The 55,309-nt window shown below is 70.7% G+C and carries 56 protein-coding genes (2 of these 56 cut by a window edge); 23 read left to right on the top strand and 33 right to left on the bottom strand.

Annotation, left to right across the window (positions count from 1 at the left end):
- On the bottom strand, window positions 1-1,078 hold the 5' portion of the coding sequence (locus KFLA_RS08970; protein ID WP_012919467.1) for a beta-galactosidase. It extends 953 nt beyond the left edge of the window; the window shows 1,078 of its 2,031 coding nt (coding positions 1-1,078); the start codon lies at window positions 1,076-1,078; its stop codon lies off the left edge, out of view.
- A gap of 179 nt (window positions 1,079-1,257) precedes the next feature.
- On the opposite strand from KFLA_RS08970, the gene KFLA_RS08965 reads away from it, so the two are divergent.
- The 6 genes from KFLA_RS08965 to KFLA_RS08940 all read left to right on the top strand — a co-directional run bounded on the left by KFLA_RS08965 (window position 1,258) and on the right by KFLA_RS08940 (window position 7,393).
- Entirely contained in the window at window positions 1,258-2,580 is a 1,323-nt protein-coding gene (locus KFLA_RS08965) for an ABC transporter substrate-binding protein (RefSeq protein ID WP_012919466.1), read from the top strand.
- The gene (locus KFLA_RS08960) at window positions 2,577-3,503 is read left to right on the top strand and encodes a carbohydrate ABC transporter permease (protein ID WP_012919465.1); all 927 of its coding nucleotides are present in this window, start codon (window positions 2,577-2,579) and stop codon (window positions 3,501-3,503) included. Before KFLA_RS08965 ends, KFLA_RS08960 begins: the two co-directional genes overlap by 4 nt.
- Window positions 3,503-4,405 carry a carbohydrate ABC transporter permease gene (locus tag KFLA_RS08955; RefSeq protein WP_012919464.1) on the top strand — a complete coding sequence of 301 codons (903 nt, stop codon included), beginning with the start codon at window positions 3,503-3,505 and terminating at the stop codon, window positions 4,403-4,405. Before KFLA_RS08960 ends, KFLA_RS08955 begins: the two co-directional genes overlap by 1 nt.
- Before the next feature lie 22 nt (window positions 4,406-4,427).
- A complete protein-coding gene (locus tag KFLA_RS08950; protein WP_041289217.1) occupies window positions 4,428-5,441 on the top strand; it encodes a LacI family DNA-binding transcriptional regulator in 1,014 nt (337 codons plus the stop codon).
- Between the two features lie 125 nt (window positions 5,442-5,566).
- Window positions 5,567-6,460 carry a phosphatase PAP2 family protein gene (locus tag KFLA_RS08945; protein WP_012919462.1) on the top strand — a complete coding sequence of 298 codons (894 nt, stop codon included), beginning with the start codon at window positions 5,567-5,569 and terminating at the stop codon, window positions 6,458-6,460.
- Between the two features lie 78 nt (window positions 6,461-6,538).
- Window positions 6,539-7,393 carry a hypothetical protein gene (locus tag KFLA_RS08940; protein WP_012919461.1) on the top strand — a complete coding sequence of 285 codons (855 nt, stop codon included), beginning with the start codon at window positions 6,539-6,541 and terminating at the stop codon, window positions 7,391-7,393.
- Window positions 7,394-7,402: 9 nt separating this feature from the next.
- Here the strand turns inward: KFLA_RS08940 and KFLA_RS08935 are convergent, their stop codons facing one another.
- The gene (locus KFLA_RS08935; RefSeq protein ID WP_012919460.1) at window positions 7,403-8,164 is read right to left on the bottom strand and encodes a sulfite exporter TauE/SafE family protein; all 762 of its coding nucleotides are present in this window, start codon (window positions 8,162-8,164) and stop codon (window positions 7,403-7,405) included.
- Between the two features lie 190 nt (window positions 8,165-8,354).
- Between KFLA_RS08935 and KFLA_RS08930 the strand changes: the two genes are divergently transcribed.
- Window positions 8,355-8,990: a TetR/AcrR family transcriptional regulator gene (locus KFLA_RS08930; RefSeq protein ID WP_202797094.1), complete on the top strand. Its 636-nt coding sequence runs from the start codon at window positions 8,355-8,357 to the stop codon at window positions 8,988-8,990.
- Window positions 8,991-9,004: 14 nt separating this feature from the next.
- Window positions 9,005-9,835 (top strand): SDR family oxidoreductase, encoded by an 831-nt coding sequence (locus KFLA_RS08925; RefSeq protein WP_012919458.1) that lies wholly within the window; start codon window positions 9,005-9,007, stop codon window positions 9,833-9,835.
- 140 nt (window positions 9,836-9,975) lie between these two features.
- Here KFLA_RS08925 and KFLA_RS08920 read toward each other — a convergent pair whose 3' ends face one another.
- From KFLA_RS08920 to KFLA_RS08910, 3 genes are all read right to left on the bottom strand, one after another.
- Window positions 9,976-10,731, bottom strand: a complete 756-nt coding sequence (locus KFLA_RS08920) for a helix-turn-helix transcriptional regulator (RefSeq protein WP_049797290.1) — start codon at window positions 10,729-10,731, stop codon at window positions 9,976-9,978.
- Between the two features lie 106 nt (window positions 10,732-10,837).
- Complete coding sequence (locus KFLA_RS08915; RefSeq protein ID WP_041289215.1) at window positions 10,838-11,782, bottom strand: ring-cleaving dioxygenase; 945 nt, start codon at window positions 11,780-11,782, stop codon at window positions 10,838-10,840.
- Between the two features lie 15 nt (window positions 11,783-11,797).
- On the bottom strand, window positions 11,798-12,538 hold the full coding sequence (locus KFLA_RS08910) for an SDR family oxidoreductase (RefSeq protein ID WP_012919455.1): 741 nt from the start codon (window positions 12,536-12,538) through the stop codon (window positions 11,798-11,800).
- 139 nt (window positions 12,539-12,677) lie between these two features.
- Here KFLA_RS08910 and KFLA_RS08905 point away from each other — a divergent pair, with 139 nt between their 5' ends.
- Together KFLA_RS08905 and KFLA_RS08900 are read left to right on the top strand one after the other, a co-directional pair.
- Window positions 12,678-13,457: an SDR family NAD(P)-dependent oxidoreductase gene (locus KFLA_RS08905; RefSeq protein WP_012919454.1), complete on the top strand. Its 780-nt coding sequence runs from the start codon at window positions 12,678-12,680 to the stop codon at window positions 13,455-13,457.
- A gap of 78 nt (window positions 13,458-13,535) precedes the next feature.
- On the top strand, window positions 13,536-14,111 hold the full coding sequence (locus KFLA_RS08900) for a nicotinamidase (RefSeq protein WP_012919453.1): 576 nt from the start codon (window positions 13,536-13,538) through the stop codon (window positions 14,109-14,111).
- A gap of 15 nt (window positions 14,112-14,126) precedes the next feature.
- Here the strand turns inward: KFLA_RS08900 and KFLA_RS08895 are convergent, their stop codons facing one another.
- The 3 genes from KFLA_RS08895 to KFLA_RS08885 all read right to left on the bottom strand — a co-directional run bounded on the left by KFLA_RS08895 (window position 14,127) and on the right by KFLA_RS08885 (window position 17,869).
- Window positions 14,127-15,872 carry a bifunctional metallophosphatase/5'-nucleotidase gene (locus KFLA_RS08895; protein ID WP_012919452.1) on the bottom strand — a complete coding sequence of 582 codons (1,746 nt, stop codon included), beginning with the start codon at window positions 15,870-15,872 and terminating at the stop codon, window positions 14,127-14,129.
- A gap of 27 nt (window positions 15,873-15,899) precedes the next feature.
- Window positions 15,900-16,526, bottom strand: a complete 627-nt coding sequence (locus KFLA_RS08890; protein WP_012919451.1) for a hypothetical protein — start codon at window positions 16,524-16,526, stop codon at window positions 15,900-15,902.
- A 149-nt stretch (window positions 16,527-16,675) separates the two neighbouring features.
- Window positions 16,676-17,869 (bottom strand): homogentisate 1,2-dioxygenase, encoded by a 1,194-nt coding sequence (locus KFLA_RS08885; protein WP_012919450.1) that lies wholly within the window; start codon window positions 17,867-17,869, stop codon window positions 16,676-16,678.
- Window positions 17,870-17,954: 85 nt separating this feature from the next.
- Between KFLA_RS08885 and KFLA_RS08880 the strand changes: the two genes are divergently transcribed.
- Window positions 17,955-18,800 (top strand): hypothetical protein, encoded by an 846-nt coding sequence (locus KFLA_RS08880; RefSeq protein ID WP_012919449.1) that lies wholly within the window; start codon window positions 17,955-17,957, stop codon window positions 18,798-18,800.
- 87 nt (window positions 18,801-18,887) lie between these two features.
- Entirely contained in the window at window positions 18,888-20,093 is a 1,206-nt protein-coding gene (fahA, locus tag KFLA_RS08875) for a fumarylacetoacetase (RefSeq protein WP_012919448.1), read from the top strand.
- An 80-nt stretch (window positions 20,094-20,173) separates the two neighbouring features.
- On the opposite strand, the gene KFLA_RS08870 is transcribed toward fahA, so the two are convergent.
- The 7 genes from KFLA_RS08870 to hppD form a co-directional block, all read right to left on the bottom strand.
- Window positions 20,174-20,599 carry a hypothetical protein gene (locus KFLA_RS08870; protein ID WP_012919447.1) on the bottom strand — a complete coding sequence of 142 codons (426 nt, stop codon included), beginning with the start codon at window positions 20,597-20,599 and terminating at the stop codon, window positions 20,174-20,176.
- A 96-nt stretch (window positions 20,600-20,695) separates the two neighbouring features.
- On the bottom strand, window positions 20,696-21,928 hold the full coding sequence (locus KFLA_RS08865) for a HAMP domain-containing sensor histidine kinase (protein WP_012919446.1): 1,233 nt from the start codon (window positions 21,926-21,928) through the stop codon (window positions 20,696-20,698).
- A 28-nt stretch (window positions 21,929-21,956) separates the two neighbouring features.
- On the bottom strand, window positions 21,957-22,655 hold the full coding sequence (gene cseB / locus KFLA_RS08860) for a two-component system response regulator CseB (RefSeq protein WP_012919445.1): 699 nt from the start codon (window positions 22,653-22,655) through the stop codon (window positions 21,957-21,959).
- Between the two features lie 6 nt (window positions 22,656-22,661).
- Entirely contained in the window at window positions 22,662-23,300 is a 639-nt protein-coding gene (locus tag KFLA_RS08855) for a hypothetical protein (RefSeq protein ID WP_237706758.1), read from the bottom strand.
- Between the two features lie 152 nt (window positions 23,301-23,452).
- Window positions 23,453-24,850 carry an FAD-binding oxidoreductase gene (locus KFLA_RS08850; protein ID WP_012919443.1) on the bottom strand — a complete coding sequence of 466 codons (1,398 nt, stop codon included), beginning with the start codon at window positions 24,848-24,850 and terminating at the stop codon, window positions 23,453-23,455.
- Window positions 24,851-24,923: 73 nt separating this feature from the next.
- Window positions 24,924-25,394 carry a DUF2690 domain-containing protein gene (locus KFLA_RS08845; protein ID WP_012919442.1) on the bottom strand — a complete coding sequence of 157 codons (471 nt, stop codon included), beginning with the start codon at window positions 25,392-25,394 and terminating at the stop codon, window positions 24,924-24,926.
- Window positions 25,395-25,550: 156 nt separating this feature from the next.
- Window positions 25,551-26,753, bottom strand: coding sequence for a 4-hydroxyphenylpyruvate dioxygenase (gene hppD / locus KFLA_RS08840; RefSeq protein WP_012919441.1), 1,203 nt, complete (start codon window positions 26,751-26,753; stop codon window positions 25,551-25,553).
- Between the two features lie 150 nt (window positions 26,754-26,903).
- On the opposite strand from hppD, the gene KFLA_RS08835 reads away from it, so the two are divergent.
- Window positions 26,904-27,389, top strand: a complete 486-nt coding sequence (locus KFLA_RS08835) for an Lrp/AsnC family transcriptional regulator (RefSeq protein ID WP_012919440.1) — start codon at window positions 26,904-26,906, stop codon at window positions 27,387-27,389.
- 120 nt (window positions 27,390-27,509) lie between these two features.
- Here the strand turns inward: KFLA_RS08835 and KFLA_RS08830 are convergent, their stop codons facing one another.
- Window positions 27,510-28,154: an IclR family transcriptional regulator gene (locus tag KFLA_RS08830; protein WP_012919439.1), complete on the bottom strand. Its 645-nt coding sequence runs from the start codon at window positions 28,152-28,154 to the stop codon at window positions 27,510-27,512.
- A gap of 55 nt (window positions 28,155-28,209) precedes the next feature.
- Here KFLA_RS08830 and KFLA_RS08825 point away from each other — a divergent pair, with 55 nt between their 5' ends.
- Window positions 28,210-28,941 (top strand): hypothetical protein, encoded by a 732-nt coding sequence (locus KFLA_RS08825; protein WP_237706757.1) that lies wholly within the window; start codon window positions 28,210-28,212, stop codon window positions 28,939-28,941.
- A gap of 171 nt (window positions 28,942-29,112) precedes the next feature.
- Here the strand turns inward: KFLA_RS08825 and KFLA_RS08820 are convergent, their stop codons facing one another.
- On the bottom strand, window positions 29,113-29,421 hold the full coding sequence (locus KFLA_RS08820; RefSeq protein ID WP_041289214.1) for a hypothetical protein: 309 nt from the start codon (window positions 29,419-29,421) through the stop codon (window positions 29,113-29,115).
- A gap of 141 nt (window positions 29,422-29,562) precedes the next feature.
- Between KFLA_RS08820 and KFLA_RS08815 the strand changes: the two genes are divergently transcribed.
- A complete protein-coding gene (locus KFLA_RS08815; protein ID WP_012919437.1) occupies window positions 29,563-29,751 on the top strand; it encodes a hypothetical protein in 189 nt (62 codons plus the stop codon).
- Between the two features lie 64 nt (window positions 29,752-29,815).
- Here the strand turns inward: KFLA_RS08815 and KFLA_RS08810 are convergent, their stop codons facing one another.
- Window positions 29,816-30,541 carry an SDR family oxidoreductase gene (locus tag KFLA_RS08810; protein ID WP_012919436.1) on the bottom strand — a complete coding sequence of 242 codons (726 nt, stop codon included), beginning with the start codon at window positions 30,539-30,541 and terminating at the stop codon, window positions 29,816-29,818.
- Between the two features lie 246 nt (window positions 30,542-30,787).
- On the opposite strand from KFLA_RS08810, the gene KFLA_RS08805 reads away from it, so the two are divergent.
- On the top strand, window positions 30,788-31,630 hold the full coding sequence (locus KFLA_RS08805) for a helix-turn-helix transcriptional regulator (RefSeq protein ID WP_012919435.1): 843 nt from the start codon (window positions 30,788-30,790) through the stop codon (window positions 31,628-31,630).
- A gap of 317 nt (window positions 31,631-31,947) precedes the next feature.
- Here the strand turns inward: KFLA_RS08805 and KFLA_RS08800 are convergent, their stop codons facing one another.
- Both KFLA_RS08800 and KFLA_RS08795 read right to left on the bottom strand, forming a co-directional pair.
- Window positions 31,948-33,753, bottom strand: coding sequence for a DEAD/DEAH box helicase (locus tag KFLA_RS08800; RefSeq protein ID WP_049797289.1), 1,806 nt, complete (start codon window positions 33,751-33,753; stop codon window positions 31,948-31,950).
- Between the two features lie 51 nt (window positions 33,754-33,804).
- Window positions 33,805-34,377 (bottom strand): Uma2 family endonuclease, encoded by a 573-nt coding sequence (locus KFLA_RS08795; RefSeq protein WP_012919433.1) that lies wholly within the window; start codon window positions 34,375-34,377, stop codon window positions 33,805-33,807.
- Between the two features lie 129 nt (window positions 34,378-34,506).
- Here KFLA_RS08795 and KFLA_RS08790 point away from each other — a divergent pair, with 129 nt between their 5' ends.
- The gene (locus KFLA_RS08790) at window positions 34,507-34,773 is read left to right on the top strand and encodes a DUF3039 domain-containing protein (RefSeq protein WP_012919432.1); all 267 of its coding nucleotides are present in this window, start codon (window positions 34,507-34,509) and stop codon (window positions 34,771-34,773) included.
- A 35-nt stretch (window positions 34,774-34,808) separates the two neighbouring features.
- Here the strand turns inward: KFLA_RS08790 and KFLA_RS08785 are convergent, their stop codons facing one another.
- The 3 genes from KFLA_RS08785 to KFLA_RS08775 are packed head-to-tail and all read right to left on the bottom strand — an operon-like array spanning window position 34,809 to window position 37,184.
- Window positions 34,809-35,366: a YqgE/AlgH family protein gene (locus KFLA_RS08785; protein ID WP_012919431.1), complete on the bottom strand. Its 558-nt coding sequence runs from the start codon at window positions 35,364-35,366 to the stop codon at window positions 34,809-34,811.
- Window positions 35,363-35,749, bottom strand: a complete 387-nt coding sequence (locus tag KFLA_RS08780; protein WP_012919430.1) for a VanZ family protein — start codon at window positions 35,747-35,749, stop codon at window positions 35,363-35,365. The genes KFLA_RS08785 and KFLA_RS08780 overlap by 4 nt, the downstream gene beginning before the upstream one ends.
- Window positions 35,750-35,753: 4 nt before the next feature.
- Complete coding sequence (locus KFLA_RS08775) at window positions 35,754-37,184, bottom strand: NAD-dependent malic enzyme (protein ID WP_012919429.1); 1,431 nt, start codon at window positions 37,182-37,184, stop codon at window positions 35,754-35,756.
- A gap of 128 nt (window positions 37,185-37,312) precedes the next feature.
- Here KFLA_RS08775 and KFLA_RS08770 point away from each other — a divergent pair, with 128 nt between their 5' ends.
- Window positions 37,313-38,308, top strand: coding sequence for a LacI family DNA-binding transcriptional regulator (locus KFLA_RS08770; RefSeq protein ID WP_012919428.1), 996 nt, complete (start codon window positions 37,313-37,315; stop codon window positions 38,306-38,308).
- Between the two features lie 213 nt (window positions 38,309-38,521).
- Here KFLA_RS08770 and KFLA_RS08765 read toward each other — a convergent pair whose 3' ends face one another.
- The 7 genes from KFLA_RS08765 to KFLA_RS08735 form a co-directional block, all read right to left on the bottom strand.
- A complete protein-coding gene (locus KFLA_RS08765; protein WP_012919427.1) occupies window positions 38,522-39,529 on the bottom strand; it encodes a substrate-binding domain-containing protein in 1,008 nt (335 codons plus the stop codon).
- Window positions 39,530-39,545: 16 nt separating this feature from the next.
- Window positions 39,546-40,583 carry an ABC transporter permease gene (locus KFLA_RS08760; protein WP_012919426.1) on the bottom strand — a complete coding sequence of 346 codons (1,038 nt, stop codon included), beginning with the start codon at window positions 40,581-40,583 and terminating at the stop codon, window positions 39,546-39,548.
- Entirely contained in the window at window positions 40,580-42,151 is a 1,572-nt protein-coding gene (locus KFLA_RS08755; protein ID WP_012919425.1) for a sugar ABC transporter ATP-binding protein, read from the bottom strand. The genes KFLA_RS08760 and KFLA_RS08755 overlap by 4 nt, the downstream gene beginning before the upstream one ends.
- Before the next feature lie 271 nt (window positions 42,152-42,422).
- A complete protein-coding gene (locus tag KFLA_RS08750) occupies window positions 42,423-43,583 on the bottom strand; it encodes a CaiB/BaiF CoA transferase family protein (protein ID WP_012919424.1) in 1,161 nt (386 codons plus the stop codon).
- 29 nt (window positions 43,584-43,612) lie between these two features.
- Window positions 43,613-44,638, bottom strand: a complete 1,026-nt coding sequence (locus tag KFLA_RS35415; RefSeq protein ID WP_012919423.1) for an alpha/beta fold hydrolase — start codon at window positions 44,636-44,638, stop codon at window positions 43,613-43,615.
- Between the two features lie 2 nt (window positions 44,639-44,640).
- Window positions 44,641-45,465 (bottom strand): SDR family NAD(P)-dependent oxidoreductase, encoded by an 825-nt coding sequence (locus KFLA_RS08740; protein WP_012919422.1) that lies wholly within the window; start codon window positions 45,463-45,465, stop codon window positions 44,641-44,643.
- A gap of 31 nt (window positions 45,466-45,496) precedes the next feature.
- The gene (locus tag KFLA_RS08735) at window positions 45,497-47,308 is read right to left on the bottom strand and encodes a hypothetical protein (RefSeq protein ID WP_012919421.1); all 1,812 of its coding nucleotides are present in this window, start codon (window positions 47,306-47,308) and stop codon (window positions 45,497-45,499) included.
- 112 nt (window positions 47,309-47,420) lie between these two features.
- Here KFLA_RS08735 and KFLA_RS08730 point away from each other — a divergent pair, with 112 nt between their 5' ends.
- The 3 genes from KFLA_RS08730 (at window position 47,421) to KFLA_RS08720 (ending at window position 50,758) form a co-directional block, all read left to right on the top strand.
- Complete coding sequence (locus tag KFLA_RS08730; protein ID WP_012919420.1) at window positions 47,421-48,188, top strand: MerR family transcriptional regulator; 768 nt, start codon at window positions 47,421-47,423, stop codon at window positions 48,186-48,188.
- A gap of 81 nt (window positions 48,189-48,269) precedes the next feature.
- Window positions 48,270-49,163: an endonuclease/exonuclease/phosphatase family protein gene (locus KFLA_RS38080; protein ID WP_012919419.1), complete on the top strand. Its 894-nt coding sequence runs from the start codon at window positions 48,270-48,272 to the stop codon at window positions 49,161-49,163.
- 80 nt (window positions 49,164-49,243) lie between these two features.
- Window positions 49,244-50,758 carry a WD40 repeat domain-containing protein gene (locus KFLA_RS08720; protein ID WP_012919418.1) on the top strand — a complete coding sequence of 505 codons (1,515 nt, stop codon included), beginning with the start codon at window positions 49,244-49,246 and terminating at the stop codon, window positions 50,756-50,758.
- 18 nt (window positions 50,759-50,776) lie between these two features.
- Here KFLA_RS08720 and KFLA_RS08715 read toward each other — a convergent pair whose 3' ends face one another.
- The 3 genes from KFLA_RS08715 to KFLA_RS08705 all read right to left on the bottom strand — a co-directional run bounded on the left by KFLA_RS08715 (window position 50,777) and on the right by KFLA_RS08705 (window position 53,827).
- Complete coding sequence (locus KFLA_RS08715; protein ID WP_012919417.1) at window positions 50,777-51,004, bottom strand: hypothetical protein; 228 nt, start codon at window positions 51,002-51,004, stop codon at window positions 50,777-50,779.
- Window positions 51,001-52,305 carry a hypothetical protein gene (locus KFLA_RS08710; protein ID WP_012919416.1) on the bottom strand — a complete coding sequence of 435 codons (1,305 nt, stop codon included), beginning with the start codon at window positions 52,303-52,305 and terminating at the stop codon, window positions 51,001-51,003. Before KFLA_RS08710 ends, KFLA_RS08715 begins: the two co-directional genes overlap by 4 nt.
- A gap of 70 nt (window positions 52,306-52,375) precedes the next feature.
- Entirely contained in the window at window positions 52,376-53,827 is a 1,452-nt protein-coding gene (locus KFLA_RS08705) for a flavin-containing monooxygenase (protein WP_012919415.1), read from the bottom strand.
- Between the two features lie 68 nt (window positions 53,828-53,895).
- Between KFLA_RS08705 and KFLA_RS08700 the strand changes: the two genes are divergently transcribed.
- Window positions 53,896-54,525, top strand: coding sequence for a TetR/AcrR family transcriptional regulator (locus KFLA_RS08700; RefSeq protein WP_237706756.1), 630 nt, complete (start codon window positions 53,896-53,898; stop codon window positions 54,523-54,525).
- 159 nt (window positions 54,526-54,684) lie between these two features.
- Window positions 54,685-55,309: the 5' portion of an EamA family transporter gene (locus KFLA_RS08695; RefSeq protein ID WP_012919413.1), read on the top strand. It continues 233 nt past the right edge of the window; the window shows 625 of its 858 coding nt (coding positions 1-625); it begins with the start codon at window positions 54,685-54,687; its stop codon lies off the right edge, out of view.

The raw sequence follows: 55,309 nt of genomic DNA, 5'->3' as shown, positions 1-55,309 counted from the left end.
CCTTCCACTGGAAGAACATCACCGCGTCGGCACCCCGACCGAAGTGGGTGAGCGCGTTGCGGGCCAGCTCACCGGACCGCTTCGCCAGGTTGCGCGGCTGCCAGTTCACACCGGACGTCGAGTGCTCCATCAGGATCCACGGCTTGCCGCGCGCGAGGGAGCGGGTCAGGTCGGCCGAGAGCGCCAGCCCGACGTGGCTGCGCGGGTCCTCCGCGACCAGGTAGTGGTCGTTGGCAACGATGTCCACCGCGTCGGCCCACTTCCACAGGTCGACGGACTCGCAGGTGCCGGCCATGAAGTTGGTGGTGATCGGGACCTGCGGGCACTCGGCCCGGATCGCGTCCCGCTCGGCGACGAAACACTGCAGCAGCGCGTCGGAGGTGAAGCGTGCGAAGTCGAGCCGTTGGGCCGGGTTCACCACGCTGGCCGAGACCGCCGGGGCCGAGATGTGTTGCCACTCGAGGTACCGCTGGCCCCAGAACGCGGTCCCCCAAGCCGCGTTGAGCGCGTCCAGCGACTCGTACCGGCCCTGCAGCCAGCGCCGAAAGGCCCGGACGCTCTGCTCGGAGTAACACTCCGAGACCGGCGCGCCGTACTCGTTGTGCACGTGCCAGACGGCGAGCGCGGGATGGTTGCCGTAGCGCCGTGCCAGCGCGGTCGCGATCGAGACGCTCGCCTCCCGGTACGCCGGCGAGCTCGGGCTGGCCATGCCGCGCGAGCCGAAGCCGAGCGTCGTTCCGTCGCGGGTGACCACCCGGGCCTCGGGGTGCTCGTGGAAGAACCATGCGGGCGGCGAGGCGGTCGGCGTACCGAGGCTGATCCGGATGCCGGCCGCGTGCAGCAGCTCGAACAGCCGGTCCATCCAGCCGAAGTCGTGCTCACCGCGCCGCGGCTCGATCAGGGCCCAGGAGAAGATCCCGATGCTGACCAGGTTGACCCCGGCCTGCCGCATCAGCTCGATGTCGCCGGGCCAGCTCTCCTCGGGCCACTGCTCAGGGTTGTAGTCGCCGCCGTAGCTGATCGCGGACACGCCTGGAAGCCAGCCCGCCGGCCCGGCCCCGTTACCCGTGAAACTCACCCAGACTCCTCAAATTCTGTGCACGCACACAGCCCGATCGCTGGCGGCAATCGCCAGGAAACAGGATGAAACCTGCTGTTGACAAGAGGCAGAACCGACATTCACTGTGAACGTGCACAGTCCAGCCCAGCGCACACGGCGCACAGCGGGGCGGCTGGGCTCCCCTGAGGAGGAAACAGATGCGAGGACACAGAGGGTTCCGGCGGGCGGCGCTCGCGGCCGGCGCCGTGCTGCTGCTGGCGGCCGGCTGCTCGGGCAACGACGCGAGTCCGGCGGCCGACGCCGGCCGGCCCGCGGAGAACGTCGAACTGACGTTCTGGACCTGGGCGCCGAACATGGACAAGGTGGTGGCAGGCTGGAACGCCAAGCACCCCGAGATCCAGGTCACCGTGAACAAGCAGGACGGCGGCGACCCCGCGGTGACGAAGCTGCTGACCGCGATCAAGGCGGGCAGCGGGGCCCCCGACCTGATGCAGGCCGAGTACCAGAAGATCCCGACCCTGGTCTCCGCCGACGCGCTGGCCGACATCTCCCAGCACCTGGACAAGGGCGTCGCCGGCCACTTCCCCGAGACCGTGTGGAACTCGGTGACGCTGGGCAGCGACGCCGTGTACGGCGTACCGCAGGACTCCGGGCCGATGCAGTTCTACTACCGCGCGGACATCTTCAAGCAGCTCGGCCTGACGGTTCCGACCACCTGGGAGGAGTACGCGCAGACCGCCAAGAAGCTGCACGCCGCCGACCCGAAGAAGTACCTCGGCACGTTCTCCGCGAACGACCCGGGCTGGTTCGTCGGCCTGGCGCAGCAGGCCGGTGCGTCCTGGTGGGGCATCGACGGCGAGTCCTGGTCGGTCTCGGTCGACGACGAGGCGACGCTGAAGGTGGCCGACTACTGGGGCGGTCTGGTCGAGTCCGGGGTGATCGACAACAAGCCGATGTACACGCCGGAGTGGAACGCGGCGCTGAACAACGGCACCCAGGTCGGCTGGCTCTCGGCCGTCTGGGCGCCCGGCGTCCTGGAAGGCAACGCCGCCGCCACCAAGGGCAAGTGGCAGATGGCACCGATGCCGCAGTGGGACAAGTCCCAGCCGGCCACCGGAAACTGGGGTGGTTCGGCGACCTCGGTCACCTCGCAGTCCAAGCACCCGGCCGAGGCGGCGAAGTTCATCGAGTGGCTGAACACCTCCCCCGAGGCCGTCGACGCGCTCGCCAAGGTGAGCGGCATCTACCCGGCCGACCAGCCGGGCCAGAGCGCGGCCCTCTCGGCGCCGCCCGCGTTCTTCGCCAACCAGACCGACTTCTACCAGGTCGCCGCCGACACGGCCAAGACGGCCCGCAGCTTCACCTTCGGCCCGAACGTCAACGTCGCGTACTCCGCCTACACCGACCAGTTCGGCAAGGCCGCCGAGTCCAGGTCCAGGGCTGCCTTCACCGCCGCGGTGCGCGCGATGCAGAAGACCACGCTGGACAACCTTAAGAGCAGCGGGTTCTCGGTCAAGTGAGCACCTCCCCCACCGCACCGAGTACCCGGCGCCGCACGGTGGCGCCGTACGCCTTCCTCGCGCCGGCGGTGCTGCTGTTCGGCGCCTTTCTCGCCCTGCCGATCGGGTACGCCGTGTACCTCAGCCTCCGGACCGTGCAGGTCCGGGGGCTGGGCCTCGGCAAAGGCTCCCGGGAAGAGGTCTGGGCCGGACTGTCCAACTACTCCAAGGCGATCACCGACCCGGACTTCGCCGCGAGCGTGCTGCGCGTCGCGGCGTACGGCGTCCTGGTGGTGCCGGCGATGCTCGGCCTCGCGCTGCTGTTCGCCCTGCTGCTGGACAGTCCGCGCGCCCGGGCCACGAAGTTCTCCCGGCTCGCGATCTTCCTGCCGTACGCCGTGCCCGCGGTGATCTCGTCGCTGCTCTGGGGCTTTCTCTACCTGCCGTCGGTCAGCCCGCTGTACTTCGTGTTCGGCAAGCTGGGCTGGGACGTGCCGAGCGTGCTCGGCTCCGGCTCGGTGATCTACGCGGTCGCGAACATCGCGGTCTGGGGCGGTGTCGGCTTCAACATGGTCGTCATCTACACCGCGCTGAAGGCGATCCCCACCGAGATCTACGAGGCGGCCAAGCTGGACGGCTGCAGCGAGGTGTCGATCGCCTGGCGGATCAAGGTGCCGGTGGTGCTGCCGTCGCTGATCATGACGTTCGTGTTCTCGCTGATCGCGACGCTGCAGGTGTTCGCCGAACCGGTGACGCTGCGGCCGCTGACCAACACGATCTCCAGCACCTGGACCCCGCTGATGAAGGTTTACCGCGACGCGTTCACCCGCGACGACCTGTACTCCGCGGCGGCCACCTCGGTGGTTCTCGCGGTGGCGACCTTCGTGCTGTCGTTCGGCTTCCTGCGGTTGGTCCAGAACCGCGCCTTCAGCCAGGAGAACTGATGACTGCCACCACCGCACCACCCCGGCCGGTCACCGCCCGGCCCGCGCCGCCGGGCACCCGCCGCGACCACTCCCGCCGGTCGAGCCCGGTCAGCACCGCGATCCTGCTGGTCGGCGCCGCGTACTGCCTGCTGCCCGTGCTCTGGGTGCTGGTCGCCTCGTCGAAGAGTGCGAGCGAGCTGTTCTCCACCTTCACCTTCGCGCCGTCGACCCACCTGTTCGGCAACATCGCCGAGCTCTCGGCGTACCGCGACGGGCTGTTCTGGCGCTGGATGGCGAACACCGCCCTGTACGCCGGCGTCGGGGGCGTGCTGTCGACGCTGGTGTCGGCCGCCGCCGGGTACGGGCTGGCGAAGTACTCGTTCGCCGGGAAGCAGGCGATCTTCAACGTGCTGCTGGCCGGGGTGCTCGTGCCGAGCGTGGTGCTGGCCGTTCCGCAGTACCTGCTGCTGGCCAAGCTCGGCCTGACCAACACGTACTGGGCCGTCCTGCTGCCGAGCATCATCAGCCCGTACGGCATCTACCTGGCCCGAATCTACGCGGCCGCTGCCGTCCCGGACGACGTGGTCGAGGCCGCGCGCACCGACGGCGCGGGCGACTTCCGGATCTTCCGGTCGATCGCGTCCCCGCTGATGGCTCCGGGCCTGGTCACCGTGTTCCTCTTCCAGTTCGTCGCGATCTGGAACAACTTCCTGCTGCCGTACATCATGCTCGGCGACGACAAGCTGTTCCCGTTGACCGTCGGCCTGTCCGGCCTGCTCAACCAGGGCGCGTCGCAGCCGAGTCTCTACACCTCGGTGATCACCGGCTCGCTGCTGTCGATCGTGCCGTTGCTGGCGCTGTTCCTCACCCTGCAGCGGTACTGGAAGGTCGATCTCGCCGCGGGCGCGGTCAAGAGTTGAGGTGACACTAGACTCATCGGCTGTGGAGCAGAACGGCGGCCGGAAGCGACCCACCATCAAGGACGTGGCCGCCGTCGCCGGGGTCTCGCGGGGCACCGTCTCCCGGGTCCTCAACGGCGGCCACTGGGTCTCGCCGGAGGCGCTCACCGCGGTCCAGGCCGCGATCCGGTCCACCGGGTACGCCGCCAACCGGCACGCCCGCAGCCTGGTCACCGGCCGGGCGAACTCGGTCGCGTTCCTGCTCACCGAGCCGCACCAGCTGCTGTTCGAGGACCCGAACTTCTCGGTCTTGCTGCGCGGCGCCGCGGATGCCCTGGCGAAACGGGACATGCCGCTGCTGCTGATGGTCGCCGGTACTCCGGAGGAGCGCCGCCGGGTCACCGACTACGTCACCGCCGGGCACGTCGACGGCGTGCTGCTGATCTCGTCGCACGCGGAGGACCCGGTCGTCGCGTCCCTGCTGCGTGAGCGGGTCCCGACCGTGGCGTGTGGCGCCCCGCTCGGCTACGAGGGCAAGGTCGGCTACGTCGCGGCCGACGACGTCGCGGGGGCGCGGGAGATGGTCCGGCACCTGCGGGAGACCGGCCGCCGGCACATCGCCACCATCACCGGCCCGCTCGACACCCCGGGCGGCGTACTGCGGCTGCAGGGGTACCGCGACGAGCTCGGCGACGACTTCGACGAGGGACTCGTTGCCCACGGCGACTACTCGCGGCTCGGCGGGCAGCGGGCGATGGCGGAGCTGCTGGCGGCCCGGCCCGAGATCGACGCGGTGTTCGTCGCGTCCGACCTGATGGCCGCCGGCGCGCTGTCGACGCTGGCCGCGCAGGGCCGCCGGGTGCCCGAGGACGTGGCCGTCGGCGGCTTCGACGACTCCTGGCTGGCCGCCACCCTGGTCCCGGCGCTGACCACCATGCGGCAGCCGTTCGAGCGGATCAGCAGCGAGATGGTCCGGCTGCTCGGCGAGGTCATCAACGGCGAGCAGCCCGCCACGGTCATCCTGCCCACCACCCTGGTCCGCCGCGACTCCACCTGACCGCGAACGCCGCCTGACGGCGGCGGAGTTCTCGCTTCCGGGTGCGGTGAGCCGGTGCCGGGCCGGCCGGCATCGATTAGCTTGATACCCACGACCGTCTCCCAGGTGACCGAGGAGGTCCGATCGTGGCACCCGCTCGGCGCTGGCTGCTGATCGCCGGCAGCTGCGCGCTCGCGCTCGTGGCGACGTACCTGCTCGCCGTCTGGACGCGGCCCGGCCAAGAGCTGGAGAACGCGGCCCTCCGTGGCGCCGACGATGTCGTCAACCGCAGCGAGAACGTTGCCGCCAACGACGCCCTGGACGAGATCACCCTGTACTCGCTGATCGGCGCCTGCCTGCTGATCGGCCTGATCGGCCTGCTGCGGCGGCGCGTCGACCTCGCGATCGCCGGAGTCGGCGTGATCGTTGCCGGCCAGGTGGTCACGCAGGGGCTGAAGCGGTTCCTGCTGGTGCGGCCCGAGCTGGTCGACGTGACCGGCGACTTCAAGGGCAACAGCCTGCCTAGCGGGCACACCACGATCGCGATGACCGTGCTGTTCGCGGCACTGATCGTGGTGCCCTACCGCCTGCGGGGCGTCGCGATGTTCCTCACCCTGAACTGGGCTGTCGGGATCGGCGCCTACACGCTGACCGCCAAGTGGCACCGATTGTCCGACACGATCGCCGCCGACGCCGTCGCGCTCGGCCTGGCGTGTCTGGCGTCGTGGTGGTTGAGCCGGCGCGGCGCCGTGCACGAGTACACCGGCAGGCGGTACGTGCCACGCGTGGTACTCGTCGTGCTGGTCGGCCTGTACGCCGCGGCCGGGCTCGTGCTCGCCGGCATCCTGTGGGGTGTGCCGATTGTCCGGGAGGGCTTCCGGGCAGCGGTCACCGACAGCGAGTGGCCGCTGTACCTGGGCGCGACGTCGCTGGCGACCGTCGGCTCAGCTCTCAGCGCGCTGGTCTTCTGGGGCAGTTGGCGCCGGCTGGAAGCCGGGCGCGCGACGGCGGCGGCGGAACCGGCGGAACCGCGAGGTTGATCTTCCAGTTCGGCCTTTTGCCGGCCTCGCACCGCTCAGCGCGCTCCCTGCCTGTGCTGAGGTCGTTAGGGTGGGTGGGTGAGTTTCACCGCTGGTGGTCCGCGTCGTGACGACTTCTTCAAGCTGCCTGGGCAGAACGGGGCCGGCGCACCGCCGGAGCCGGGCGCGAAGGCCCCGGTGGACCGTACGGCGGCGCTGCCGGTCGGCGCGTTCCGGCCGGTGACGCCGATGCCGCAACGGCTGTTCGAGCACGAGCGCGAGCGCGCCGCGGCCCGCGCGGACGGCGACACCATCCGCGCCGAGCGCGCACTGCGCAGCACGGTCGCGGACTTGGACGTCGCGCTGGCAACCGCGGTGGTGCTGCTGCGGGCCGCCGAGCATCCGAAGGTCCGCGAGCGCGTCGCCGGCGCCATCGCCGACCTCGTCGCGGCGAGCGAAGCGGAGCCGGCCGCAGGCGAGGCGGGCGTTGCCGGGGACGAGGCGGCGGCCGGGGTCGGCCGGGCGGCGTACAGACCGTTGCAAGCGGTGGCTTTGTTCCTGGGGCTTGCGGAGCAGGACGTGTCCGAGGTGGTCGACGCGCTGACCGAGCACGGTGTCGCCGGGCCGATCGGGCAAGCGACCGCGCGGGTGGACGAGCTGCGGGAGCGGCTGCGCAAGGTCGAGGCCACGCGGGACCAGGTGGAGCTTGACCGGTTGCTCACCTCGCTGGCCGGAATCGCCACGGTGGTGTCGATCGCCGGCGCCGCGACACCGCTCGGTGCGCTGTCCGGCGGTGATCCGCGGATCGCCGACGCCGCCAAGTCCGGCGTCGTCGCACTGACGGCCGTCGTTCTGCAGGAAGCCGACGGTGAAGAACTCGTCGAGAACGCCTGCGCCACCGCCGAAACGGCGTACCCGGTGTTGCTGGCGGCACTCACCCCGCCGACTCCCTGACCGGCGCGGTCAGCTCAGCATCGTCACGGCCGCGACGACACCCGCGAGCACGATGAGGATGCGCAACAAGGTCGGCGGCAGCAACCTCCCGAGATGGGCTCCGGCGTAGCCGCCGACGATCGAGCCCGCCGCGAGCAGGCCGATGGCGGTCCAGTCCAGCTCGGCGACGAGCACGAAGATCAGCCCGGCGACGATGTTCGCCGCCAGCACCGCCAGGGTCTTCAGCGCGGTCACCACCCGCAGTTCCAGGTCGAGCCCGAGCCCCAGCACGGCCATCATCATCACCCCCGAGCCGGCACCGAAGTACCCGCCGTACACACCGGTCAGGGCGGCGAAGACCGTGCTGATCGGCGACATCTTCGTCCGCGGCGCGACCTCGTGCGGCTGGCGGGACCGCAGCCAGCGCGAGATCCACGGCTGCGCGCCGACGATCAGGCAGGTGAACAGGATCAACCACGGCACGATCGCCTCGAACACCCCGGACGGTAGCGCCAGCAGCAGAACAGCCCCGCCGACCGATCCGACCGCGCAGGTCACCACCACCAGCCAGGTCACGCCCGGCTGCTCGCGCAGCTCCCGCCGGTAGCCGACCGAGCCGCCGAGGCCGGCCGGGATCATGCCGACGGTGTTGGACGCGTTCGCCACCACCGGCGGGAGGCCGAGCGCGACCAGGATCGGGAAGCTGACCAGCGAGGCGACGCCGACCGTCGAGGTCAGCATCCCGGCGACAAGTCCCGTCGCGACGACGATCAGGTGCTCGGCGCCGGTCACGGCTGCTCGGTGCGCGGGTCGGCCATGCGACCAGCGTATTGACAGCTGGTCAGTGAGCTGTCGGCTACGCCACTGAGCCCACGTGGGCTGTCTCACCACCTCGGTCCGAAGACCCCGACCGATGCGAGCCAGCTCGCTGCCGTTGATGTATAACTACCAACGTGGTAATTTTACCGGCATGGTAGAAACGATGCCACGTCGCCAGCGGAAGAAGGAACGGACCCGGGAGCTGATCCGGGACACCGCCCTGGAGTTGTTCGCCACCCAGGGCTACCGGGAGACCACGATCAGCGCGATCGCCGACCGCTGCGACGTCGCCGTCCGGACCGTCACCCTGCACTTCCCCGCCAAGGAGGACCTGCTTTTCGCCGACGACCCGTTCAGCGTCGAGTCGCTGACCGAGTGGCTGACGGCGAAACCGGCCGGCACGTCGACGCTCGACGCGGTCCGGGACTGGATGGCGGCGACGATGCGGGAGCTCGACGCGACCGGCGCCTCGGCCGAGGTCTGGCGCCGCCGGTCCCTGCGGTCCCAGCTGATCGTGGCCGACGAGGACCTGCGCGGCCGGGCCCGCGCGGCGTACTACCGGTACGAGCAGGCGGTCGCCGCCGGTGTCGCCGCCGACCTCGGCCTGCCCGCCGACGCGCTCGCTCCCCGACTGACCGGGATCACCGTGATCACCGGCCTGCGCGAGCTCTACGAATCGGCTGAAGCCCGACCGTCCGGACGCCGAGGCGCTCAGGCGGTCGACCCCGAGCAACTGCTGGTCCTGGTCGACCGGGTGCTCGACTACGCGCGCGCCGGCCTGGCGCGCCTCACCAACTGAAGGAGTCACCCCTCATGAGCAAGACCTGGTTCATCACCGGCACGTCCTCCGGCTTCGGCCGGCTGATGACCGAGAAGTTGCTCGCTCGCGGCGACACGGTCGTCGCCACCGTGCGGCGGACCGGCGCCCTCGACGACTTGCAGGCGCAGTACGCGGACCGGCTGGACGTGGTCGAGCTGGACGTCACCGACAGCGCCGCCGTACGCCGGGTCGTCGATGCCGCGTTCACCGCGCACGAGCGGATCGACGTCGTGGTCAGCAACGCGGGCTACGGCCTGTTCGGCGCGGCCGAGGAACTGACCGACGAGCAGATTCGGCAGCAGATCGACACCAACCTGATCGGCTCGATGCAGCTGATCCGCGCAGCGCTGCCGCACCTGCGGACCCAGGGCGGCGGGCGGATCGTGCAGGTCTCGTCCGAGGGCGGCCAGTACGCGTACCCGGGCTTCAGCGCCTACCACGCCACCAAGTGGGGCATCGAGGGCTTCGTCGAGGCCGTCGCCCAGGAGGTCGCCGGGTTCGGCATCGAGTTCACCCTCGCCGAGCCGGGACCGGCCCAGACGGAGTTCGGGCCGGGGCTGACCACCGGGAGCCCGCTCGAGGTGTACGAGCCGACGCCGGCCGGACAGGTCCGCCGGGCGATGAGCGACGGCTCGTTCGAGCTGAGCGGCGATCCGGTGAAGTTCGTGCAGGCGATGATCGACACCGCCGACCAGCAGCCGGCGCCGCGCCGTCTCACCCTCGGCAGCAGCGCGTACCAGAACGTCCGCAGCGCCCTGCAGTCCCGCCTGGACGAACTGGACCGCCAGAAAGACCTCGCCTACGCCACCGACCTCGACGCCTGACCCTCGACCAGCGCGCCGTCCCCAGCCCCGCGCCTCCTCCCACGCCCGGCGCTCTCGGCACGCCCGGCGCCCTCCCCACGTTCTCGGCCGGGGGACGACCCGCCGGAGGACGCCCGGGGCAGGGACGCGCGGGGCGGGGGTCAGTCTTCGGGGTGGGAGCGGGCGTAGCGGACGCCGGCGGCGAAGCGGGTGCGGACGTTCAGGGCGTCGAGCAGGCGGGCCACCTCGTAGCGGACCGACCGGACGCTGAGTCCGATGCGCTCGGCGATCTGGTCGTCCGTGCAGCCCTCGCCGAGCAGTTCGGCGATCACCTGCTGGCGGCTGGTCAGGTCGGCGTCGGCTTCGCGCAGTTCGCTGGCCCGGACGGCGGTCTCGCGCACCGCGCGCAGGTACTGGCCGGCCGCGTTCACCGCCTCCCGCCCGCTCATCAGCATCAGACTGCGCCGGCCCTCGACCACCGGCCCTTCGACCACGACCCGCTCGCCGTCGAGCAGCTTCAGCTGGATCGGGCCGCAGGCCAGGTAGTACGGCAGGTCCTCGGCCGCGATCAGGAAGTCGGTCATCGTGTCCGACCCGGCGTCGGTGTCGAAGAAGCTGGTCATCCGGGTCCCGCGCTCGACCAGGACCTGGTTCAGCTTGTGGCTGGGGGCGAATCCCTCGACCGTCTGGCACTGGGTCGAGGTCACCGTGACCAGTTCGCCGGCGTTCCAGCACAGGTCGTGCAGCCAGTGGCGCATCCCGAGGTGGTCGGAGCCGAACACCTCCACCTCGGCGTCCACCGGGTGCCCGGCCGCCCATTCGTCGCAGCACCGGGCTCGCACGACCTGCAGGCGCAGGGACGCGTCCCAGACCTGCTGCCGACTCGGAAAATGAACCAGTACGCGCGAACGTGCCATCCCCACCCCCGTGGCGAACCATCCACCGACGCCGGAAATCCTGTCACGCTCCCGGTCCACCTGCTCCTCGCGGAGTGTCGCACTCCGGTCGCAGGCGGTCAACGGATCAGCCGCCGGACAGCTCCAGCGCCGGGAGACTGTTCTCGATCTGCTCCCGGGTCGGCTCCAGCCACGGCGGCAGCTTCAGCGAACGCCCCAGCTCCAGCAACGGCTCGTCGACGGTGAACCCCGGCTGGTCCGTCGCGATCTCCAGCAGCACGCCCCCCGGCTCACGGAAGTAGATCGAGGTGAAGTACTGCCGGTCGAGGATCTCGGTCACCTTCGCACCGGCCTCGATCAACTGCAGGCGCCACTGGGCCTGCGTCTCCTGGTCGGGCGCGCGGAACGCGACATGGTGCACGGTTCCGCCGGCCTGCCGCCCCTTCTCCCCCGCGCCCGCGACCAGGTCCACCAGCGTTCCGGGCTCGTCACCGGCCATCGCGAAGCGGGCGCGGTCACCGCTCTCGGCGTCCAGGCTCATCCCCAGGTCCGCGAACAAGTCCGCCGTCGGACCGAGATCCGCCTCGGTCATCGTGATCGCGTGCAGCCCCCGGACCGCATGCTCGGCCGGAACTCCTGAGGCGCCGTCCCACCCCGACCGGGAGTCGCCGTCGGCCGCCACCAGCTCGATCACCAGCCCGTCGGGATCCCTGAAGGCCAGCACTTCCTCGTCAGTACGCCGTACGGGCGGGTCCGCGTCGACCTGGTGGTCGGCGAGGCGGCGCTGCCACCAGCCGAGGCTCTCCGGCGGGATGCCGAACGCGGTCGCTGTGGTCAGACCGCTGCCCTGCCGACCGGCCGGCACCTCCGGCCAGGGAAAGAACGTGAGCAGCGTCGACGGCCGGCCCGACTCGTCGCCGTAGTACAGGTGGTAGGTGTCGGGGCGGTCGAAGTTGACGGTGCGCTTGACCAGCCGCAGGCCGAGCACCGTCGTGTAGAAGTCGACGTTGCGCTGCGGATCCGTCGCCACCGCGGTGACGTGGTGCAGCCCGTGCGGCGAGATCGGGTTCATACCACCCAGCATCCCTCACCGGTACTTCTCGCGCAGGTACTGCTCGAAGGTCCGCTGCCCGTACGCCGGACCGGGCACCAGGTTCGGCCCGGCGTCGTACGCCGCGGACAGCTTGCCCGGCGGCCGCACGATCAGCCCTGGCCGCCGACTCCTGGTCGCTTGCTTCCAGGCGGCGTGCAGCTCCCGCATCGAGTGCTGCGCCGGCCCGCCGATGTCGTCCGCCCGCCCCTGCGGCGCGCCGACCGCCAGCTCCACGAGCCGGGTGACGACCTCCTCGACGGCGATCGGCTGGAACCGCCAGCGCGGACCCAGCACGACCGGCAAGAACTTCTGCACGCTGAAGAGCTGGTCGATCAGCGAGTGGAACTGCGTGGTCCGCTGGATGGTCACCGGTACGCCGGAAGCCAGCGCGAGCTGCTCGATCGTGGCGCGATCCCGGTAGAAGCCGAGCGGGATCCGGTCGCACCCCACGATCGAGATGAGCACGACGTGACCGACACCGGCCCGCTTCGCCGCAGCGGTCAGATTGCCGATCAGCCGCAGGTCCCGCTTGTTGTTGCCTGCGGCAAGATGCAGCACCGTGCCGCAGCTCTTCAAGGCCTCGTCCACGCCCTGTCCGGTCAGCAGGTCGGCGGCGACGGCTCCGGGCCCGCCCCGGCGACTCAGGCCGAGCACGTCGGCGCCCCTCGCCCGCAACGCCGCCGCAGCCGGGCGCCCGACCTGCCCACTGGACCCGGTCACCAAGAATTCCGCCATCACGTTCCTTTCGTCGGCCTAGGCATCAAGTACCACGCCGGGCCCACGCCAGCCCAGCGGTTCACCACGGCAGCACCAGTTGCCTGACATTGATTAGTCGGCTAAGTTTTTGGTTAGTCGGCTAATGAAGGGAAGTGGCATGGACCTCGGACTTGGTGCAGCGAAGGTGCTGGTGACGGGAGCGTCCTCGGGAATCGGGCGAGAGGCCGCGCTCGGGTTCGCACGGGAGGGGGCGCGGGTGGTGATCACGTACCAGTCGCGCAAGGAGGCGGCCGAGGCGGTGCTGGCCGAGATCGCGGCGGCCGGCAGCGAGGCGTACGCCGTACCGCTGGATCTTCGCGAAGCCGGGTCCGTGCGGGACGCGGTCGCGACGGCGGTCGAGTGGCTGGGTGGACTCGATGTGCTGGTCGGCAACGCGGTCCACTGGGGAGCGGCCGACTTCCACGACCGGCCCACCCGGATCGAGGACGCCAAGGCCGAGCAGTGGCTGCCGGTGCTGCGGGCCAACCTCGAAGGCAACTTCCACCTGGTCCAGCAGGCGGCGCCGTCACTGCGCGAGTCGCGGCAGGGACGGGTGGTGCTGGTTTCGACCGACCTGGTGGAGCGAGGACTCGCCGGCTCCTGGGCGTACGGCGCGGCGAAGGCGGGCCTGCACGGCCTCGTTGCCGGCCTGCAGCACGACCTCGGCGCGGACGGCGTCCTGGTCAACGTGGTGATGCCCGGAATCACCGTGGAGAACGGCAGCCACCGCGTCATCCCGCAGGCCGCGCTCGAGCACCTCGGCCAGCAGTTCACGGCCCGCCGCCTGCCCGAAGCGGCCGACGTGGCCGCCGCGATCATGTTTCTCTGCTCCGCGCGCACCACGGCGACCCAGGGCGAGATTCTCCGGGTCAACGGCGGCAGCCCACTCGTCGCCTGACTCCGCGCCCGCAGCCGTGAATCCCCCCGGTGAGCACGTCGGGCTTGTACCGTGGAGGCAGGCGAGAGGAGCTCCCCGATGGCGCGGGCGTTGATCGTGGTGGACGTGCAGAACGACTTCTGCGAGGGCGGCAGCCTGGCCGTCGCGGGCGGCGCGGACGTCGCCTTCCGGATCGGGCAGCTGCTGCACGAGTGGCACGAGGCCGAGCCACGCGACCGGCAGTACGGGTACGTCGTCGCCACCCGCGACCACCACATCGACCCGGGCGACCACTTCTCCGACCAGCCCGACTTCGTGAACTCCTGGCCCCGGCACTGCGTGGCCGGCACCGACGGCGTCGGCTTCCACCCGAACCTGGATCCCCAGCCGTTCGACGCGATCTTCGACAAGGGCGAGTACGCCGCGGCGTACTCGGGCTTCGAGGGCAAGTCGCAGGACGGCGAGGCACTGGCCGGCTGGTTGCGGGACAAGGGCGTCACCGAGGTCGACGTGTGCGGCATCGCCACCGACTACTGCGTGCGCGCCACCGCGCTGGACGCCCACCGCGAGGGCTTCACCACCACGGTGCTGACCGGTCTCACCGCCGGGGTGGCCCCGGCCAGCACCGAGCAGGCCCTCGTCGAGCTCCGCACCGCCGGCGTCACCCTCGTCTGACCGAGCCCGCGCCAGTCACGCGGTGACGAGCACCGGCGCGCCGTTGGCGGTCAGCGACCAGTCGGTGCCGGCGAACACCGCCGGGTCGACCGAACCCGTCGTGGTGACGTAGTCGATCATCAGCTGGCGGATCTCCACCTGACGGTTGTAGAGCACCGGCGCCTTGGCGATGTGCGGGAAGTTGCCACTGCCCGACTGCCGGTAGTTGTTGACGGCAACAACAAACTGCTGCTCCGGGGTGACCGGTGCGCCGCCGTAGCTGAGGTCGGCGATCCGGGAACCGACCGGCTTGGCGATGTCGATCGTGTAGCTGAGCGGCTCGGTCAGTCCGCCGAGGATGTCGTAGTTGTAGTCCGGCGTACCGTTCGGCGCGGTCGGGGTCGGCGCGTTCGTCACCTGGTCGGACCGGAACGGGCCGGTCCCGCTGACCTGCCGGAAGTACCGCGCGCTGAACTCCAGGTACTCCTGCACCTGGGCGCCGGTCAGCTGCACCGCGACCAGTGTGTTGTCGAAGACGTACAGCCCCGCCACGTCCCGCACGGACACCTCGCCGGCCGGGATCGCCGCCGCCCGGTTGAACGGCGCCGCGATCGCGAGCACCGGCAGCGCGGCCTCCGGCGTACCGGCGAGCGCCTTGGCGACCGCGTCGGCCTGGACGAAGTTGACGAAGTCCAGCGCGGCGGTGTCCTGCCAGGGCGCGGTCGCCGCGGACATCGCGGTGGAGCAGGTGCCGATCTTGGAGTTCACGTAGCTGACCACCTGGTCGTGGTCCTTCCGCAGCAGCCGGACGACCGTCGGATCGGCCTCGACCGTGTTCGCGTTGAGCACTTGGCTGTGCCGGCCGACGACCTTCCAGCGACCGTGCTCCTGCCGCAGATCCAGGTCGATCCGGGCAAGCCGCATGCCCCATTTCAGCGGCTCGACCAGCACCACCTGCTCGCCGGTCTGCTGGTTGGTGACGAACCGCTCGGGCACTTCCTGGTGCGCGTGCCCGACCAGGACCGCGTCGATGCCGGGCACCTGCTCGGCCATCAGCCCGGACGCGTTCTCCGGCACCGGCAAGGCGTCGCCGTACGACGAGGAGAGCTCGATCCCGGAGTGGGCGGACACGATGACCACGTCGGCGCCGGCCCGGCGGACCCGCGGCACCCACACCTTCGCGAGCTCGACGATGCCGCCGAACCTCACCTTGTTCTGCACCGTCGCCTTGTCCCAGATCGCGATGCCCGGGTTGGTCAGGCCGAGGATGCCGACGGTGACCGGCCGGCCGGCGCCCGGCACGTGCACCCGCTTCAGCATGTACGGCGGAAAGACCGGCAGCCCAGTGGTCCAGGCCTGTGCGTTCGCGCCGAGCAGCGGGAAGTCCAGCTGGCGCTGGAACGTGCGCAGGACGTCGAGGCCGTAGTTGAACTCGTGGTTGCCCAGCGCCGCCGCGTCGTAGCCGATCTCGTTCATCGCCGCGGCCATCGGGTGCAGGTGACCGTCGGTGATCGGGTCGATCTTCGCGAAGTAATAGGCCAGCGGTGTGCCCTGGATGGTGTCCCCGGCGTCCAGCAGCAGCGGCGCCGGCGTACGCCGCTCGGCCGCGATCCGGGCCCGGACCGCCTTGACCAGGGTGGAGATCTTGGCCAGGCCGATGTCGTTGTGCGCGGAGTCGTCGTACTCGGTGTTCTTGAAGTAGTCCCAGTTGAAGACGTTGCCGTGCAGGTCGGTCGTGCCGAGCACGCTCAGCCGGACCGTCCGGTCATCGTTGTCCGTCATCTCTCCGCTGCACGCTTCGTCGGATGGTCAGCGCAGGACTTCGGCCGTGCCGCCGGAGAAGTGTTTGAGCGCCTGGTCGATGACGTGCACCGGCTGGTCGAGCGCACTCACCGCGAACATGCCGATCGGTCGCAGCAGCGGATGCGGCTTCACCAGCGACCGCACCGCCGGCTGGTCCAGGCCCCGCACTCCCGCCGTGGTCGCACCGACACCCCGCTGCAGCCGCAGCTCCAGCACGTACTGACCGAAGATCTTCACCTGCTCGAACCCCCGCACCGTCGCCCACGGCAGCAGCACCGGGTACGACGCCCCCTCCGGGGCCAGCTCCAGCCCCTTCGGCGACATCCGGATCGCGACCGGCGGCAGTTCGTTGGCGGCGTACCAGGCCTGCCGATCCCGGTCGAGCCGCAGGGCGAGGACCGTACTGGCAACCAGCGGCACCATGCTCGCGATCAGCAGCACCATGAACGGCCACATCCCCGACCCCCGGAACGCAACCAGCGCGTACACCGCCACGCCGATGCCAACGGCACCGATCCCCGACGTCACCCAGGCCCCCCACCGAGTCCGCCGGCGCACCACCGCCCGCCGCCGCAGTACCGCCTCCCGATCGATGCCGACCACAAACGTCTGCACCGGTACCTGCTCGCTCATCCCCCTAGTCTCGTCGACCGGGGGTCCCCTCGCGCTTCGACACGAACCGCCCGGCCGGACGACGGTCACGCGAGCAAGCTCGCAGGTGAAAAGGCGGAGGGAGCAGGCGCCGTAGCGAGCGTAGGAGCCCGCGGGGGAGAAGAACTACGTCACCCCAACCGTCGCCCGGCCCAAGTCCACGCGTACACCCCGTCGTCGACCGCAACCCCGCCCTCGCCCAGCTCCAACGGCCGGAACGTATCCACCATCACCGCGAGCTCCTCGAACCGCTCCGCCCCCAGCGACGCCTCGATGGCTGCCGGCTGCGGCCCGTGCGCGTAGCCGCCGGGATGCAGCGAGATCGACCCCAGTCCGATCCCCGACCCCTTGCGCGCTTCGTAGTCGCCGCCGCAGTAGAACATCACCTCGTCGGAGTCCACGTTCGAGTGGTAGTACGGCACCGGCACCGACAGCGGGTGGTAGTCCACCTTGCGCGGCACGAAGTTGCAGATCACGAAGTTGTTCGCCTCGAACACCTGGTGCACCGGCGGCGGCTGGTGGATCCGCCCGGTGATCGGCTCGAAGTCGCTCACGTTGAAGGTGTACGGGTACAGGCACCCGTCCCACCCGACCACGTCGAACGGATGCGTCGCGTACGTCATCCGGCTGCCGACGATCCCGCCCGGCCCGTGGCCCCGGTGCTTCACCAGCACCTCGACGTCCGTGCCGTCCACCACGTACGGCGTACCCGGCGTGTGCAGGTCGCGCTCGCAGTACGGCGCGTGCTCCAGGAACTGCCCGTACCGCGACAGGTACCGCTTCGGCGGCGCGATGTGGCTGTTCGCCTCGATGCAGTACGCGTGCACCCCGTCGGCGCCGGGCAGCCAGCGCTGCGTCGTCGCCCGCGGGATCACCACGTAGTCGCCCTCGCGCGCCTCCAGCACCCCGAACACGGTCTCGACGGTGGCCGAGCCCTTCTCGAGGTACACGCACTCGTCGCCGATCGCGTTGCGGTAGTACGGCGACGGCTCGGCCGCGGCGACGTACGAGATCCGGACGTCGCCGTTGCCCAGCACCAGCCGGCGGTGCTCGACCACGTTGTGTCCGCTGGTGCCGGGGAACAGGTCGTGCAGTTTGAGGTGCCGCGGCGTCAGCGGGTGGTTCGGCGTGGTGCTGAGGTCCGGCAGCTGCCAGACCTGGGAGTCGACGATCGCCGACGGCACGCCCGCGTGGTACAGCAGCGACGAGTCCGACGAGAAGCCTTCCTCGCCCATCAGCTCCTCGTAGTAGAGCCCGCCGTCCGGTTTCCGGAACTGGGTGTGCCGCTTCGGGGGGATCTCGCCGACCTGCCGGTAGTACGCCATGACTCCTTCTTCCGCGCCGAACTCCGTTGTACGTTTATCGAACGCTTGTGTCCGCTTACCGAAAGCATCCGTTAGGCTTCGGGGCATGTCAACCGTCCCAGCCCTGTTCCGGCACCTGGTCGACGACGCCGCGACGTTCCCGCCCGGGAACCTCCCGCTGCCCGAGGCGTTGGCCGCGCACCGCGCCCACCGCAGCGCGCCGTACGCCGAACTGGTCGGCCCGTTCGTCTGCACCGACGAAGACCTGATGAAGGTCGCCGCCGGGGCCGCCGCGACCGGCGGACCGCTGGAGGTCGCCGTGGTGATCACCGGCGGCGCCGGCGGCATCGCGCCGGCCGTCCGGTACGGCGACCGCTCGGCCGACGTCACCGTGACCGCGGTCGAGGTCCGGCTGCGCGCCGAGGACGACCTGTCCCGCAACGCGCTCCGGGTGGTCCGGGCCTGCGACGACTGCCTCGACGAGGAGAACGCGTTCGTCGAGGTCGGCCTGGACGGCGGGTGGCAGCGGGCGCTCGACGTGATCGCCGACGCCGGCTACTCGGCCAAGCTGCGCACCGGCGGACTCGATGCCGCCCTCTTCCCGTCGGCCGGCCAGATCGCCGCGTTCATCACCGCGTGCCTGGACCGCGAGGTCGCGTTCAAATGCACCGCCGGTCTGCACAACGCGGTCCGGCACACCGCCTCGGACACCGGCTTCGAGCACCACGGCTTCCTCAACGTGCTGCTCGCCACCCGGGCCTCGCTCGACGGCGCCGAGGTGGACGAGGTGACCGCCGTGCTGGAGGATCGCGACGGCGAGGCGCTCGCCGCCCGGGCCCGCGAGCTCACCGAGCAGCAGGTGGCCGGCACGCGCAAGTGGTTCACCTCGTTCGGCTCGTGCAGCATCGAGGAGCCGCGGCAGGACCTGGCCGCGCTCGGCCTGCTGAGCTGACCACCGCTGTACCTAGCCGACAGCAGGCCACCCCTGGCCGGCTGATCGCCGCTGACGACCGCTCGACCGACTTCGCCGGGAGGCCCTGTGACCTGGATCGACATCCCCGACAACTCGCCGTTCGGGCCGGACAACCTGCCGCTCGGCGTGTTCCGGCTCGGCGACGAGGAGCCGCGGATCGGCGCCGCGATCGGCGACCACCTGATCGATCTGGCCCCGGTCGCCTCCGCGCAGATGCTGGACGGCTCCCAGCTGTTCGCGCAGCCGACGCTGAACGCCTTCCTCGCGCTCGGCCGCCCCGCCTGGCGCGCGACCCGCGAGTGGCTGCTCGAACTGGTCCGCAACACCGCCGAGCGCGACGCGGTCGAACCGCACCTGATCCCCCGCTCGGCCGTCACCCTGCAACTGCCGTTCGAGGTCGCCGACTACGTCGACTTCTACGCCTCCGAGACGCACGCGACCAACCTCGGCCGGCTGTTCCGCCCGGACTCCGAACCGCTGCTGCCGAACTGGAAGCACCTGCCCGTCGGCTACCACGGCCGGGCCGGCACGGTCGTTGCCAGTGGCACCGAGATCGTGCGGCCGAGCGGCCAGCGCAAACCGCCCGGCGCCGACGTCCCGGCGTACGGGCCGTCGGCGCGGCTGGACATCGAGGTCGAGCTCGGCTTCGTCGTCGGTACGCCGTCCACGCTCGGCCGCCCGGTCCCTGTCGACGCGTTCGAAGAGCACGTGTACGGCGTGGTGCTGGTGAACGACTGGTCCGCCCGCGACCTGCAGGCCTGGGAGTACGTGCCGCTCGGGCCGTTCCTGGGCAAGTCCTTCGCCACCTCGATCTCGCCGTGGGTGGTGTCGCTGGAGGCGCTCAAGGACTCCGTGGTGCCGCTGGGGCCGCAGGACCCGCCCGTCCTGCCGTACCTGGCCGGCTCCGAGCTGGTGAACCACGACATCACCTTCGAGGTCCGCTGGAACGGCCAGCTGGTCAGCAGCCCGCCGTACAAGGGCATGTACTGGTCCCCGGCGCAGATGCTCGCCCACCTGTCGGTCAACGGAGCCTCGGTGCGGACCGGCGACCTGTTCGCGTCCGGCACGGTCAGCGGGCCGGAGAAGGACCAGCGCGGATCGTTCATCGAGCTGACCTGGGGTGGTCGCGAGCCGGTCGTCGTGAACGGCGAGCAACGAACCTTCCTGCAGGACGGTGACGAGGTCTCCATCACCGGCTGGGCCACCACGTCCGACGGTCGCCGGATCGGCCTCGGCGAGGTCACCGGCCGGATCGCCCCGACCGCGGGCTGAGCCGACCCACCGAATCAGCACAGCAGCGACGGCACCTCCCGCCCCCGGAAGGTGACCGCCGCTGCTGTGGCTTCAGGGCGTCACTTGACGATGGTGATGCTGACTGCCGAGCTGGCGGCCTTGCTGGTGACGACGCGGAACTTGTTCACGCCGACGCGGCCGCTCTGCACCCAGACCGAGTAGGTCGCCTTGCTGGTCACCTTGGTGGTGGCCGGGAAGGTGACCCACTTGCCGTTCTCCAGCCGCTGCACCTGGACCTTGGTGCTCGCCGCGATGCCGGTGGTCTTGCCGGTGAAGGAGACCTTGCTCCACGCCTTCGCGGTGGCCCGGTCGGCCTTGATGCTGATGGTCGGCGCGGCGGCGACCGTGGCGGCGGCCTGGACGGCCTGCACCGACGACGGTGCGGCGGAGGCCTGCAGCGAGCCGAGAGCGGCGGCGCTGCCGGCCAGCGCGAGCCCTGCGACGACGGCGGCGGAACGGCGGACGAACTGAGAACGGATGCGCATGATGGTGTGGTTTCCCCTCGTACGTAACGGATTCCGGTGAACCCGACGTGAGAGGAGACGCCGCCCCGCCGGCAGAAGTTGGATCAAGATTCCGTCTCAGGGCGTCGCCGGCAGCACGAGCCGGGCCAGCGCCCCACCGCCCGGCGCGGCGCCGAAGGTCAGCTCGGCACCGAGCACCTTGGCGTGCCCGACCGCGATGGTGAGCCCGAGTCCGTGGCCGGCCCCGCGCTCGGCCATCCCGGACCGGAACCGGCGCGGGCCCTCGGCAATCAATTCCTCCGGGTAGCCGGGACCGTGGTCGACCACCTCGATCGTGCGCCCGTGCACGGTGACCTCGATCGGTGGCCGGCCGTGCCGCAGCCCGTTGACGATCAGGTTGGCCAGGATCCGCTCCACCCGGCGGGAGTCGGTCGACACCGTCTGCTCCGGGCCCTCCTGCCGGACGACCACGCTGTCCGGCTCGAGCGACTGCTGCATGCGCAACCGGCCGACCGCCGACCCGACGAACGCGGCCAGACCGACGTGCTCCAGGTCGGCCTGCTCGACGCCCGAGTCGAACCGGGCGATCTCCAGCAGGTCCTCGACCAGACCGCGCAGGACCTTGGCCCGGTCCCGGACCAGCTCGCTCGGCCGGCTCGGCGGCAGCAGCTCGGCCGCGGTGAGCAGACCCGTGACCGGGGTCCGCAGGTCGTGCGCGACGTCGGCGGTGAACCTGCGCTCCGCCTCCAGCTGGGCGCGCAACGAGCTGGCCATCGTGTCCAGCGCCTCCGCCAGCGCCTGGACCTCGTCGTTGCCCTTGCCAACGGCTTCGGCGGCGGACGCGTCGAGCTCACCACCGGCGATCCGGCGCGCCGTCCCGGCGACGGCCACGATGCGGCGCGACAGGCTGCCGGCCGCCACCACGCTGACCAGGGCGACCAGTCCGACCGTGCCCACGCCGCCCAGGATCAGCGCCCGGCGCAGCTCGTTCATCGACGCGTCGTTGGTGTCGTAGTTCTGCACGATCGACAGGATCCGGCCGCCCTTGACGCCGGCCGCGGCCCACATCTTCGCGTCCGGCGAACCGGTCTTGAAGGTGGCCCGCTTGCCTTGCCGGACCGCGTCCCGCAGCTGCGGCGGCAAGGCGGGGTCGTCCAGCCGGGAGTCGAGCACCGTGACGTCGTCACGGTTGTAGGCGTCCGCGGCGAGCTGGATCCGCTCGTCGGCGAAACTGCGCGTCCGGTCCAGCCGGGACGACTCGGCTTGGGTGTAGACCGCCACGCACAGCACCAGAATCGCGAACGAGGAAACCAGGACGAAGATCAGACCGAGCTTGCTGCGGAGTCCCACAGGTGTCTTCCGGGCGGCGGCTGCGGGGCTAGGCCCGGAGCTTGTACCCGAACCCGCGCACGGTCTCGATCCGGTCGGCGCCGATCTTGGTCCGCAGCCGCTGCAGGTGCACGTCGACCAGTCGGCCGTCGCCGCCCCACTCGTAGTCCCAGACCCGCTGCAGCAGCGTCGACCGGCTGAGCACCACACCGGGGTTGTTCGCGAACTCGATCAGCAGCTTGAGCTCGGTGGGGGTGAGCTGCACGGTGCTGCCGCCACGCCGGACCTCCAGCGCCTCCCGGTCCAGCTCGAGGTCGCCGAACGACTCGACCCCGGCGCCGGACGTCGGCGCGGGCCGCTCCGGGTCCGACACCGCGCGCCGCATCACCGCGCGCAACCGGGCCACCAGCACCTGGGTGTCGAAGGGCTTGGTCACGTAGTCGTCGGCGCCGGCCTCGAGCCCGAGGACGACGTCCAGCGCGTCTCCGCGGGCCGACACCATCACGATCGGGACCAGGCTGGTCTCCCGGATCCGCCGGCACACCGAGATGCCGTCCAGACCGGGCAGCATCACGTCGAGCATCACCGCGTCGGGATGGACCTTCTCGAACGTCTCGATGGCCTCGAGCCCGTCCTCGGCCGTGGTGACGTCGTACCCGTGGCGCTCGAGGGTCAACTGGGTTGCCTCACGGATCACCGCGTCGTCCTCGACCATCAGGATGCGCGCTGCCGGTTCTTCCGGTACCACCGAAGTTCAGTCTCCCTTTTGGTCCTGCGAGCTCACCTTGATCATCTGACGACCATTCCAACGGTAGACATCGACCCGGGTTACAGATGGGCAGCAAGTGGCGTCGTCCGCAGCGAAGACCCCTGACTCGACAACGAGATCGCCCTGCTGGCTGGCCTTGATCTTCAACTGCTCGGCCCGCAAACTCCAAACCGGCCGGGGTCCGGTGGTTTCGAGCGCGATCAGCACGGCGCCGTAGATGAACTTGTCGATGGTGTGGATGTACACCACGAGCTGTGGCCGGTCGGAGTCCAGCACGTTCACGGTGGCACCACGGGTCATGCAGCGCTCGGCGACGTCGCACTTGGCCAGGATGGTACGGAAGTACGCTTCCAGCCCGGGGTCGGCGAGCAGCTTCTGCCGGACCTGGGCCAGGCTCACGGTGACGGCCGGCGGCGTGCGCTGGTCCTTGTTGTCCAGGACACGAGGGGTCTGGCTGGCCGGAGCGGGCGAGCTCGAGCCCGACGGCCCGGAGCCCTCGACTCGCAGGCCGCCGCCGTTGGCGCAGCCGGCGACACCCAGCAGGGCGACCAGTGCCAGCGCAGCCGGCAGCAGTCGCCTAGCACGCATGGATGGCCTCCTGGTACGCCTCAGCCGCGCGCCCACCGGTGTGCCTCGTCGGGCGCCTGACAAGAATCCCCCGTGAAATCAGACAAGTACCTTCCATGGTGCGGCCCCCACGTCACAGCCGGCGGCCACACTCGTCGTATGACCTCGGCAGTTCCGTAACGGTTCCGTCTCAGAAGCTGCAACAACTCTCACCTCACCGTGTCGGCGCCCTCCAGAGCCACCACCTTGCCCGGGTTGAGCAGGTTGTCCGGGTCCAGCGCGGCCTTGATCGCCCGGTGCACCGCGACGGCCACCGGCCCGATCTCCTCGATCAGCCACGCCCGCTTCAGCACGCCGATGCCGTGCTCCCCGGTGATCGTGCCGCCGAGCGCCAGCCCGGCTTCCATGATCTGGTCGAACGCCGCCTGGGCCCGGCGGGCCTGCTCGGCGTCGAGCGCGTCGAACACAACGGTCGGATGCATGTTGCCGTCGCCGGCGTGACCGAGCACGCCGACGGTGATGTCCAGGTCGGCGGCGATCTTCTCGACCGCGCCGATGAAGTCGGCCAGCCGGGACCGCGGGACGCAGACGTCGTCGATCATCGTCGTGCCCAGCTGCTCGAGCGCGACCAGGGCGGCCCGGCGGGCCTCCAGCAGGAGGTCGCCTTCGGCCTCGTCGTCGGCCTCGATGCACTCGATCGCGCCGTGGTCGCGGCAGAGCTTGGCCACCGTCGCGATGTCGGCCGCACCCGCCTCGCCGCCGGCGTCGGACTGCGCGATCAGCATCGCGGCCGCCTCGGTCGGCAGGTCCATCCGCTTGTAGGCGTTCACCGCGGCGATCGTGGTCCGGTCCATGATCTCCAGCAGGCTGAGCGAGACCCCGGACCGGATGATCTCGACGATCGCCTCGCCGGCCGCCACGCCGGAGCCGAACAGCGCCGCCATCGTCCGCGGCCGGGCCGTCTGCGGGCGCAACGCCAGCGTCGCCTCGGTGATGATGCCCAGCGTGCCCTCGCTGCCGACCATCAACTTGGTCAGGTCGTAGCCCGCGACCCCCTTGACCGTCCGCCGGCCGGTCCGCAGCACCTCGCCGCTGGCGAGCACCACTTCGAGGCCGAGCACGTAGTCCGTGGTCACGCCGTACTTCACGCAGCACAGACCGCCCGAGTTGGTCGACAGGTTGCCGCCGATCGAGCAGAACTCCCAGCTGGACGGGTCCGGCGGGTAGAACAGGCCCTGCTCGGCGACGGCGCGCGACAGTACGGCGTTGTACACGCCGGGCTGCGTCACGACGTACCGGTCGATCGGCTCGATCTGGAGGATCCGGTCCATCTTCTCCAGCGAGATCACCACGCAGCCGTCCAGCGCGTTGGCCGCGCCGGACAGGCCGGACCGCGCGCCCTGCGGAACCACGGGCACGCCGAACTCGGCAGCGGCTCGCACCGCCGCCTGCACGTGGGCGGTCTCCCGCGCCAGCACGACAGCCACCGGCTCGCCGGCCGGGCAGAACATGGCCCGGTCGTACCGGTAGCTCTGCATCCGGTCGTGGTCGGTGACCAGCGCTTCCGGGGGCAGGACCTGACGTAGCCGCTCGACGACCTCACTCATACTGCGTGAGCCTAATCGCGTCGCCGGACAATGGCAGCTGGTCGGCGTGCGGTGGTGTCGGTCTGCCCACGGGTCAGCGCGTGCGGGCCGTCCTGTTCTCGGAGATCTTCTGGTAGCCGCCGCCGTAGTTGTGGAACTCGCGGGCGATCGCGACGAACGTCGTACTGGTGTCCAGCGACCGCACCTTCGGCGTCCGGCAGGTGCGTTGCCCGGTCTGCACGGCCCCGGTGCCGCCGCTGCTGTCGCAGGACAGGACGCGGCCGTTGTTGGACCCGCCGTACTGCACCAGGTAGGCGCTGGTGAGCGCGTACCTCGGCAGCCGCGCGTCCATCGTCACCTCGGCCCAGTACTGCGAGCAGTTGTCCTTGACCAGCCGCACGTCACCCCAGCCGGGTGGCTTGTTGTCGCGGTAGACCTGCGCTGACGAGATGGTGCGTGCACCCGGGCAGTAGGCGAGTTCGTCCGCCTGTGCTGGTGTGGCCAGGGCGATCGCGCCCACTGCGGCCAGGCCCGCGGTGCTGAGCAGAATGCCCAGTGTCTTCATCGGAAACCCTTCCTGAGTGCACGCCCCGACGCGCACTCATTGCGCAGCGTACGCCAACCGCCCCTGACCCGACAGTCAATCCGTTCATCGGACGAGAAACTGTCGGTGTCAGGGGCGGTACGCAGCGTCATGCCGGCAGGGGGCCCAGGGACCGGCTCAGAGGTTGCCGCGGCGCTCCTGCTCGCGCTCGATGGCCTCGAACAGCGCCTTGAAGTTGCCCTTGCCGAAGCCGAGCGAGCCGTGCCGCTCGATCAGCTCGTAGAACACCGTCGGCCGGTCGCCGATCGGCGCGGTGAAGATCTGCAGCAGGTAGCCGTCCTCGTCCCGGTCGACCAGGATGCCGCGCGCCTGCAGCTCCTCGATCGGCGCCCGGACGTTGCCGATCCGGGCCCGCAGCTCCGGGTCCTCGTAGTACGAGTCGGGCGTGTTGAGGAACTCCACGCCGTTGGCGCGCATGATGTCGACGGTACGCAGGATGTCGTTGGTGGCCAGCGCGATGTGCTGGGCGCCGGCGCCGTCGTAGAACTCCAGGAACTCGTCGATCTGCGACTTCTTCTTCGCGATCGCCGGCTCGTTCAGCGGAAACTTGACCCGGTGGTTGCCGTTGGCGACCACCTTGCTCATCAGCGCCGAGTAGTCGGTGGCGATGTCGTCGCCGATGAACTCCGCCATGTTCACGAAGCCCATCACCTTGTTGTAGAACCCGACCCACTCGTCCATCTTGCCCAGCTCGACGTTGCCGACGACGTGGTCGACCGCCTGGAACAGCCGCTTCGGGTGTCCCTCCGGCCGGGTGACCGCGGTCGTGGCGGCGACGAAGCCGGGCAGGTACGGGCCGTCGTACCGGCTGCGGTCGATCAGCGTGTGCCGGGTGTCGCCGTACGCCGCGATCGCGGCCCGGCGGACGGTGCCGTGCTCGTCCGACACGTCGTTCGGCTCCTCCAGCACGGTGGCACCCATCGCGCGGGCGTGCTTGACGCACTTGTCCACGTCCGGGACCTCCAGCGCGAGGTCCACCACGCCGTCGCCGTGCTTGCGGTGGTGATCGAGCAGCGGGCTGTCGGGGCGGACCCCGCCGCTGATGACGAACCGGGCCGAGCCGGCCTTCAGCACGAAGTACTTGGCGTCCTTGCTGCCCGTCTCCGGACCGGCGTACGCGACCAGGTCCATGCCGAAGGCGAGCTGGTAGAACTTCGCCGTCTGGGTGGCGTTGCCGACCACGAAGACGACGGCGTCCATCGCGGTGACCGGGAACGGGTCCGTGCTCTCGTCGTACGGCACCAGGCCGACGAGCTGCTTGAGCTGGTCGAGGTCCAGATCGGCGTCGAGCTCGGCGGGGGTGAGGTCGGTGCTGGTCATCGCGGTCCTCCCGGTCGGTGGCTAGCTTGTCTGAACCTTCGCCGGTGCGGACAGGTTGCGCAACAGTTTCTGGTTTGGCTGGTCAGCTTGTGCAGTATTCTCAGGCTTCTGTTGGACTATTTGGTCAGCCTGACCACTCGGGAGGATGTCATGTCGGTGGATGCCCTGGACGCCCGGATCCTGGACCTGTTCGCGGCCGAGCCGCGGGTCGGGGTGCTGGAGGCGTCGCGCCGGCTCGGCGTCGCCCGCGGCACCGTCCAGGCCCGGCTGGACCGGCTGCAGCGCGACGGTGTCGTGCGCGGCTGGGGGCCGGACGTCGACACCGGCGCGATCGGCTACCCGGTGACCGCGTTCGCGACGCTGCAGATCGAGCAGGGTTCGGGGCACACGGTGGTCGCGGCGGCGCTGGCGGCGATCCCGGAGGTGCTCGAGGTGCACACGATCACCGGCGCCGAGGACCTCTGGTGCCGGATCGTGGCCCGCTCCAACGCCGACCTGCAGCGGGTGATCGACCAGGTCGTCATCGTCCGCGGCATCCAGCGCGCCTCCACGGTGATCGCGCTGGCCGAGCAGATCCCGCACCGCGTCCTGCCGCTCCTGCACGCCGCAACTTCGCGGACGTCCACCACTCAGTAATCTCGCCGGCCGGCCACCGTCCAGGCGTGGCGTCCCGACCATCCACGGGGTTGGACAGTGCTGCAAGTTCGGCAGGCAAGGCGATCGGACCGATCCGGGGACGGAAGGTGGCCGGATTCGTCAGGCGAGGCGTTTGGCGACCTCGACGGCGGCGCGGGCCACCCGCGGGCCGACGAAGTCGCGATCGAGCTTGCCGAGCACCACGACGCCGATCGACGCCTCGACCCCGGGCACGCCGAGCACCGGCGACGACACGCCCTGCGCGCCCGCCTGCAACTCCCCGGCGGTGATCACGAACGGCCGCCCGGCCGGATCCGGCTTCCGGCGGCCCGCCAGGATCGCCTTGCCGGCCGCGCCCTGGTCGAGCGCGTGCCGCGAGCCCATCCGGTACGACACGTGGAAGTCGGTCCAGCTCGGCTCGATCACCGCGATTGCGAGCGCTTCGTCCCCGTCGGCCACCGTGAGGTGCGCCGTCGCGCCGGTGTCCTCCGCCAGCGAACGCAGTACGGGCAGGGCGGCGTCACGCAGCGTCGGCTGGACCCGCCGGCTGTAGTGCAGCACCGCCAGCCCAAGCCGCGCCCGGCCCTCGCTGTCGCGACGGACCAGCCGGTGCAGCTCGAGCGTGTTCACCAACCGGTAGACCACGGTCCGGCTGACGCCGAGCGACGCGGCCAGCTCCGTGATCGACAATCCGTCCGGGGCGTCCGCCAGCAGTTCGAGGACGGTCAGTCCCCGATCGAGCGTCTGGGACGTCTCTGCCGGCACAGCCGAAGCGTATCCGCTTTTCGGGCGCGGACCGATGGCGCCGTATCTTGCTGCCGTGCGAAATTACTGGGCACTGCTTCCCGCGATCGCCGTCTCGGTCGTGCTGATCCTGCTGTACGCGGTTCCGACGCTGATCAACCCGCAGTGGACGACGAACGTGCTCGGGCTGTTCAAGCAGCACCCGGAGGACACCGAGCGCGCCGACCTGCGGCTGTCCGAACGCCGGGTCCGGTCCCGCCGGATGCTGGCCGGACTGCTGGTCGCGGTGGCGCTCGCCCTGGTCGGGTTCAACATCTCCCTCAACCGCGAGGCGAACGGCTGCTACCAGGCCGCCAAGGCGTGGGGCGCGACCGACGACCACGACCGGGTCGACGACCCGTGCGTGAACATGATCTACGGCACTTTCATCGGCGACGGCGAGGGCGAGCTCACCGCTTCCGACCCGCAGCCGGTGCCGGCGTACCAGCTGGTCCGGGACAAGCGGCCGAAGTACCTGAACTGGATCCAGAACCGGCCGTCGTACGACAAGGCGGACCTGCTGATCGGCCTCGGCGTCGACTGCGCCTCGGACCTGCGGGTGGTGCAGGGCAAGGACAAGATCACCGTGGCCGTCGACGACTCGGCGCCGTGCCCGCCGCCGGACTCGATCTCGCTGACCTCGATCAAGCTGACCGAGCCGCTCGGCGACCGGCCGATCGTCACCGTCGGCGGCAAACCGATGCGGGAGATCACCGCCGACATGGACTCCTGGCCGACCGTGCTGAAGAAGCTGGTCACCGGCGGCTGACCGCGGTCGGTCCGGTTGCTGCCTGATCCGGCGCGTCGGCCCGGCCAGGTGCGATCGGCGGGGGGCGGTGAACAAGAACGCGCTGGGACCGGAGCGGTCAGCGCAGGGCGCGGGTCTCGGAGTCGTACTCGCGGAACGGGCGGTTGCGGGCCAGCAGCACCAGCAAGCCGATCACGCAGACGCAGGCGCCGCTGACCAGGGCGATTGTCGGCGTGGTCGGTCGGCCGTCGTTCCCGCCACGAAGTCGCCGAGCCACGGTCCGCTCGCGACCACCACGATGAACACGCCCTGCCACCGCCCGCGCAGCTCGTCCGGCACCGCCGACTGCAGCAGCCCGACGGTCCCCACGCCGCCGAAGAACGCGCCCGCGACCGCCGGGAACACCGCGCGCGGCTGGGCGAACACCATCGCGAGGATGTCGGCCAGGAACGTCGCCGGCAGCGACGGCGCCGTCCGCAGGAAGGCGAACCCTTCCAGCACCGACTCCCTCAGCGGGCGGATGTCGGTGAGCAGGCGGGCGCCACCGCAACTGATGTCAGGAGCAAACCACCCGGACGCCTGGGCACAACTTCACTTCCGGCGACCGGGCACCGGAGCCGGCCGCGGTGCGTCACTGTGGGTATGACGAACCAGCCGCAGGCCCCGACCCTGACTTGCCCGCTGTGCTCCTGCCCGCAATTTCAGCAGGAGGAGGCGCGGACCGACTCCAAGTGGGGGTTCACCTCGCACGAGATGACCCTGATGGTGTGCGTGAACTGCCGGTACGTGCTGCACTTCTACGACCGGAACTCGATCTTCGACTTCGACTGACCGGCCCGGTGAGCCGCGTGGCCCACCGGGCCGGGCTCACAGGGCAGGGCTCACCGGGCCGGACTCACCAGGGCAGACGGCCGTCCTCGGCGTGCAGCTCGCCGGTGGGGCCGTCGGCGGGCAGCGTGGCCAGCCGGACGGCGACCGCGGCGCCCTGCGCCGGCGTCCGCGGGGCGTCCCAGCCGCCCATCTCGGTGGCGCAGTTGCCGGGATCGGCCGCGTTGACCAAGATGCCGTCGGCGCTCAGCTCGGTGGCGAGCATGACGGTCAGCATGTTCACGGCGACCTTCGACGCGTTGTAGCCGGCGGTCAGGATCGTCGACATCGGCGAGGCGGGATCGCCGACCCGGGTCAGCGAGGCGAGCTCGCTGGACAGGTTGACGATCCTGGCAGCCGGCGCGGCCTTGAGCAGCGGCAGCATCGCCTGGATGACCGCGGCCACCGCGACCACGTTCACCTCGAAGCTCCGCCGCAGCGCCTCGACCGGCACCACGCCGACCGCCGCGTCCCCGTCGGCGATCACCGCGGCGTTGTTCACCAGCACGTCCAGCCGGCCGAACTCCTGCCCGATCCACTCCGCCGCCGCCTGGATGCTCTCCTGGTCCGTCACCTCCAGCTGCACCGCGACCGCGTCGATGCCCTCAGCAACCAGCTCCTTCGCCGTCGCCTGCCCCCGCCCGAGGTCACGTGCCCCGACCACAACCTGGTGCCCGCTCTGGCCCAGCTGCCGAGCGATCTCCCTGCCGATACCCCTGGTAGCGCCCGTGACGAGCGCGATCTTCTTGGTCATACCTCTACCTTCGAGGGGTTCCAGCACCCCAGGCAGAGCGAGCCGATCCAAGGACCGGGAGTCCCTGGCACGTCGGTCGCGCACGCGAAGTACGCCGTACCCATCACGTGGGCCCCCGCTGGGCTTGCGCACCCGCCCCACCCCCAAGCACGCGTGCTCCCCAGCGGGCGCCCCTGGCGAGGCGGGGGTGCAGCCAGGGACCGGGCGTCCCTGGATGGGGTTTCGCGGTCCTGCAATCCTGGGACCGTGGACAGGGAACAGCTGGCGGACTTCCTCCGCATCCGCCGCGAGCGCCTCCGCCCTTCCGACGTGGGGCTGCCGGCCGGCCTACGCCGTCGTACGCCGGGCCTGCGCCGCGAGGAGGTCGCCGCGCTGGCGACCATGTCGACCGACTACTACACCCGCCTGGAGCAGGGCCGCGGCCCGCGCCCCTCCCGCCCAGTGCTCACCGGCCTGGCCCGCGCCCTACGCCTCTCCACCGCCGAACGCGACCATCTCTTCCGCCTGGCCGGCGAACAACCCGCCCCGCCCCCGGGCCCACCCGCCCACGTCCGCACCGGCGTACTGCGCATGCTCACCCGCCTCGACGTGCCCGGCCTGGTCCTCGACGCGAAGTACGACGTCCTGGCCTGGAACCCGCTCGCGGCCGCCCTGCTCACCGACTTCTCCGCCGTCCCCAGCCGCGAACGCAACCTGCTCCGCCTCCGCTTCCTCACCGGCACCAACCAGCGCGAACTCTTCGGCGAACAGGCAACCAAGGACTTCGCCCGCCAGGTCGCCGCCGACCTGCGCGCGGCCACCAGCAAGTACCCCGACGACCCGTCCATCGCCGCCCTCGTCACCGATCTGACCACCGGCAGCGAGGAGTTCGCCCAGATCTGGTCCCTGCACGAGGTCGCCACCCAGGAAACCCTCTGCCAGACCATCCACCACCCCGTCGTCGGCCGCATCGACGTGGTCTGCGAAATCCTCCTCATCCCCGAACGCGACCAACGCGTAGTCCTCTACACCGCCGACCCCGGCTCCCCCTCAGACCAGTCCCTCCGCCTCTTGGAAGTCGTCGGCACCCAGTCCCTGGCACCATCCTGACCACTCGCGCGGCGGCACATCCGAACGGCAAACCCGACAGGCCCGCCCTCGGTCTCTGCAGATCCACATTCAGGACGAGGCACCGCCGGAGTCCACTGCGACTTTGAGCCCGTACCAGGCATTCTCGCTCGCGCAGAACGACCGAACGGTGCCCAAAGTCGGGGTGCCGCCACGACACCCCGCTGGACTACTTCGTGCACGCCCCGGTCGGCACGGCGTACCTCAGGCGCGGAGTCAGCAGGCGTGCCGCAGAGACCGGCCGACTGCGCACATGGCTCGCCGGACCGCGGCTGGACCGAGCCCAGCGTGGGCTGGGGTCAGGCTCGGCGTTGGGTGGCCCAGTCCCGGATCAGTTCTATCCGTTCGCGGAGTTGGGTGGAGGAGGCGTGGGCGGCGGCGGGGCCGCCTAGTTTGCGGCGGAGGTCGTTGTGGATGACGCCGTGGGGCTGGCCGGTGCGGTGGTGCCAGGCGGCGACCAGGCCGTTGAGCTCGCGGCGGAGCAGGGCTACCTGCTCGTGGGTGGCCAGCTCGGTCGGGGTGGCGTCGGCGGTTGGGTCGGGCTCGGTGCCACGTTGGGAGCGTTTCTGCTGGGCGACCGACTTCGCTTGGCGTTTGCGGAGCAGCTCGCGGACCTGGTCGGGCTCCAGCAGGCCGGGCAGGCCGAGGAAGTCGAGCTCCTCGTCGGAGGCCAGGTCGCCGCCGGTGCCGTAGTCGCCGCCGTCGAAAACGACGCGGTCGAAGCTCGCGTCCGAGCCGAGGGCTTCGAACTTCGCCTCCAGGTCGTCACTGGCCGCCTCGGTCTGGTTCGCCTGCTTGATCAGGTCGTCCTCGAGGGCGAAGATGTCGCCGTCTTCCACGCTGTTCTTGCGGCCGAGCACGTGGTCGCGCTCGACCTCCATCTCGGCGGCGAAGCTCAGCAGCCGGGTCACCGACGGCACGAACACCGACGCCGTCTCGCCGCGCTTGCGGGCCCGGACGAACCGGCCGACCGCCTGGGCGAAGAACAGCGGCGTCGAGGTCGGCGTCGCGTACACGCCGACCGCCAGCCGCGGCACGTCGACGCCCTCGCTGACCATTCGGACCGCGACCATCCAGCGGCTGTCGTCGGCGGAGAACTTGGCGATCTTCTTGCTCGCCGCCTTCTCGTCCGACAGCACCACGGTCGGCGCCTCGCCGGTCAGCTCGCGCAGCGTTTTCGCGTACGCACGGGCCGTGTTCTGGTCGCCGGAGATGACCAGGCCACCCGCGTCCGGCATGTGCCGGCGCACCTCGGTGAGCCGCTTGTCGGCGGCCGCGAGCACCGCGGGCATCCACTCGCCGGTCGGGTCCAGGGCGGTCCGCAGCGCCTGCGCGGTGAGGTCCTTGGTCAGCGGTTCGCCCAGCCGTGCGGCGACCTCGTCGCCGGCCTTCGTCCGCCAGCGCATCTCGCCGGAGTACGACATGAAGATCACCGGGCGGACGACGTGGTCCCGCAGCGCGTGACCGTAGCCGTAGGTGTAGTCCGCCTTGCTGCGGGCGACGCCGTCGTGACCGTGCTCGTAGGTGACGAAAGGGATCGGGTTGTCGTCGCTGCGGAACGGCGTCCCGGTCAGCGCGAGCCGGCGGGTGGCCGGCTCGAACGCCTCCTTGACCCCGTCGCCCCAGCTGAGCGCGTCACCGCCGTGGTGCACCTCGTCGAGGATCACCAGCGTGCGAAAGCGCTCGGTGCGGACCCGGAAGGCCAGCGGGTTCACCGCGACGCCGGCGTAGGTCACCGCGACGCCCTGGAAGTCCTTGTTGGTCCGGCCCTTGCCGCCGGCGAAGGCCGGGTCGATCGCGATTCCGGCCCGGTCGGCCGCCTCGGCCCACTGGACCTTCAGGTGCTCGGTCGGCGTCACCACGGTGATCCGGTCGATCACCCGCCGCTGCAGCAGCTCGGAGGCCACGGTCAGCGCGAACGTCGTCTTGCCGGCACCCGGCGTCGCGACCGCCAGGAAGTCCTTCGGTTGCTTGTCCAGGTACAGCTGCAGTGCCTCCGCCTGCCAGGCGCGCAGCTTGCTGGCGGTCCCCCAGGCTGCCCGGTCCGGGTAGGCCGGAGGAAGCACGGCTGGTGTCGCTGGCACGTGCGAATCCACGGACGGCATACTCCCCCGATAGTCGACTGTCGGCCGTGCAGGAACGTTACCCGAGAACGCTCAGCCAATCAGATCGGCGGGCACCACCTCGACGTCGTACGGCGCCCGCAGCCGCGCCGGCTCGTCGCCGGAGACCTTCGCGACCTGGGCATATGCCCCGTCCTGCATCTCCCAGACGATCAAGCTCGGCGTGTCGGGGTCGACGATCCAGAACGACGCGCAGCCGGCCGCCTCGTACCGGGAGAACTTGAGCAAGGTGTCGATCCGCCGGGTGCTCGGCGACAACACCTCGACGGCCAGCAGTGGTGCCTTCGGCAGGTCGCGCTCGGTGAAGTCGTCCCGCCGGGCGACGAGGAGGTCAGGCTGCAGGACGGTGTCGTCCGAGATGGCGACGTCGAACGGCGCAGTGAGCACGCGAAGCTCAGGTGGGCAGACTTGCATGAGTCGGTAGAGCAGGTTGCCCACCGCGATCTGGTGCCGGTACGACGGCGCCGGGGTCATGAGCAAGGCTCCGTCGATGAGTTCGTACCGGTGCCCGTCATCCGGCATCCGGTCCAGATCGTCCCTGGTCAGTGGACGGCTCGGCGCCCAGGGCACTGGCCGGTCGTCCCCGATGGATTCCACGAGTGTCATAGTGCCTCCTTGATGTGGTCACACCAAGAACATGCCGTGATCTGCCCGGTTCCCCGGCGTTGTCCACAGGGCAGTTCACTGTGGAGAACGTGCGACGGCCGGTGGGCCGGGCGTCCTACACTCGGGGGCATGAGTACTCAGTTGACCCCCGGCGCCGAGACGGTCGTCGACGAGCGCACGCAGACGCTGGACAACGGCGACCACGAGCGGTTCTCGCACTACGTGCCGAAGGACAAGCTGACCGAGGCGATGGTGATGGGGACGCCGGTGGTCGCGCTGTGCGGCAAGGTCTGGGTGCCGAGCCGGGACCCGCAGAAGTTCCCGGTCTGCCCGGAGTGCAAGGAGATCTGGGAGTCGCTCAACCCCGGCGAGGGGGACGGCAACGACGACGAGTGACCGGCGACCGGGCGGCCTCGAGCGGGCGGCCCGGGTCAGTTCTGGGTGGGGTCGTCCGGGTAGGTGGCCAGGAACGCCATCTGGTCGTTCTGGCGGCGTAGCACCCGCCGCCAGAGGCCTTCGGGCCGCAGGCCGAAGACGTCGTCCGGCTCCGACGGTACGACGTACCAGGCGCCCTCGGTGATCTCGCCCTCGAGCTGACCGCCGGACCAGCCGGCGTACCCGGCGAAGATCCGCATCCGCTGGATGGCGCCCTCGAGCAGCGCGGGCGGCACGTCGAGGTCGATCAGCCCGATCCGGCCGAAGCACTCGCGCCAGCCGGGCGGGTCGGCGGACTCGATCACCTCGGCGACGGCCAGCGCGCTGTCGGTGCCGACCGGGCCGCCCATGAACAGCACGCCCGGCTCATTGACGGTGGTGGACCAGTCCGGCAGGACCCGGTCGACCTCCAGGTCGGCGGCGCGGTTCACCACCACGCCGAGCGCGCCGTCGTCGTCGTGGTCCAGCAGCAGGATCACCGAACGCCGGAAGGGCGGCTCGTCGAGCAGCGGGGTCGCCACGAGCAACGAGCCGGTCAGGGTCGAGGCCGTCATGGTTCCATCATGTCGTGCCGCACCACCTTCGTGCTGCGGACGGCGCGGATGCCGAGCCAGGTGCCGGCCGCCACGCCGAGCAGATCGGCCAGTGCGTCGAACGGGTCGCCGCTGCGCTGTGGCAGCAGGTAGTGCTGGATGAACTCGCTGCCGATCGCGTTCAGCACGAGTGCGGCCAGCAACCACCGGGCCGGTACGCCGACCCGCAGCCCGAGGTAGGCGACCGCCGCGAAGATCAAGAAGTGCCCGACCTTGTCGGCGTACGGCAGGCCCGTGTCGGGGCCGGCCTGGCGCGGCGCGTACAGGCCGTAGAGCTGGAGCAGGCAGGCCAGCACGAAGCCGACCCGCCACGCCCGGACCGCGAAACCCGCTGGAACCGTCACCTGGTCAGAGCGACGGCGCGTCGTCCGGGAACACCTCGGCGGCCGGCGCCTTGCCCCCGGCCGCGTCCCGGACGGCGTGCGCAACCATCGTGTGCACCTCCGGGTGGAAGACGCTCGGCACGATGTAGCTCGCGTTCAGCTCGTCGTCGGTGACCACGCCGGCCAGCGCCTTCGCGGCGGCCAGCTCCATGTCGAGCGACACCTTCGACGACTGCGCGTCGAGCAGGCCGCGGAAGACGCCCGGGAAGACCAGCACGTTGTTGATCTGGTTCGGGAAGTCGCTGCGGCCGGTGGCGACGACCGCCGCGTGCTCGCCGGCCGCGGCCGGGTCGACCTCCGGGTCGGGGTTGGCGAGCGCGAACACGATCGCGTTGTCGTTCATGGTGGCGATGTCGTCGCCGTTCAGGATGTTCGGCGCCGACACCCCGATGAACACGTCGGCCCCGGCCAGCGCGCCCTTGAGGTCGCCGCTGTACCGCGCCGCGTTCGTGTTCTCGGCGATCCAGCGCAGCTCCGGCGACAGGCCGTCGCGGTCCACGTGGATGACGCCGGCGATGTCGGCGACGATGGTGTCCTTGACCCCGGCCGCGATCAGCAGCTTCAGGATCGCCGTACCGGCGGCGCCCGCTCCGGACAGCACGACGCGGACGTTGCTGATGTCCTTGCCGACCACGCGCAGCGCGTTGTAGAGCGCGGCGGTGACCACGACCGCCGTACCGTGCTGGTCGTCGTGGAAGACCGGGATGTCGAGCTGCTCGCGCAGCTTGGCCTCGATCTCGAAGCAGCGCGGCGCGGAGATGTCCTCCAGGTTGATGCCCGCGAAGCCCGGCGCGATCGCCTTCACGATGCTGACGATCTCGTCCGGGTCCTGGGTGTCCAGGCACAGCGGCCAGGCGTCGATGCCGGCGAACCGCTTGAACAGCGCGGCCTTGCCCTCCATCACCGGCAGCGCGGCCTTCGGGCCGATGTTGCCCAGGCCGAGCACCGCCGAGCCGTCGGTGACCACCGCGACGCTGTTGCGCTTGATGGTCAGCCGGCGCGCGTCGTCGGGGTTCTCCGCGATCGCCAGGCAGACCCGGGCCACGCCCGGGGTGTAGATCATCGACAGGTCGTCACGGTTGCGGATCGGGTGCTTGGCCTCCATCGAGATCTTGCCGCCGAGGTGCATCAGGAAGGTCCGGTCCGACACCCGGCCGATCTCGACGCCGGGCACCGCACGCATCGCCTCGACCAGCCGGCCGGCGTGCGCGGTGTCGGCGGCCGCGCAGGTCACGTCGATCCGCAGCCGTTCGTGGCCGGAGGCGGTCACGTCGAGCGCGGTCACCAGGCCACCGGCCTGCTCGACGGCGGTCGTCAGCTTGCTCACCGTCGAACCGCCCGCGGGCACCTCGAGGCGAACGGTGATGGAGTAGGAAACGCTCGGCAAGGCAGTCACGCTCGCGATCTTCTCATGGCGTCGCGGTCCGCCGCCGGTTCCGTACGTTGCGTCCACCCGGCACCGGCCGGGAACGACTGGGTAATCCTTTACTCGGCCGCTAGAGTCGGGCCAGCGGAGGGAGGACGATGGCCACCATCAGCGATGTCGCGGCGCTCGCCGGCGTCTCCACGGCGACCGTCTCGCGGGCCCTGAACGGCAAGGCCACGGTCGATCCCGGCCTGGCCGCCCGGGTCCGGAAGGCGGCCGGCGAGCTCGGCTACCAGCCCAACGGACCGGCCCGGAACCTGCGCCGTCAGGAGGCCGCGGTGGTCGCGCTGATCATCTCCGACGTGGAGAACCCGTTCTTCACCGCGATCGCGCGCGGGGTCGAGGACGTCGCGCACGAGGTCGGCTACTCGGTCGTGCTGTGCAACTCCGACGAGAGCGCCGGCAAGGAGAGCCGCTACATCGACATCGCGATCCAGGAACGGGTCGCCGGGGTGATCCTGTCCCCCACCGGTACGACGTCGTCGGTGCAGAAGCTGGTCGCCCGCGGCACGGCCTTCGTCGCCGTCGACCGGCCCCTGCCGCAGCAGGACAGCGACGTCGTCCTGGTCGACACCCGGCTGGCGGCGCGGCAGGCGACCGAGCACCTGATCGCTCAGGGGTACGACCGGATCGGGTGTCTGACCGGGCCGGCGGGAGTTCGTACTGCCGACGATCGGCTGGCGGGGTATCGGGACGCGCTGAAGGCGGGCAAGCGGAAGAGCTCGACGAAGCTGGTACGGCGTACGGAGTACAAGGCGGCGGGGGCGCACCGGGCGGCGCTGGAACTGATGAACACCGACGAGCCGCCGGATGCGTTGCTGGTCGCGAACAGCGCGATGGCGGTCGGTGTGCTGCAGGCGCTGCGGGAGCTGGGGACGAGGCCGGGGCGCGACGTCGGGATCGTGGCGTTCGACGACGCGCCGTGGGCGGAGCTGGTGGATCCGCCGCTGTCGGTGGTGGCGCAGCCGGCGTACGAGATCGGGACGGTGGCCGCTCGGTTGCTGCTGGCAAGGATCACCGACGGAAGCCGGCCGTCGACCACGACCACGCTCGGCGCCCGGTTGATCGAGCGGGAGAGCTCGCACCGGCACTGAGCTGCCTGGCGAGGCAGGCAGCTCAGCTGACCGTCGGCCGATGGCTGGGCACGCGAGCAAGCTCGCAACTGTGGCGAGGGAGGTCCGCTGCCCGCAGATTGCTTTCAGCTGTGGTTGGCGAAGCGCGCTTCGCTCCCGCGAGCTTGCTCGCGTGCTCGGGGGCAGGTGGCGAGCAAGCTCGGCCAGGCTCGCCAGGCAGTCGCTGGATCCCCGTCAGCCCGTCGGGTTCTCCTGGGCGTAGATCTGGGCGGCGTTCGTCTTGTCGATCAGGCGGGTGGGCAGGGTCTGGGTCTTTTCGATCGTGCCGCAGTCGACCAGGAGCTTCTTCGCTGCCGCGATCGCCTCCTTGCCGTTGGTCGGGTAGGTGAAGGTCGCGGTCAGCCGGCCCTGCTCGACCGCCTTGATGCCGCCGGACGGGATCGGCAGCGCGTCGATGCCGATGAACTTCATCTCCTTCTCCCGGCCGACCGCCTTCGCCGCCAGGTACGCGCCCTCGGCCATCGGGTCGTTGTGCGCGTACACCACGTCGATCTTCGGGTTCGCCTTGAGCAGCGCGTCCATCTGCGCCTGGCCCTTCTCCCGCAGCCAGTCGCCGCTCGCGGTGGCGACCACCTTGACCTTCGGGTTGGCCTTGATGCCGGTCGCGAAGCCCTGGTTGCGTTCGGCCTGCGGAGTGGCGCCGGCCAGGCCCTTGATCTCCACGACGTTGCCGCCGTTCGGCAGCACCTTCTCGGCGACGTACTTGCCCGCCTCGGTGCCGATCTGCACGTTGTCGCCGCCGATGAAGCCGGTGTAGGCGTCACCCTCGACCTTGCGGTCCAGCACCAGCACCGGGATGCCCTGGTCGTAGGCCTTCTTCACCACCGCGGTCAGCGGCTTGGCCTCGTTCGGGCTGATGATCAGCAGGTCGATCTGCTGGGTGATGTAGTTCTCCACGTCGGCGACCTGCTTGGCGTTGTCCTGCGCGGCGTCGGCGAACTTCACCTCGAACTGCGGCACCTCGGCGGCCGCCGCTTTGATGTCGTCGTCCATCCGCTGCCGGTAGGGCTCGGCCACGTTCGCCTGGCTCATCCCGATCACGTACTTGCCGTCGGCCCCCTTGCACTGCTTGGAGTTCTGCGCCTGCGGCTCGTCCGAGGTACGCTCACTGGTGGTACCGCAGCCCGCGAGGACCAGGGCGGCGACGGCCGTGGCGGCCAGGGACATCGTGTGCTTGTTCATCAGGGGTGGACCTTCCTCACGAGGCGGGCCGGAGCCGTTGCAGCGCGGCCGCCGCGACGATCACCAGACCCTTGATCAGCAGCTGGATGTTGGAGTCGATGTTGTTCAGGGCAAGAATGTTGTTCAGTACGCCGAGCAGCAGCGCGCCGGCCACCGTGCCGGCCACCGAGCCGCGGCCGCCGGCCAGGCTGGTGCCGCCGATCACCACCGCGGCGATCGCGTCGAGCTCGTAGCCGATGCCGTCGTTCGGGCTGCCCTGGTTCAGCTGGACCGCGTGCACGATGCCGGCCAGCGCGGCCAGCAGTCCGCAGATCGCGAAGACCGCGATCTTCACCCGGACCACCGGGACGCCGGACAGCCGCGCGGCCTTCTCGTTGCCGCCGACGGCGTACAGGTGCCGGGAGAAGGCGCTGATCCGCAGGAACACCACGGCCGCGATCGCCACCACGGCGAAGATCAGCACCGGGATCGGCACCAGGCCGCCGAAGGTCCGTTCACCCAGCAGAGCGAACGACGACGGCGCCTCGTTCGGCCCGTCGCCGTACGCGATCGCCACGCCCTGCCCGTCGGACCAGATCCGGGCCAGGCCGCGGGCTATCTGCAACCCGGCGAGCGTGACGATGAACGACTGGATCCCGATCATCGCGGTCGCCATGCCCTGCAGCGCGCCGAAGACCAGCCCGATCGCCAGCACCAGCAGCACCGACGGCACGAAACCCCAGTCGCTCTCCACCATCAGCACGGCCGAGCCGACCGCGGCCAGCCCGAGCACCGCGCCGACCGACAGGTCGATGCCGCCGATCAGGATCACGAACGTCATGCCGACCGCGATGATGCCGATCTCGGAGACGGCCCGGACCACGTTGGCCAGGTTGTCCGCGCTGAGGAACAGGATCTCGCCGTTGCGCCTGGGCGAGAAGATGATCGCGGCGACGAACACGGCGAGCAGCCCGAAGACGCTCTGGAACCGGAACAGCGTCGCCACCACGCCGCCGCCGAATGCCTTCTCGACCGGCGTCGCGGCCACCGCCGGCTTGTCTTGTACGTCGGTCACAACGCCCCTCCGACCTCGTCGAACACGATCTCGTCCTTGAACTCCGCCCGGTCGCCCATCGCGGCCGCCAGCAGGTCGCTCTCCCCGGCCTCCGCGGTCCGGTACGACGCGACGTCGCGCCCGTCCCGCAGAACGACCACCCGGTCGCACACCCCCGTGAGCTCCGGCAGCTCCGACGACGCCAGCAGCACACCGAGGCCCTGGCCGGCCAGCTCGCCGAGCAGCCGGTAGATCTCCGCCTTCGCGCCGATGTCGACACCGCGGGTCGGCTCGTCCAGCAGCAGCAGCTTCGGCTCGGTCAGCAGCATCCGGCCGAACACGACCTTCTGCTGGTTGCCGCCCGACAGCGTGCCGACGTCGTCCTGCAGCCGGCCGAACTTCAGCCGCAGCCGGTCGGCCATCCGCACCGATGCGGCCCGTTCCATCCGCCGCGCGATCACCCCGAGCCGCCCGTACGCCGGCAGGCTGGACACCACCGTGTTGGCCAGGATCGAGTGGAACAGCACCAGCCCGGACACCCGCCGGTCCTCCGGCACGAAACCGATGCCCTGCGCCAGCGCGTGCCGCGGACTGCGCGGCCGGATCTCCTGTCCCTGCAGCAGGATCCGGCCCGATCGCGCGCCGGCCGGCGCCACGCCGTACAGGGTCTCCAGCAGTTCGGTCCGGCCCGCGCCGAGCAGGCCGCACAGCCCGACGATCTCACCGGACCGCACGGTCAGCGAGATGCCGTCGGGGTCGCGGCGGCCGGGGCGTGGGCGGCGCGGCTTCACGATCAGGTTCTCGACCTGGAGCAGCTCGTCGCCGGTGGGTGCGTCCGGTGTGCTGAACATGGTCTGCACCGGGCGGCCGACCATCGCCTCGACGACCTCGGCGGTGCTCAGCTCGCGCGGGTCGAAGCTGGTGACCACCTGGCCGTTGCGCAGCACGGTCGCCCGGTCGGCGACCCGGGCGATCTCCTCCATCCGGTGGCTGATGTAGACGATGCCGACGCCGGCCCGGCGCAGTTCGCGGATCACGGCGAAGAGGCGTTCGACCTCGGAGGTGGTGAGCGCCGAGGTGGGCTCGTCCATGATCAGCACCCGGGCGTCGAGCGAGATCGCCTTGGCGATGGTGACCAGTTGCTGCTCGCCGACCCGCAGCTCGCCGACCGGGCGGCGCGGATCCAGCCGTACGCCGCTGCGCTCGAGCAGGGCGCGGGCCTCCCGGTCCATCCGGCGGCGGTCGGCCGCGCGCCAGCGGGTCCGCAGCTCGCGGCCGAGAAAGATGTTGTCGGCGACCGACAGCGCGGGCACCAGGTCGAGCTCCTGGTGGATCATCGCGATCCCGGCCGCCTGCGCGTCGGTCGGTCCCCCGAAGGTCACCGGCTCGCCGTCGATCTCGATCCGCCCGTCGTACCCGCCGACGTCGCCGGACAGGATCTTCATCAGCGTGCTCTTGCCGGCGCCGTTCTCACCCAGCAGCGCGTGCACCTCGCCGGCGCCGAGGGTGAAGTCGACCTCCCGGCAGGCCTGGACGCCGCCGTACCGCTTGCCGATCCCGGACATCCGGACCAGGGCGGGCTCGGCCATGACACCTCCGCGATCAGGTGAGTAATCGATTTTCCGGACGCTAGACCTGAGCTCCGCGACGCGTCAACCCCTCACCACCCGGCAGCCTGCAATCGATACCGGACAGCGGCCCCAGCGGGCGTCGTGCACACCGATCGCCGCAGCGCCTTGCCCACGCCACCATGAACGTGCACCACTCACCAACGAGCGCGCACGATTCTCCCCCGCCACACCGCAGGCGGCGGTACACCCGGCGAACCGCCGACAGGCGTGCTTGCCGAGTGCTGCGCGTTCAGTCCTCGGCGAGCCAGGCGCGCACGGACTCGTTGTGCTCCCCGAGTCGCGGCGGCGGCAGATTGGTCTCGCGCGCCCCGGCGTACGGGTTGTCGTCGAACCGCAGCGGCGGACCAGGAAGCTGGATGCGGCCGAGCGTCGGGTGGTCGACCTCCACCAGCAGGCCCTGCGACAGCGTCTGCTCCCACTCGTAGACCTGCTGGAAGTCGCGCACCTTGCCCGCCGGAATGCCGGCCTCCGCGAGCCGCCGCAGCCACCCGTCGGCCGGCTCGGCGGCGAACGCCTGCTCGATGGCCGCGGTCAGCTCGTCGCGGTGCGCCACCCGCTCGGCGTTCGTGGCGAACCGGACGTCGTCGGGGTCGAGCCCGACGATCGGGGCGAACGTCCGCCACTGCCCCTCGCTGCCGACTGCCACCTGCACGCTGTCGTCCTTCGTCCGGTACATCCCGTACGGCGCGATCTGCGCGTGGTGGTTGCCGACCCGCTCGGGCAGTTCGCGCGCGACGGTCCACTTCGTCCCGTGGAACGCGTGCACCCCGACCACGGACGCCAGCAGGCTGGTCCGGACCACCCGGCCCCGGCCGGTGACCGCCCGTTCGTGCAAGGCGGCGAGCGCACCGTAGGCGCCGTACATGCCGGCCAGCAGATCCGCGATCGGCATGCCGGTCTTGGTCGGCTCGGTGGCGCCGGTGATGCTCATCAGCCCGCCCTCGCCCTGCGCGATCTGGTCGTACCCGGCGCGGCCGCCCTCCGGACCGTCGTGGCCGAACCCGGTGATCGACAAGATCACCAGCCCCGGATTGAGCTCGTGCAGCCGCTGCACCGGGAATCCGAGCCGGTCGAGCACGCCGGGCCGGAAGTTCTCGATCAGCACGTCGGCCTTGCGGACCAGTTGGGTCAGGAACTCCTTGCCCTCGGCCGACTTCAGGTCCGCCGTCACCGACTCCTTGTTCCGGTTCGCGGCGAGGAAGTACGTCGACTCGCGGCCGTCCGCCGGGCCCACGAACGGCGGCCCCCACCCCCGGCTGTCGTCCCCGCCGGCCGGGGTCTCAACCTTGATCACCCGCGCCCCGAGATCGCCCAGCATCATCGCCGCCTGCGGCCCGGACAACGCTCGGGTCAGGTCGACGACCACGACGTCGGAGAGAAGGTTCTGCACCTGTCCAACCTAGAGGACCGGCAGCGGGCTCAGGCGGTGGCCTTGCGGGCGAGGGAAGCGAGGCGGTGGGTGACGTCGCGGGGGCGTTCCTGCATCAGCATGTGCCCGGCGCCCGGGTACATCCACAGCCGGGCCGACGGGATGAGCTCGGCCAGCCGGTTGCCGTGCCGTGGGGGCAGCAGGCGGTCGCGGGTGCCGTGCATGACCTCGACCGGGATCGTGCCGAGCACCTCCAGCGCGTGCTCGAGGTCGTGCCGGGTGATCGCCTCGAAGAACCCGCTGAACGACCGGCCCGGCAGCGCGTCCAGGTCCGCCAGCAGGATGTCCACCTCGGCCGGGTCGACCTTCTTGCCGAACACGAATCGCTTCACGGCCGGACGTCGTACCCGGGTGCCGGCCACCTGCCGCCACACCGCGAGCCGGGCCCGGATCGCGGCCTGCTCAGCCGCCTGCTCGGCGGCGTCCTGTGCAGCCTCGTTCCGCGCAGCCCGTACGCCGTACTCCGCACCCCGGCCCGTACGCCGGAGCTCGCGACGCTCGAGCCGGGCGCCGGCCAGGTTCACCGCCCGGGGAGCGACGACCGCCGCTGCGCCGTCCAGCCGCGCGGGCAGCCCGAACGCGCGGGAGGTGATCTGCCCCGACGAGGTGCTCACCAGCACGGCACCGGTGATCCGCTCGCCGAACAGGTCCGGGCGCTGGTCCGCGAGCGCCATCAGCGTCATCCCGCCCATCGAGTGCCCGGCGTACACGACCGGTCCCGACGGCACCAGCTCGTCCAGCACCGTGACCAGGTCCTCGGCGAGCTGCTCGATCCGCGTGGTGCCGGTCGGCGCCGCGCCGGAGCGCCCGTGCCCACGATGGTCGTACGCCACGACGCGTACGGCGTCCGGTCCGAGCACAGCCGGCAGCCCTTCGAGCTGGTGGTGCCAGCTGCGCGTCGAGCACGTCCAGCCGTGCCCCAGCACCACGGTCACCGGCGCATCGGCCGAACCGGTCGTTTCCACGTGCAGCCGGACGCCGTCGGTCGTGGTCACCCCGGCCCGCTCGGCCTGCATCGTCATATCTTCCCCAGTCGTTCGGTCAGCTCGCCCAGTCCACCCTTGCGTCGTTGCTGGTTGGTTCGCAACCGGACCACGCGGTCGGCCAGCGACGGCAGGTGCCGGGCCATGGCGACACCGAGCCCGGTGGTGCGGGTCGACGCCCGGTTGCGCGGCGGCCTCCGGGCGGCGGCGACGTCGATGATCGTGCTCACCACCTGACCGACGGTCTCCGCCGGCAGGAACAGCCCGAGGTCCACGCCCTTGGCCAGCGACGCGTCATGGATCGGCGTGGGCACGTAGCCGGGATAGATCACGCTGACGTCCAGATGCCGGGCGTTCTCGATCCGCAGCGCGTCGGCGTACGTGTCGATCGCCCGCTTCGACACCAGGTACGACGCGGCCAGTGGCAGCGTCACGTAGGCGAGTCCGGAGGACACGAAGATCACCCGGCCGTTCGCCGCTCGCAGCGCCGGCAGCGCGGCCGCGGTCACACCCCAGCCGGCGAACAGGTTGACCTCGATCACCTTCCGCGCGGTGGCGTCCGGCGCGTCCCCGGCCGGCGCCGGTACGCCGATGCCCGCGTTGTTGATCAGCAGGTCGAGCCCACCGAGCCGCTCGACCGCCTCGCCGACGGCGGCCGGGATCGCGTCCGGCTGGGTGAGGTCGCACTCGATGACGTCGTCGCTCTTCTGCAGGTCCAGGCCGAGCACCGTCGCACCCCGGCCGCGCAGGGCCTCGACCGTCGCCGACCCGAACGCTCCCGCGGCGCCGGTGACCAGTGCCCGCCTCCCGGCCAGGTCCCAGGCCGCCTTGCGCCGGACGAACCCGCCCCGGCCGGTCATGCGTCCACCCGTCGCTTCGGCCCCGACTCGATCATGCGATCTCCTTCTCCCGCTTGGCGTCCTGCTCGAGCAGATGCGCGGCCCGCATCCGACCACCGCGCGCACCGCGCCCGACCAGCCAGGCGATCCCCAGGATCTCCAGCGCCCCGACCACCGCCAGCAGGGCGTAGCCGCCGTTCCACATCCAGCGCGGTACGTCGGTCCGCTCCTCGCGGCGCAGGACCAGCTGCTCGGAGACGAACTCGACCACCTGACCGTCCGACACCTGGATGGCCGGCTTCTGGATCGCCGCGTCCTCCGGCGCGTACACCCAGGCCGACACCAGGTCTCGCTGTCCCTGGTGCAGCCGGATCATCGACTTCCACTTGCCGTACAGCGGCAGCGGGTCGATCGAACGATAGGTGCCGTCAGCAATCTTCTGCAGCGGGTGCGTCTCGAAGCCACCACCCTGCCAGGCCATCGCCTCGAACCAGCGGGCCCCCACGGCAGCGTCGACCGGGTCGAGCTTCACCGTGACGTACGCCGTCGGCTCGGCGCCGTTCGCGACCCGCTCGAGGCCGATGGTCGCGGTGACACCGGGCTCGGCCGAGCGCGGGACGCAGAAGAAGACGACTCCGAGCACCGCGACCAGGCCGACGGCTCCGAGCTGGTGCGTACGGCGTACCGGCGGCGCCGGGCGGACCTCGCCCGCGACCTCGGCGAAGCGGGTCGCCAGCCAGGCACCGACCAGGCCGGCCCCGATCCCGGCGACAACACCGAAGCCGAGTGCGGACGGCAGCAGCGTGGACGGCCAGCGGATCGGCATCCAGACCTGGCTCCAGCCGTACTCGGCGAGCACCCCGACCGTGCCGATCAGCACGCCCGCGACGGCTCCCAGCCGGAAGCGGTTTTGGGTGCCCAAGGCAAGAGCTGTCAGCTCGACCAGAACTGCCTCCACCATCAGCAGCGGGAAGTGGCCCAGGATCTCGCCGAGCGGCTGGTCGACCGCCCAGGCGATGCCGCCGCGGATGACCAGGTAGACCGCCAGTGCGGCGAAGGTGCTGCCGCGGCCCATCCGGGACCGGATCAGGGTGAAGGCGAGCGCGGAGCCGAACACGATCAGGATCGGCTGCAGGATCAACGGGAACTGCGGCACGCCGTAGTTGAACTCGGTGCTGAACAGGTCCCAGGCGATCAGCAGCGCGCCGACCGCGACGACGTCGTGGAACCGGCGGCGCTTGTTCGTGCCGACCAGTTGCTCGACCTCGGCGGAGGCCAGCAGCCGGGCGAAGATCGACAGCACCACGCCGCCGATCATCAGCAGGTGGGTCGGGCCCCAGAGCGTGACGTCCTCGCCGAACAACCGGTGCCAGACGTCGTCGAGCGGGAAGCCGACCAGCGCGAAGGTGCCGCAGAAGGTGACCAGCGCAGCGCTGCAGGGGATTCGCCAGCCCGTGGTCAGCTTGATCGTCCGGGCCGGCAGCGGCTTGCGGGCGAGTGCGATCGGCAGCACCCCGGCGACGATCACGCCGAGAATGCCGAAGAAGATCGGGTAGTGCGCCGGGGTGCCGAACGGCCCGGTGTCACGACCCTTGTCGATGTGCACCGCGATGTCCCACCAGACTCCGAACGCGCAGGACAGCAGCGAGACGGCGTGCAGGTACGGCGTCAGCGCAGCCCATCGGGGGACTCCGTCCAGTCTCCCGATGGTGTCCGCGAGGCGCCCTACCAGCGTGACCCGGCCGGTGCGTTCCCGCCACAGCAGCACGGCGAGTGCGACGTACAACAGTGCGACCAGCCCGCTGACGATGGCGATCTGGTCGAACGACGCGGTTCCGGTCGAGGCCGCCAGCGGGACGGTCATGGGGTCTCCTCGGCTATCGGGGCGGGCCAGGTGGGCGAAACAGAACAGCAGGTATGCGCCATGCGAGATGTTACATCTGCTATGTAACGTGGCGTCTGGAAGACTGTCAAGGGTGGGAGGACAACCGCCGGCCGAGCCGGCCTCTGAGGAGTACACGGTCGACCAGCTCGCCGCGAAGGTGGGCATGACCGTTCGCAACGTCCGTGCGTACGCCGGACGCGGGCTGATCCCGCCGCCGCGGCTGGTCGGGCGCACCGGGTACTACGGCCCGGACCACGTGGCCCGGCTGACCTTGGTCCGCGAGCTGCTCGGCAAGGGGTACACCCTGTCCGCGGTGGAGCGGATGATGAGCGAACTGCCGGACGGCGCGCTCGCGCTCGGCGTCTTCGAGACGCTGGTCAGCCCGTGGACCCCGGCCGAGCCCGAGGTGATCACCGAGCAGCAGCTCGCCGACCGGGCCGGCATCCCGCACGACCCGGCGACGATCGCGAAGCTGATCGAGCTCGGCATCGCCGAACGCGTCGACGACGGCCGGCTGCGGATCCCGAACCCGGACCTGCTGCGCACCGGCCTGGAGGTGATCAAGCTCGGCGTTCCGCTGGACGCGATCTTCGAGATGCTGCCCAAGCTGTTCGAGCAGGCCGACCAGGTGGCGAAGATCTACGTGGAACTGTTCCGCAACACCGTCTGGCGGCAGTTCGCCGACGCCGGCCTGCCCGCCGAGGGCTGGCCCGAGATCCAGCGCACCCTGGAGAACATCATCCCGCTGGCCGGCCAGGCCCTGGTCGCGGCCTTCCGCGAGTCGATGGGCCGCGAGATCGAGACCGCCGCCTACGAGGAGCTCGGCCTTCCCCCGGATGAATTCTCTTCCACCGGCTGACCGGGACGGGTCCGGTGGCCCCCGGATGCGGTTCTACTTGTGGCGAGTCAGCATTCTCCACCGCCCAAGGAGCTGAGCCCCATGATCAGACGTCTGTTCACCGCGTTCGCGGCCGGCACGGCCGCACTGGCGACCGTCACCGTGCCCTCGACCGCCACCGCCACCGTCCCCGCCACCGCCACCGTCCCCGCCACCGCCACCGTCCCCGCTGCCGCCACCGCCCCCGTGGCCGCGGCCGTCGCCGCGCCGTACACGTTCCTCAACCTGAACTTCAACATGTGTGGCAACAAGTGCAACCACGGCACCCTCGGGGTCGCCGACCACGTCGCGCAAGCGATCCTCGACCGGCCGACCCGCCCGCGCACCGCTACCCTGCAGGAGGTCTGCGCCGGCCAGGCCATCCGGATCCGCAACCGCCTGAGCGACGCCGGCTACCACGTTGTGCACGTGCCGACCGCGCATCGCTGCGACGACGGGTCGGCGTACGGGATCGCGCTGGTGCACAAGGGCGACCGGGAGTGGTACCGGGTCTGGGACCTGCCGAACCCGAACAACCACGAACCGCGCAAGATGGTCTGCGCCCTGCTGGCCGGGCAGCCGGTGCTCGCCTGCTCGACGCACATCGACTTCCACGGCGACGGCACCCGCGGCGTCCAGATCAAGCGGGTGGCCGCGATCATGGCCGACTACGCCGCCGCCGACCGGGCCGCCTTCGTGGCCGGTGACTTCAACACCGAGCCCACCGAGGACGCCCTGGATGCGATGTACCGGCCCGCGTACGGCGGCGGCGCGGACGGCATCCACACCGAGGGCAACGGCTGCTGCCAGCGGTCCGGGCCCGCGACCGCCGACGGCGGCCGAACGATCGACTACACCTTCCTGCGCGCGGCGACCTTCACTGCCGACTGGGCGCAGGTGGTGCCGACCTCGACCTCGGACCACCACAAGGTCTGGGCGAGCATCACGCTGAAGTGACCTGGCTCCACCTCAGATTGAGCGGACAGTTACTCTGTTGTCGCACATAGTGACAGCAGTGTTCCTGCCTGAGGACGTTGATGAAAAAGCTTGTTCTGGCCACGGTCACGGCCGCCGGTGTGATCGCCGCCGCGCTGATCCCGCAGGGCGCGCCCGTGGAGGCGGCCACGCGCGGCTTCGGGTCGGCCGTGTCGGCGGTCGCCCAGCCCACCTGGCAGACCGACGCGAGCGTGAACGCGCTCGCGACCGCCGGCAACGCGGTCTACGCCGGCGGCCTGTTCACCCGGGTCCGGCCGGGCGGGAACCCGGCCGGCGAAGGCGAGGCCGTGCGCAGCTACGTCGCGTCGTTCAGCCGCAGCACCGGCGCCGCCAGCACCTGGGCGCCGCGGCTGAACGGCCCGGTGTGGAGCATCGCCACCAGTCCGGACGGCAAGTACGTCGTGATCGGCGGTGACTTCACCAGGGTCGACGGTGTCGCCCGTCAGCACGTCGCGATGTTCAGCGTCGCCACCAACAAGCTCGTCACCGGCTGGGACCCGGCCGTCAGCTACCGGGTCTCGGCCCTGGCCATCTGGGGCAACACCGTCTACCTGGGCGGCTCGTTCAGCCAGGTGGACGGCGTGACGCGCAACCGGCTCGCCGCGGTGACGCTGACCACCGGCGCCCTGCTGCCCTGGAACCCGAACGCCGACGCCGACGTGCACGCGATCGACCTGTCCGACGACGGCACCCGGGTCTTCGTCGGCGGCGGCTTCACCACCCTGAAAGGCACCGCACGGCACTCCTTGGCGATGCTGAACACCACGAACGGCAACGCCTACCCGATGCCGGCCGCCGCGGCCATCCCGGCACCGACCGAGTGCGAGAGCCGGGTCAAGGACATCGACACCCTCGGGCACCGGGTGTTCGTCGCCAACGCGGGCAGCGGCAGCGGCTGCTACGACGGCATCCTGGCCGCCGACACGAAAACCGGCAAGTTGTTGTGGCAGAGCAAGTGCCTGGGTGCCACCGAGGCGATCAAGGCGATCGGGAGCTGGCTCTACAAGGGGTCGCACGCGCACGACTGCCGCCAGGACGGCTCGTTCGGCGACGGCACCGGCACCCACCACCTGCTGGTGCAGAACGTCGCGAACGGCAAGTTCGGGCCGTGGTTCCCGACCACCGACGCGGGCGACAACACCTGGGTCGGGCCGCTGGCGGTCACCTCCGGCGGCAACGACCTGTGGGTGGGCGGCGACTTCCTGCGGGTGAACGGCGTGCCGCAGCAGGGCCTCACCCGGTTCACCGACGTCGCCGGCGGCGCCCGGCCGGCCGCGCCGAGGGCACCGAAGGTGACCAGCACGGTCGCCGGCCGGACGACGGTCAGCTTCCCGGCGGTGTTCGACGCCGACAACATCAGCCTGACCTACACGCTGTACCGCGGCACCACGAAGGTCCGCAGCTGGAGCCGCAACGCGTACCCGTGGGTGCGGCCGACGGTGGCGACCTTCACCGACACCGGCGTGCGCAGCGGGCAGACGGTCAGCTACCGGGTCGAGGCGACCGACGGCCGCAACGTCACCCGGGGCCCGGCCGCCACGGTGAAGGTGCGCTGACGCCGCGGTTCCGACACGTCAGCGTGATCGGACCCGGCTGTCCGTGCGCTGACCTGCCTGACCAGGATCGTTGGCGTCCCCATCACCGAAGTCGCCGAGATTCGCGTCCCAGTCCTCCTCGTCCACGGTCACCGCGTCGTTGCGCCTGGCGATCCGGAGGAAGGCGGCGATCAGCAGCACAGGCCCGAGCACCATCGCGGCCTCCGGGACACCACCCAGGTGCAAGGTAACCAGCAGGGCCGTCATGACGCGGTCACCAGCGCGATACCGCCCGCGGTGAAGGCCACCATTGCCGCCAGCAACGGATACTGCGCCCGCCGCAGCTGCCGGCGCCGGAACAGCCCGGTCGCCCGGTCGTGCGCCGACACCACACCGAGAACGTGCCCGAGCACGATCGCGCCGAGCTGCACGCCGGCGATCAGGCCGGTACCGAGGAACCCGTAGTCGATCCGCGTAGCGCCGACGCCGAGCAGGTCCCAGCCGCGGCCGAACGGATCGGTCGCCAGCAGCACGCCGGCCTGGCCCTGGAACATCGCGGACGAGAAGTAGTGCGCCACGGCGTACCCGATCGCGATCGGGACCAGCGAGTGCGCGAACGCGCCCGGCAGACCGGCGTGGCCGACGGCACCGGGCCTGACCTGGGGCGATCCGGTTGCCCGGGTCGCGCCGAGGAAGAGCAGCGCCACGATCGCGACCGTCGCCAGCAGGCCGCCGGTGTGCGCCGCGATGTGCTGCGCGGCACCGAGCTGCCCGGTCGGGCCGGTCCACGCGGACCAGCGGGAGATCCCGTCGAAGGCGGTGGATCCGAGCAGCAGGCAGAGCAGGCCGACCAGGCCCGGCTCCTGCGGCATCGTCGCCAAGCCGGCCAACGGATTGCGCAGGACCAGCCGACCGCCCGTGCCTCGACCGATCGGACTCAGCTTCGCGAGCAGCTCGGCGTACACCTCGAAGCTGTCGCCGACCCGGAACCAGCGCGGGCCGAAGATGATGCCTGCAGCAACGTTCAGGACGGCGTACGCGGTGACGAAGAGGGCCACCACCCGCGGATCGGACCCCTCGGGGTACGCCAGCTCCAGCCAGAGGAACGCGAACAGCCCGGCCACCGCAGGCCAGTAGGAGACCCGGTCCGGAAGCCGCCGGTACGCCGTACGCCGGGCCAGGGCGGACAGCGTGCGCAGCGGATTGACCAGTCGCCAGACCGGTCCGAACAGCAGGGAGATCGGGATGATGCCGACCCAGATCCAGACGTAGAGCCAGGTCGGCGCCGGGTTGAGCGCGGGCGAGTCGTTGCCGAACCAGGCGGCACCCAGCAACAGAGCCAGCGCCAGCAGACCGATGGCCTTGAGCACCCACCGGGTCGCCCGGGCATCCACGCAGCGGGTCAGCACGACCAGCGGCGTACCGGCGCTGCGTTCGAACCGCGGCTGCGACCAGAAGGCCGCGAGCGCGAAGAAGGAGATCGCGACGGCGGCGGCCGCCGAGTAGACCGCGAGCCAGAGCGGGACCGGCAGATCCCCGCGCCCGCCGATGCCGTGCAACGGGATCATCAGCCGCGGTCCTTCCCCTCAGCTATCCGACCGATTGAATGTAACACGATCGATGTCACATAGCGAGTGGTCAGCCCACCCGGTACTCTCTCCGGTCGAAGTGCCTGGTCAGCTGCCGGAACCGGAACGTGAACGAGGGCCAGAGCGTGGTGTTGCGGCCCTGCGCGTCGAGGTACCAGCTGGTGCAGCCGCCGCGGGTCCAGACCGTGTTGCGCATCGACGACCGGACCCGGTCCACGAACGCGCGCTGCACCTCCGGCCGCACCTCGACCTCCCGCAGCCCCTCAGCGTCCATCGTCCGCAGCGCGTCCAGGATGTAGGCGATCTGCGACTCGATCATGAACACCATCGAGCTGTGCCCGAGGCCGGTGTTCGGCCCGATCAGCAGGAAGAAGTTCGGGAAGCCGGCGACCGCGGTGCCCAGGTGGGCTTCCATGCCGTCGGCCCAGGCCTCGCGCAGGCTGCGGCCCTCACGGCCGTGCACCATGTCCATCACCGGCAGGTCGGTGACCCGGAAGCCGGTGCCGTAGATGATCGTGTCGACCTCGTGCTTCACCCCGTCGGCGGTGAGGATGCCGGTCCGCGTCACCTCGGCGATCGCGTCGGTGACCACCTCGACGTTGGGCTGCGCGACGGCCGGGTAGTAGTCGTCGGAGATCAGCACCCGCTTGCAGCCGAGGGTGAAGTCAGGGGTGAGCTCGGCCCGCAGCTCGGGGTCCCGGATCTGCCGCTCGAGGTGCTTCTCGGCGACCTTCTGCGCCTGCGTCATGATGCCCGGCAGCTTGGCGAACCCGAGCACCATCGACTCGCGAGCCCAGTAGATACCGGTCCGCACTGCCTTCTGCGCCAGCGGGAACCGCCGGTACACGGCCTTCTCCAGCCGGCTGATCCGGCGGTCCGGTCGCGGCAGCACCCACGGCGGCGTCCGCTGGAACAGGTGCAGCTCCTCCACCTCCGGCTGGATCGCCGGTACGAACTGGATCGCCGACGCACCCGTCCCGATCACCGCGACCTTGCGGCCGGCGAGGTCCAGGTCGTGGTTCCACTGCGCCGAGTGAAACACCTCTCCCTCGAACGACTCGATCCCGGGCAGCTTCGGGTCCGCCGGTTCGGCCAGCGGTCCCATCCCGGACAGCAGGATCCCGGCGGTGAAGTCGCCCTGGTCGGTGTGGATCAGCCAGTGGCCGTCGACCCAGTGCGCGGACTCGACGGTGTGGCCGAAGCGGATGTGCGGGCGCACGCCGAAGCGATCGGTGACTTGCTGCAGGTACGCCTCGATCTCGGGCTGCGGGGAGAACGTGCTCGACCAGTCCGGGTTGGGCGCGAAGGAGAACGAGTACAGGTGCGAGGGCACGTCGCACCGGCAGCCCGGATAGGTGTTGTCCCGCCAGGTGCCGCCCACCTCCGCGGCGCGCTCCAGCACCACGAAGTCGTCGTAGCCGGCCTGCTTGAGCCGGGCCGCCATGCCGATCCCGGCGAACCCGGTGCCGATCACCACGATGCGGTGGTGCTGCGTCGTCATCCCGTCCTCCTGCCGCTCGGAAGAACTTACTCCAAGTAAGTTACTGTGAGTCAGTTAAGCTGTGCAAGGTGACGACCACCACGGACGGCGGACCGGTGAAGCGGCGGCGGGACCGGGCCGCGCGGGAGCGGGAGATCCTGGACGCGGCCGAGCGGATCTTCGGCGACCGCGGCTACCAGGGCACCTCGATGGACGAGATCGCGGCCGAGGTCGGCGTCTCCAAACCGCTGATCTACCAGTACTACGGTTCGAAGGACGGCCTGTTCCTCGCTTGCCTGTCCCGCCTGCGCGCGCAACTGCTCGACGCCGTGTCGGAGGCCGTGCTGGCCGCCCCGGACGCCGAGGACGCCATGTACGCCGGGCTGGTGGCCTGGTTCCGGTTCCTGGACGAGCACCCGCGAGCCTGGTCGGTGATCGTCGACGAGGGCATGCTGGCGGCCGGTCCCGCGGCGCAGGCGGCCGACGAGGTGCGCGCCGACTTCGTCGAGCTGATCGCGACCATGGTCCGGCTCAACCTGCCGGCCGACCGGGAGACCGACGAGCAGGAGATCCAGGTCATCGCCCAGACGATCTCCGGCGCCACCGAACGGCTGGCGATCTGGCGCACCCGCAGCACGAACCCGCCGTCGGCCGAGAAGACCGCCCGCACTCTCCAGGACCTGCTCTGGCAGGGCCTGCACACCCTCCGCGGCGACTGACGTCAAGGCGGACCTGCAGCACTCACCAACCCCGGCGGCACCGCCCGAAGACCACCTATCCCGCCTGGCCGTGCCCTCGCCGGCCGGGTTGGTGAGTGCCGCAGGTCCGCCTCTTGGCCCTGGACCGGCGGCCCCGACCGGACGTGATGTGATCGGGCCGTGCGAACGTTCCGGATGCCGCCGACGGCGATGGTGCTGGGTGGGGTGGTGTCCGTCCAGTTCGGCGGCGCGCTGGCGTCGAACCTGATCGACCGGATCGGGGCCGCGGGCACCGTGTCGCTGCGGCTCGCGCTGGCCGTGCCGGTCCTGCTGCTGATCGCCCGCCCGAGCCTGCGGAAGCGGACCCGCCGGGACCTGCTCGCGGTTCTTGCCTTCGGCACCGTGCTCGGCCTGATGAACCTGTCGTTCTACCTCTCGCTGGAACGTCTGCCGCTCGGCGTCGCGGTGACGATCGAGTTCATCGGCCCGCTCGGTCTCGCCGCCGCGATGTCCCGCCGCCGGCGCGACCTGATCGCGGTCGCCGCGGCCGGGCTCGGCGTCGTCCTGGTCAACGGGCACGAACTGTCGGCCGTCGACTGGCTGGGCGTCGGCTTCGCCGCGCTGGCGGGCCTGCTCTGGGCCGGCTACATCCTGCTGAGCGCCGAGACCGGGCGCCGGTTCGCCCAGCTCGACGGCCTCGCGCTGTCGATGGTCGTCGCCACCGCGCTCACCGTCCCGGCCGGCTTCGCGACGGCCGGCGCGGCCGAGCTCCTGCACGGGCACGTGCTGCTCGCCGGCTTCGCGA

The organism is Kribbella flavida DSM 17836 (genome assembly GCF_000024345.1).
In the GTDB taxonomy this organism is placed as follows: Bacteria; Actinomycetota; Actinomycetes; order Propionibacteriales; family Kribbellaceae; genus Kribbella; species Kribbella flavida.
This window is presented reverse-complemented; position numbering and strand designations above follow the sequence as displayed.

What these genes read in the sequence shown, in the direction of transcription:
- KFLA_RS08965 (WP_012919466.1), top strand. Translation starts at nt 1,258, where the DNA reads ATGCGAGGACACAGAGGGTTCCGGCGGGCGGCGCTCGCGGCCGGCGCC.
- KFLA_RS08955 (WP_012919464.1), top strand. Translation starts at nt 3,503, where the DNA reads ATGACTGCCACCACCGCACCACCCCGGCCGGTCACCGCCCGGCCCGCG.
- KFLA_RS08930 (WP_202797094.1), top strand. Translation starts at nt 8,355, where the DNA reads ATGCCACGTCGCCAGCGGAAGAAGGAACGGACCCGGGAGCTGATCCGG.
- KFLA_RS08925 (WP_012919458.1), top strand. Translation starts at nt 9,005, where the DNA reads ATGAGCAAGACCTGGTTCATCACCGGCACGTCCTCCGGCTTCGGCCGG.
- KFLA_RS08920 (WP_049797290.1), bottom strand. Translation starts at nt 10,731, where the DNA reads ATGGCACGTTCGCGCGTACTGGTTCATTTTCCGAGTCGGCAGCAGGTC.
- KFLA_RS08915 (WP_041289215.1), bottom strand. Translation starts at nt 11,782, where the DNA reads ATGAACCCGATCTCGCCGCACGGGCTGCACCACGTCACCGCGGTGGCG.
- KFLA_RS08910 (WP_012919455.1), bottom strand. Translation starts at nt 12,538, where the DNA reads ATGGCGGAATTCTTGGTGACCGGGTCCAGTGGGCAGGTCGGGCGCCCG.
- KFLA_RS08905 (WP_012919454.1), top strand. Translation starts at nt 12,678, where the DNA reads ATGGACCTCGGACTTGGTGCAGCGAAGGTGCTGGTGACGGGAGCGTCC.
- KFLA_RS08900 (WP_012919453.1), top strand. Translation starts at nt 13,536, where the DNA reads ATGGCGCGGGCGTTGATCGTGGTGGACGTGCAGAACGACTTCTGCGAG.
- KFLA_RS08895 (WP_012919452.1), bottom strand. Translation starts at nt 15,872, where the DNA reads ATGACGGACAACGATGACCGGACGGTCCGGCTGAGCGTGCTCGGCACG.
- KFLA_RS08890 (WP_012919451.1), bottom strand. Translation starts at nt 16,526, where the DNA reads ATGAGCGAGCAGGTACCGGTGCAGACGTTTGTGGTCGGCATCGATCGG.
- KFLA_RS08885 (WP_012919450.1), bottom strand. Translation starts at nt 17,869, where the DNA reads ATGGCGTACTACCGGCAGGTCGGCGAGATCCCCCCGAAGCGGCACACC.
- KFLA_RS08880 (WP_012919449.1), top strand. Translation starts at nt 17,955, where the DNA reads ATGTCAACCGTCCCAGCCCTGTTCCGGCACCTGGTCGACGACGCCGCG.
- KFLA_RS08870 (WP_012919447.1), bottom strand. Translation starts at nt 20,599, where the DNA reads ATGCGCATCCGTTCTCAGTTCGTCCGCCGTTCCGCCGCCGTCGTCGCA.
- KFLA_RS08850 (WP_012919443.1), bottom strand. Translation starts at nt 24,850, where the DNA reads ATGAGTGAGGTCGTCGAGCGGCTACGTCAGGTCCTGCCCCCGGAAGCG.
- KFLA_RS08845 (WP_012919442.1), bottom strand. Translation starts at nt 25,394, where the DNA reads ATGAAGACACTGGGCATTCTGCTCAGCACCGCGGGCCTGGCCGCAGTG.
- hppD (WP_012919441.1), bottom strand. Translation starts at nt 26,753, where the DNA reads ATGACCAGCACCGACCTCACCCCCGCCGAGCTCGACGCCGATCTGGAC.
- KFLA_RS08835 (WP_012919440.1), top strand. Translation starts at nt 26,904, where the DNA reads ATGTCGGTGGATGCCCTGGACGCCCGGATCCTGGACCTGTTCGCGGCC.
- KFLA_RS08815 (WP_012919437.1), top strand. Translation starts at nt 29,563, where the DNA reads ATGACGAACCAGCCGCAGGCCCCGACCCTGACTTGCCCGCTGTGCTCC.
- KFLA_RS08810 (WP_012919436.1), bottom strand. Translation starts at nt 30,541, where the DNA reads ATGACCAAGAAGATCGCGCTCGTCACGGGCGCTACCAGGGGTATCGGC.
- KFLA_RS08800 (WP_049797289.1), bottom strand. Translation starts at nt 33,753, where the DNA reads ATGCCGTCCGTGGATTCGCACGTGCCAGCGACACCAGCCGTGCTTCCT.
- KFLA_RS08795 (WP_012919433.1), bottom strand. Translation starts at nt 34,377, where the DNA reads ATGACACTCGTGGAATCCATCGGGGACGACCGGCCAGTGCCCTGGGCG.
- KFLA_RS08790 (WP_012919432.1), top strand. Translation starts at nt 34,507, where the DNA reads ATGAGTACTCAGTTGACCCCCGGCGCCGAGACGGTCGTCGACGAGCGC.
- KFLA_RS08785 (WP_012919431.1), bottom strand. Translation starts at nt 35,366, where the DNA reads ATGACGGCCTCGACCCTGACCGGCTCGTTGCTCGTGGCGACCCCGCTG.
- KFLA_RS08770 (WP_012919428.1), top strand. Translation starts at nt 37,313, where the DNA reads ATGGCCACCATCAGCGATGTCGCGGCGCTCGCCGGCGTCTCCACGGCG.
- KFLA_RS08765 (WP_012919427.1), bottom strand. Translation starts at nt 39,529, where the DNA reads ATGAACAAGCACACGATGTCCCTGGCCGCCACGGCCGTCGCCGCCCTG.
- KFLA_RS08755 (WP_012919425.1), bottom strand. Translation starts at nt 42,151, where the DNA reads ATGGCCGAGCCCGCCCTGGTCCGGATGTCCGGGATCGGCAAGCGGTAC.
- KFLA_RS35415 (WP_012919423.1), bottom strand. Translation starts at nt 44,638, where the DNA reads ATGCAGGCCGAGCGGGCCGGGGTGACCACGACCGACGGCGTCCGGCTG.
- KFLA_RS08740 (WP_012919422.1), bottom strand. Translation starts at nt 45,465, where the DNA reads ATGACCGGCCGGGGCGGGTTCGTCCGGCGCAAGGCGGCCTGGGACCTG.
- KFLA_RS08735 (WP_012919421.1), bottom strand. Translation starts at nt 47,308, where the DNA reads ATGACCGTCCCGCTGGCGGCCTCGACCGGAACCGCGTCGTTCGACCAG.
- KFLA_RS38080 (WP_012919419.1), top strand. Translation starts at nt 48,270, where the DNA reads ATGATCAGACGTCTGTTCACCGCGTTCGCGGCCGGCACGGCCGCACTG.
- KFLA_RS08720 (WP_012919418.1), top strand. Translation starts at nt 49,244, where the DNA reads ATGAAAAAGCTTGTTCTGGCCACGGTCACGGCCGCCGGTGTGATCGCC.
- KFLA_RS08715 (WP_012919417.1), bottom strand. Translation starts at nt 51,004, where the DNA reads ATGACGGCCCTGCTGGTTACCTTGCACCTGGGTGGTGTCCCGGAGGCC.
- KFLA_RS08710 (WP_012919416.1), bottom strand. Translation starts at nt 52,305, where the DNA reads ATGATCCCGTTGCACGGCATCGGCGGGCGCGGGGATCTGCCGGTCCCG.
- KFLA_RS08705 (WP_012919415.1), bottom strand. Translation starts at nt 53,827, where the DNA reads ATGACGACGCAGCACCACCGCATCGTGGTGATCGGCACCGGGTTCGCC.